Here is a 57,671-nt window from a genome sequence, read left to right as displayed (position 1 = left end):
GGGGTAACCTCGATCTCGACGCCCAGAGTCTCAGCAGCAGACTTCATGGACAGGGAGATACGACGACGGTCGAGGTCGATCTCCATGACCTTGACCTGAACCTTGTCGCCAACGTGGGTGACCTGAGAAGGCTGGTCCACGTGCTTGTTGGCCATCTCGGAGATGTGCACCAGGCCCTCGATGCCCTCGCCCAGGTCGACGAAAGCGCCGAACGGGACAAGCTTGGTCACAGTGCCCTCGACGATAGCGCCGACGGGGTACTTCTTGACCAGTGCGCGCCACGGATCCTCGGTGGTCTGCTTGAGACCCAGGGAGATGCGCTCGCGGTTGAGGTCGACGTCGAGAACCTCAACCTCGACCTCCTGGCCGACCTTGACAACCTCGGAAGGATGGTTGACGTGGTTCCAGGAGAGCTCGGAGATGTGGATGAGGCCGTCGATACCGCCGAGGTCGACGAAGGCGCCGAAGTCGACGATGGAGGAAACGGTGCCCTGGAGACGCATGCCAGACTTGAGCTTGGACAGGATCTCGGAGCGCTCGGCCTTACGGGACTCCTCGAGCACGACGCGACGGGAGAGGACAACGTTGTTGCGGTTGCGGTCCATCTCGATGACGCGGGCCTCGATGCGGGTGCCCATGTAGGAGGTGAGGTCCTTGACGCGACGGAGGTCGACGAGGGAAGCGGGCAGGAAGCCACGCAGGCCGATGTCGAGGATCAGGCCGCCCTTGACAACCTCGATAACCTCGCCCTCGACGTTCTCGCCGGAGTTGAACTTCTCCTCGATGCGGTTCCAAGCACGCTCGTACTCGGCACGCTTCTTGGACAGGACCAGACGACCGTCCTTGTCCTCCTTCTGGAGAACCAGAGCCTCGATGGGATCACCGAGTGCAACGATGTCTGCAGGGTTAGCGTCCTTGCGGATGGACAGCTCGCGGACCGGGATAACGCCCTCGGACTTGAATCCGATGTCAACGAGCACCTCGTCATGCTCGATCTTAACGACAGTGCCGTTAACGAGATCGCCCTCATCAAAGTCGGTAATCGTACCGTCGATGAGGTTGTTCATCTCCTCCTCGTTGACATCGTCAAGAGAGAAAATGGACGAGTTCTGAATCTCACTCAAAGGTGGACCCCTTTCGAACTACGGGGCCCCGATTGCTAGGACCTACAGAAGGGTGCGACAAGCACACAACGTTTAGGAACACTCGGGAGCCGACAGATACTAATGTGACGCTTATGCAATCACGTTCGTATAGGTTACGGGGAAATGAGTTCGATTTCAAGCGTGAACTGCGATTTTTTACTCGTGTGAAGACTTTTTCGTAATCTTATGAACACACGTCTCCGCAACTTGACGATAACCAGCTAGGCATTCGGCTTTGGGGTAAAGTATCCGGAGCCAACGATTCTAGATCGATTTTTCGAGAAAGGTGCCCGCGTGCTCAAAGCAGTCGTTTTCGATATGGACGAAACGCTTCTTAGCATCAACCTCAACGCGTTCATCCTTCGCTATTTTAAGGATGTCTCTTCGATGCTCGCGGATATCGGGCGCCGCAGCCGCGGTGGCACGATGGCACGCCTCGGCACCATCCTGGTCGACCTCAACGCCAATCGCCGCAGCAGCACGGACAATCGCACCAATCTTGAGTTTTACCAAGAAGAGGTCGAGCGCCGATGCGGCATTTGCCTCTCGGACCCACTTATCTACGAGGCGTTTACCTACTACGACCGCGAAGTTCTTCCGTACAAGAATGACGAACTCATCAACGCCCATGCCATGCCGGGCGCACACGCCGCGCTTCAGGCCGTACAGGACGCAGGGCTGCGCTGCGCGCTCTTTACCAACCCCAGCTTTCCGCAGGGGGCCATCGAGTGCCGCATGGGTTGGGGCGACCTGGCCGACGCCCCCTTTGAGCTCGTCACGCACATGGGAAACGCCACCCGCTGCAAGCCTGATGCCACCTACTATCTAGAGCAGCTTCAGGTGATGGGGCTCGAACCGCACGAGGTCCTTATGGTGGGCAACGATCCCAAACGCGACTTCCCTAACCCCGCCTGCGGCATTCAGACTGCCTATGTAGGCCAGGGCAAGCCCAACCGAGTCACCTGGCGCGGAACCATGGAAGGCTTCGCCCGCGACTTTAACGCCGTAGTAGAAGCCTTCTACGAACACCAAGTAGCCGACGAACTGTCCTAGCACACTTGGGTTTTGCCGATCATGATGTTGAGGATCTCGACGTCGGTGTCCTTCATACCCACACGGCCCACGTAGCCCATGCTGGCGATGGTCTCCTCGACGGTATCCTGAATCAGGCCCTCACCGGCGCGGAAACCGCGACCCTGCATGGCCATATCGTGACCCAGAATCGCCGCATCAACGGCAGCGGAAATCTTGGCGGCGCAGCTCGCCTTGGCGCCATCGCACACGATGCCGCCCACATTGCCGAGCGTATTGGAGACCGTCGCACCGATTTGCTCGCGCGTGCCACCGCACAGCCAGGTAATCGCAGCGCCGGCGCCGCACGAGGCGCAAATAGCACCGCAAAACGCCGAGAGCGCACCGATATAGCTCTTGATATGCACGGCAATGAGATCGGACAGCATCACGGCGCGCACCAGGCGGTCGTGGTCGCAGCGCAGGTACTCGGCATACTCCATAACGGGCAGTGCGCAGGTAATGCCCTGGTTGCCCGAGCCACACACAATGGCGACCGGCAGCGCGCAGCCGTTCATGCGGGCGTCGGACCCGGCGGCGGCACGGGCACGGGCACGGCAGGCAACGTCATCGGCGCGAGCACCCAGCAGCGTACGGCCAACCTCGGCACCCCAAGCGTGCGCCAGACCCTCGGCGCTGATCGCGCCGTTCAGCTCGATCTGACGCTCAACGGCAGCGCGAGCGCCCTCAATGTCGCCGTCCTCGATAAAGTCGACAATGGACTCAATCGACATGGGCGTGTCGGCATTATCTGCTGCCCGCTCGGCCACCACGCGCTCGGCGCAGGCGGCACACTCCCCCGCCGACTTGCCGCACACCGGAATACCGTCGAGCGTATGGCACGTGACATTGGTGTGGTGGTCGGTAATCTCGACGACCGCGGTATGGCCCCCGGCCGTGGCAGTCACCTTGATGTAGAGGTTGGGCACACCCTCGACAAGCGATACACCGCAGTAACCGGCATCGGCGAGGAGCTCGGCCACGCGAGCACGATCTTCGTCGTTAACGGTCTCGAGCACCTCGAGCGCGCTCTTGGCGTCGCCGCCCACGGCACCCAGCACGGCCGCGGCTTCAATACCGTGCATGCCGCCCGAGTTGGGCACGGTCACGCTCTTAACGTTCTTGATGATGTTGCCCGAGCAGGCAACGTCCATATGATCGGGTTCGCAACCGAGCGTCTGGCTCGCCAGCGCCGCTGCATAGGCAACGGCAATAGGCTCGGTGCAGCCGAGCGCACAGACAAGCTCGCGGTTCAAAACATCGCAAAACGCGGCATCACGAAGGGAATCGGTAGGCATAGGTATCTCCTGCTTACATAACGAACTGGGCTCTCGATAATAGTTAGCTCTTTTATTTGATAACAATGCATCAAAAACCGCAACCATAGTTCCGGCAGACGGCGCACGAGCGCAAACTGACGGCATTCATTCATGAGAAGCCGGTCTTGTTGCCTGCTAAAGCGTTTGACCAAAAAACGCTCGAGCGTTTACGCAAAAGTCGCGCTATCATGCAGACGAACGCGGTAAACACCTTTAGCAAATCCACCGCACAGACCAGAGAGGAACCATCCATGAAGATCGGTATCGGTAACGACCACGCCGCCGTCGAGCTCAAGAACATCATTTCCGAGCACCTGAAGGAGCGCGGCTGCGAGGTCGTGAACTTTGGCACCGACACCTCCGAGAGCTTCGACTACCCCATCGCCGGTTACAAAGTGGGCAAGGCCGTTGCCAACGGCGACGTTGACCTGGGTATCCTGATCTGCGGCACCGGCGTCGGGATCAGCCTGGCTGCCAACAAGGTCGAGGGCGTACGCGCCGTCGTGTGCTCCGAGCCCTTCAGCGCCAAGCTCTCGCGCATGCACAACAACACCAACGTGCTCGCCTTTGGCGCCCGCGTCGTTGGCTCCGAGCTCGCCAAGATGATCGTCGACGAGTGGCTCGACGCCGAGTTTGAGGGCGGCCGTCACGAGCGTCGCGTTAACCTCCTCAACGAGATCGACCACACGCGCGGCCTTAAGATCGTCGACGAGGCCTAAAGATTCACAAAGCCATACGCTAACGCCAGCCCCCGCCCGGAAGAAACATCCGGACGGGGGCTCTTTAGTAGATTTATGGGGGTTTACCAAAAGTCTACTGGAATAAAAAGGGCGCCGCGGATGAAGTTCCGCGGCGCCCAAGCCACACGCTAACAGCTTTAAGGAGTCAAAGCTGGTTTAGCCAAAAAAGCGCTTGATCTCGATCTCGGCGTTCTCCAGGCAGTCGGAGCCGTGAATCACATTGGCGTTGACATCGACAGCAAAGTCGCCGCGAATGGTGCCGGGGGCAGCATCAAGCGGGTTGGTGGCGCCCATAAGGGTGCGCATCTTGGAGACAGCGGAGAGACCGGAAACGACCATCTTGACGACCGGACCGCTCGTCATAAAGTCGCAGAGACTGCCAAAGAAGGGCTTGTCGGCCAGATGGGCGTAGTGCTCCTCGACGGTAGCGCGCTCGAGCGTGGTCATCTCCATGCGCTCGATAACAAGGCCGCTGCGCTCAATGCGAGCAACGATCTCGCCGATCTTGCGATCGCGCACGGCGTCGGGCTTAATCATGATGAAGGTCTTCTCGATAGCCATAAGGTAGCCTTTCAAGTAGGTTCGCGCGTGCCCAAGTCCCATTCCGGCACCCGCCTGGACTGCATCGTAACAGAGTTCTAGCTGCAGTTAAACAAAAAGCCGTTTATTGAAGCGTTATTATTTATTAAAGCGCTCCATATGTGTCACTTCTGTTTCGAAGCCCGACTAGAGTACCATCCGCCCCACTTTCAACTGCAACGAACAGAACGGACGGTCGATTGTCACCCGTGAACGCGCCCCCTTCACAACCTGCGCAAATGTCCTACAGAAGTTCTCGACAAGCTCCTTCCTTCTCTATAACAAAACGGGTGCCCACCGTAGCGGGCACCCGTAAAGGCAAGATATGATGAACACACCAGACAGACGCATCCAATAAGCTAATTAGCTCCGTGGCCCATCTCGACGACCTTGGATAACGAGCCAAACACACCCTCATCGGCCGCGAGCTGCGCCTCGGCGCTTCCCAACTGCACGGCAACGGCAGCAGGGGCGGTACCGCCCTCGGTCGTACGCGCGGCGACAATCGACGGAATATCGAGCGCCTCGGTAATATCGTGCTCAAAGAGCGGGCTTGCCTCCTGGAACACCTCAAACGGCAGGTCCTCAAGATTGCAGCCGCGCTTCTCGCACATCAGGACCAGATGGCCCACCACGGCATGTGCCTCGCGGAACGGCAGACCGCGCTTGGCCAGGTAATCGGCAACATCGGTGGCGGCAAGGTGCCCCACGCCGCACTCGCGCGCCATGGCATCCTCGTTGACGGTCCAAGTCGAAATCATACCGGCCATAACGGACAGGCACTGCATGAGCGTATGGGCAGTGTCGAGCGCGCCCCCCTTGTCCTCCTGCAAGTCCTTGTTATAAGCAAGCGGCAGGCCCTTCATGGTCACGAGCAGCTGCACCAGGTTGCCGTACACGCGACCGCTCTTACCGCGGATAAGCTCGGCAAAGTCGGGATTCTTCTTCTGCGGCATGATAGACGAGCCGGTGGAGTAGGAGTCTGAAAGCGTGATAAAGCCAAATTCGGAGCTCGACCACAGCACGATCTCCTCGGAAAGACGCGACAGGTGCATCGCCATGACGGATCCGGCGTAATGCAGATCGAGCAGGAAATCACGGTCGGAAACCGCATCGAGCGAGTTGGGAATCACGCCCGCAAAGCCAAGTTCGGCAGCCGTCATCTGGCGATCGAGCGGATAGCTCGTACCGGCAAGCGCGGCAGCACCCAGCGGGCAGTTGTCGGCGGCATCAAAGGCGGCCTTCAGACGTGTAAAGTCGCGCGCGAACATCCAGGAATACGCCAGCAGATGATGTGACAGCAGCACGGGCTGAGCATGCTGCATGTGCGTGTAACCCGGCAGAATCACCTTGTCGTACTTCTTGGCCGCATCCACCAGCACGTGGCGCAACTGCAGGTTGGCCTCCATGAGCTCCTTGGCCAACGCCTTGACGCCCAGGCGCGAATCGGTCGCCACCTGGTCGTTGCGCGAACGTCCGGTATGCAAGCGCTTGCCGGCCTCGCCGATGCGACGCGTCAGCTCGCTCTCGATGGACATATGGATGTCCTCGTCGTTGATATCGAAGGTGAAGTTGCCGGCATCGATATCCTGTTCGATTCCGGTCAGGCCCTCGGCAATCGCCTGCTCATCCTCGGCACTGATGATGCCCTGGGCCGCCAGCATCTTGGCATGCGCCTTAGAACCGGCGATATCCTGCTTATAGAGATGTTTGTCGACCGGCAGCGACGCGCCAAACTCCTGCGTGACCTCGGCCACGCCCGCCTCAAAACGACCGCCCCAAAGAGCCATGGAACCGTCCCCTTTCTCCAAATACCAAAACAAGCGCCCAAAGCAATGCGCCATATCGCTAAAGCGATTTTTCAACCGCTAGTTTTACACATTCCCCGCCGTGCGCGGGACCATGTAGCTAATTTGCAAAGAAGTGACGCGCCATGCACTTGGCGCCCAACGTCTCCCTCCGAATGTTGCCCTGCGAACCATCGATCCAGGCCTTCAGGCTCATAGGAACGTCCTCGACCTTTGCGGCATCGAACTCGGGCGCGAGGGCAAGTAAAGCATGCGCGAAAGCATTGAACATAATGGATACTCCTCATATATATAGGCGCAGAGCTGCCAAATTGATAGAAGGAGCCCCGCCAGACAACCCCGGCGGGGCTCGGACTCAGCCGCAGACGCGGCATCATATATGCGGGCGGAACGTAGGGGCCACCGATGTTAAGAAGTGTCAGCAAGCATAACGAAAGGTAGGGACCCCATGCGCCCGTTATGTATCACGCGGATGGGCCGCGCGGATACCAAGGAAAGGAAGACTTAAGCCTGGGCGGCAGCAGAGCTGGGACCCTGGACCTTAGCCCACGTCTTGAGCGACAGCGTATCGATCTCGATAAAACCGGCGCTGGCCTTCTCGTCAAACGTGGTGTCGCGGTCATAGGTGGCCAGGCCGTAGTCGTAGAGGCTGAAGGGGCTCTTGCGGCCGACGACATGGCAATTGCCCTTAAAGAACTTCAGACGGACGGTGCCGGTCACGAACTTCTGGGTATCGGCCATAAAGGCGTCGAGCGCGTTCTTGAGCGGGCTGTACCACTGGCCGTTGTACACGGCGGTGGCCCAATCCTGCTCGAGCTTAATCTTGGTCTTGAGCAGGTCGCCCTCGACGCAAATGTCCTCGAGTGCCTTGTGGGCGGTGATGAGCGTCAGGGCTCCGGGAACCTCATAGCACTCGCGGCTCTTGAGGCCCACCAGACGATCCTCAACCAGGTCGAGACGGCCAAAGCCGTTGTCGCCCGAAATCTTGTTGAGGGCGATGACGATCTCGGAGAGTTTCATCATCTTGCCGTCGACGGCGACGGGCTTGCCGGCCTCAAACTCAATCTCGATATACGTCGGGGTATCGGGCGTGTCCTCGGGATTCTTGGTCATAACCCAGGCGTCGTCGAGTGGCTCATTCCAGGGATCCTCCAGGTGGCCGCACTCAATGGCACGACCCCACAGGTTGTCGTCGATGGAATAGGGGTTGTCGTTGGCACCCTCGGGAACCGGCACGTTGTGGGCGTGAGCATAGGCGACCTCATCGGGACGGCACTTCAGATCCCACTCGCGAACCGGGGCGATAACCTTAAGCTCGGGGTCGAGGGCCTTGACGGCAGCCTCAAAACGAACCTGGTCGTTACCCTTGCCGGTGCAGCCGTGGGCGACGTAGGTCGCGCCAAACTCGTGAGCGACCTCGACGAGCTTCTTGGCGAGCAGCGGGCGAGACAGGGCGGAGAGCAGCGGGTACTTGTTCTCGTACATGGAGTTTGCGGCGATGGCCTTAGTCAGGAACTCATCGGAGAACTCGTCGCGCAGGTCGAGCACCTGGCAATCGAGAACGCCCAGGTCGAGCGCCTTCTGCTTCTTGGCATCCAGGCCGGTCTCCTCCTGGCCCACGTTGCCGCAGACGCAAACGACATCGAGATTCTTCTCGTCCTGGAGCCACTTGACACATACGGATGTATCAAGACCACCGGAATATGCGAGAACGACTTTTTCCTTGCTCATGGCTGTTTCCTTTCGCCCTTGGTAGCTAATTAGAACATCGGTCAGTTGCAAGTCACTTTGAGGTCAAAAACCGTGCAATATCAGGTTAAATAGCAAAAATCAGCACATACATGCCCTAGAAACATGCAGCAATGTCGTGCTAAAACCCAACGACCTCAAAATGACTCTGTTGAGGCAATTCGCCCCATGCGGACAGAGACGATTGTTATCGTCGTCGGGAAATTGCGCGCTGGCGTCGGATGGCATTGTCTGCAGTGGTGATGATCTTTACGAACTGCATCTGCCTCTCCTTTCACCTACCGCCGGGCGCAATTCTAATATCGTAAACGGTACCTTTTCCTCGGTAAGCGGTTGTTTTTCCGTCTCCGTTTTCGATGGTCGCTATATTACGCTAAAGTGCCTGCTGTACAAGCGACAAATTCAAATTTCTGAAAAGTTTTTTCATTAGTTTGTGAATTGCAGTGCAAGTACGCACCATTCCTGCGAAAATACGCTCGATTACATAGCAGAGGGTCATTACGCCCGAAACAATCTGGAAACGGAAAGGCGCATTTATGCAGACTTATGAATCAGACGCCAACATCGGCAACATTAAACTCATCGCCGTCGACATGGACAAGACGCTGCTCACCGACGAGCGCGTGTTGCCGCAGGGTCTTGATGAGCGTCTGGACAAGCTCGCCGACGCCGGCATCGTATTCTGCCCCGCCAGTGGACGTCCCGCTCCCAAGCTCGAGGAGATGTTCGAGGGCATCAAGAACCGCCTTGCTTTTTGTCCCGACAACGGAGCCTGCGTCATCTATCGCGGCAGCTATATCTATAAGAGCAACATCGATGTGGCGCTGTATCAGCAGGTGCTCGCTCGTGCCTCGGAGGACCCACGCGCCGTTCCCGTCCTGTGCTGCTACGACGAGTTCTATGTGCTCGCCCGCGACCATCAATACCACGACGAGATCAGCGTGTACTACAACACGATCAACTACGTCGACACCTTTGAGGGCATTGATATCGAGTCCAATAAGATCTCGATCTTTTTCCCTGCCTACGATGCCGAGCCCGCGTTCCGCGAGACCTATAACCCCGCGTTCTCGGACAAACTCTACGTCACCAATGCGGGCCGCGAGTGGATCGACTTTATGAATCTGGGCGTCGACAAGGGGTCGGGCGTAGCACATCTCTGCGAGCGCCTGGGCATCGATATCGCCGACGCCGCTGCCGTGGGCGATACGTACAACGACATCCCCATGCTGGAGCGCGTCGGGCATAGCTTTATCGTGGACAATGCCGAGGAGCACATGAACGCGCATGCCAAATGGCGCATTCCGAGCAACAACGACGGGGGCGTACTGACGCTCATCGACGCCATCCTGGCGGCTCGTTAAACTCACCGCCATGCCCGGGGCCGGCCGTTTGATTTTTGTTCGGTCAGGTCCTGGGCTCGCTCGGAAAGCACATTAAGTGCTTTCCGGCTCGTGCGGAATCTACGAAAAACTAATCCGCGCCGCCCGGCCAGGTCCTAGGTTTACTTTCCTGCCGCCAAGATGGCGTCTTGAGTGTCTAGATACTTAGCTGAAATGATTTGAGCAGAGGGGAGCCCCTTGTTGGAAGGGGCTCCCCTCTGTTTTGGTTACTGTGGGACAAATTAATCAGTAGTGTTTGTCCCAAATCTTAAGTATGTGGGGGCTTGCGTCTTGGGCGAGCTTGCCTTACCGAGTGCTTTCCTATTTGGCGTCGGCCCAGGTTACTCCGGTTGAGGCTTCGGCGATTAGGGGTACTCGGAGGTCTACGACGTGTTCCATGACGTCGTAGACCATGGTGGTTAGGCGCTCGACTTCATCGACGGGGCACTCAAAGTCCAGTTCGTCGTGTACCTGCAAGATCATGTGGGCGGCAAAACCCTCTTCTTCCAGGCGGCGGCTTACGCGGGCCATGGCGATCTTGATGATGTCGGCGGCGGTGCCCTGCATGGGGTGGTTCATGGCCGTGCGCTCACCAAAGCCGCGGAGCTGTGGGTTTTTGGCCTTGAGCTCGGGAATATGGCGTCTGCGGCCGTACATGGTCTCGGCGTAACCCGTCTGCTTGGCACGCGCCACCACGTTGTCGAGGAACGTGCGCACGCCCGGGTATGCCTCGTAGTAGCGGTCAATCATGTCGCGCGCCTCGGCCATCGAGATATGCAGCGACTGCGACAGACCGTAAGCCTGCTGACCATACACGATGCCGAAGTTCACGGCCTTGGCGCGGCTGCGCAGGTCGGGCGTCACCTCGGACACCGGCACGCCAAACACGCGCGCGGCCGTCTCGGCATGGAAGTCCTCGCCCTCGTTAAAGGCGCGCACCAGATGCTCATCACCCGAGAGATGCGCCAGCAGACGCAGCTCGATCTGCGAGTAGTCCACCGCCAAAAAGACGCTTCCCTCGCCTGCCGAAAACGCCGTCTTGACGGTACGGCCCAGCTCCGAGCGCGTCGGGATGTTCTGAAGGTTCGGGTCACTCGAGGACAGACGACCCGTCGCCGTGATGGTCTGGTTGTACGTGGTGTGCACGCGACCGTCACCACGACGCAACGGGCCCAGCGTGTCCAGATAGGTGGACTTGATCTTGGACTTCTCACGCCAGTCCAAGATCAGACGCACGATTTCGTGGTCACGGGCAAGGTCGCTCAGCACCTTGGCGTTGGTCGAATAATAGCCACGCTTGGTCTTTTTGAGGCCCTTGGTCGGAAGGCCCATCACGTCAAAGAGCACGTGCGAGAGCTGCATGGGACTGCCGATGTTAAAGGTCTCGTCGCCGGCCAGATCGCGAATGCTCCGCTCGACCTCAGTGATCTGGGTAGCAAGTCCCTCGGACAGACTATGCAGGCGGTCGGGGTCCACGAGCATGCCCGCGCGCTCCATCTTGGCAAGCACCGGCACGAGCGGCATCTCGATGCCATCGAACACGTTGGCGGCGTTCTCGCGGGCCATGCGGTCGCGCAGCGGCACCACGAGCGCCAGCGTCAGGGCCGCAGTGCGGGCAGCAGGGGCAGGAGCGTCCTCGCCAGCACCCTCCGCGCCGCGCGCCGCAGGCAGCGTCATCTGCAGATAGGTATCGGCCAGATACGCCTCATCAAACTCAGAGCGGTCGGAATCCAACAGATAGGCGGCGACCACAGTATCGAAGATGCGCGTGGAATCGACGGCCAGCGGATCCATGAGCTCGGGCTCAGAGGAATCGATGGGCGAAAGCTCGTGCAGCAGCGCCTTCATGTCCGGGCTCGCCACGCGGCCCTCCATAAACAGGCGCGCGAGCACGCCGGCGATCACGCCGTGGGCAACGTTGAAGCCATCGACCACGGCAGACGCACCGCCGTCGCCCTCCTCGAGCGCAAGCAACCCCTTGGACGTCGCCAGCCACAGCGTGCGCGTCAGGCCAAAAAGTGCGCCTTCCTCCTTGTCATCGTCCACCACAGCGGCAATCCACTCGCCCGCATCAATCGCGCGAGCGACCTCGGCGGCGGCAGCAGCAAGCGCCTCGGCATCGCCGGCGGCGGCACGCAAAACAGCAGGCATCTCGAACGTGCTGGCAGCGGCCGCAGCCCCACCCTCACCGCCGATCAGCGCCAAGAAACGGTTCTGCATGGCGGTGATACCAAGCGTACCCAGCGCCGCGGAAACCTCATCGGCAGAAAACGCCGGGAAAGACGTCGCCTCAAAGTCGAGCTCAACAGGCGCATCGGTGCGAATGGTCGCCACCTTGCGGCTCAGCAGTGCGTCGTCGATGTGCGCGCGCAGGTTTTCGCCCATCTTGCCCTTAACCTCATCGGCATGTGCGATAACCTCGTCCAGGCTACCGTACTGCGCAATGAGCGCGCTCGCCTTTTTGGGGCCGATGCCCGGTACGCCGGGAATGTTGTCCGACGTATCGCCCTTCAGACCATAAAAATCGGGCACGAGCGCCGGCGTGATGCCGTGATACAGATCGTCCACGCTCTCGGGCGTCATGATCGCCACGTCGGACAGGCCCTTACGAGTCGAGACCACGTTGACGTGCTCAGTCACGAGCTGATACATATCGCGATCACCGGTCACCAGCAGCATGTCGCAGCCGGCCTCCTCACCCAAGCGCGCCATGGTTCCCAGGATATCGTCGCCTTCCCAGCCCTCGGACTGCAGAATCGGCACATTGAGCGCGGAAAGCAGCTCCTTGATCATCGGAAACTGCGCGTGCAGATCGGGGTCCATGGGTGGGCGCTGCGCCTTGTACTGCGGCAGCATCTCCATACGCACGCGCGGCTTGCCCTTGTCAAACGCCACAACGACTCCATCGGGGTTAAAGGCGTCGATCATCTTGAGAAACATATTCAAAAAGCCAAAGATCGCGTTGGTGGGGCGACCGTCCGGCGCGTTCATGGTGGGCGGCACGGCGTGGAAGGCGCGGTGCATGAGCGAGTTGCCGTCGATAACGGCAAAGGTACGGCGCTTGTCAGACATATTGAATACCTCGCTTTGGGCTGGGCACGGTTTGCTCACACCAGTTTACACGCTCCCCGCCCCACGGCCACCGCACATCAGGCTTCCCTGCCGCCGCGGGCCCGCGCGTGATACGATGGCTCACGGTACATCAACCAGCACGATCGATCCGAAAGGAGCCTGCGTCATGGAGCGTCCCTGCGCATGGAAAAAGTACACGCCACAGCAGATCGAGGAGCTCGAGGAGCTTTGCCGCGGCTACAAGCAGTTTTTGAGTGAGAACAAGACCGAGCGCCTGTGCGTCAAGACCGGTATCAAGATGGCCGAGGAGGCGGGCTACGTCAATCTGGAGACCGTGATCTCCGAGGGCCGCGCGCTCAAGGCCGGCGACAAGGTGTACGCCGCCAATCACGGCAAGGACCTTATGCTCGTCAACCTGGGCACCGCCCCGCTCGAGCAGGGCTTTAACATCCTGGGCGCTCACGTGGACTCGCCGCGCCTGGACCTCAAGCAGAACCCCGCCTTCGAGGCCGGCGACATGGCCTACCTCGACACGCACTACTATGGCGGCGTCAAGAGCTACCACTGGGTCGCTTCCCCGCTCGCACTCGTAGGCGTCATCTGCAAAAAGGACGGCACCACCGTCGACATCAACATCGGTGACAAGGCTGACGACCCGGTCTTTACCATCTCCGACTTGCTGATCCACCTCTCGAGCGAGCAGATGGCCAAGCCCGCCAAGGACGCCGTCGACGCCGAGATCCTCGACGTGATTGTGGGCGGCCGCCCCGTCAAGTTTGACGAGGACGACAAGGACGCTCCCAAGGAGCCCGTCAAGCAGATGTTCCTGGATATCCTCAAGGAGCAGTACGACGTCGAGGAGGAGGACTTCCTCTCCGCCGAGATCGAGGTCGTGCCCGCCGGCCCGGCCCGCGACATGGGCCTCGACCGCTCCATGATTCTGGGCTATGGCCACGACGACCGTGTCTGCGCCTATCCGTCCATGCTCGCCCAGATCGACGTCGCCAACGTGGAGCGCACGAGCATCACACTCATCGTCGACAAGGAGGAGATCGGTTCCGTGGGTGCCACCGGCATGACGAGCCGCTTCTTCGAGAACACCGTCGCCGAGATCATGGCGCTCGCCGGCGAGAATAGCCCGCTGGTCCTGCGCCGCGCACTCGCCCACAGCCGCATGCTCTCCTCTGACGTGTCCGCCGGCTTCGACCCGGGCTACGCCGGCAAGTTCGAAACCAAGAACGCAGCCTTTATGGGTCGCGGCCTGTGCTTTAACAAGTACACGGGCAGCCGCGGCAAGGGCGGCTCAAACGACGCCGACGCCGAGTATGTGGCCCTCATCCGCGACATCATGGACGAGGCGGGCGTTGACTTCCAGACCTGCGAGCTCGGCCGCGTCAACGCAGGTGGCGGCGGCACCATCGCCTACATCATGGCCAAGTACGGCATGAACGTCATCGACTCCGGTGTTGCCGTCCTGTCCATGCACGCCCTGTGGGAGGTCGCTAACAAGGCCGATATCTACGAGGCCTATCGCGGCTACAAGGCCTTCATCGAGCGCGCCTAACCGACCCTTCATCAGTTGCGGTGAAATACGGACTAAACTGGCCCATAAACGGCAAAACAGACCGTATTCCTCCGCAACTTTCTTTTTGGCAGAGGAGAGTCCATGCTGCAGGTCATCATTTCGCCCGCCAAGCAGATGCGCGCGGCCCAAGATGCTTTTGAAGTCCTGGGCATTCCACCTTTTGCGCACGAGACGGCTCGCCTCCACCGCGCACTGCTAGATATCGAGCGAAATGAAGGCAGCGGCGGTCTGCAGGCGCTATGGAACGTGAGTGACAAACTGCTGGGGCCTTGCCTCAACACCCTGCATGAGTTCGGGCCCATCCTGACAAACTGCGATCTCGACAATCCCGCACTCGCCCGACACCTCTCCCCTGCCGTCATGTCCTATCACGGCATTCAATACCAGAGCATGGCGCCCGAGGTGATGGATTCCGCGCAGCTCGCATGGTTGCAAGACCATTTGTGGATCCTCTCGGGACTCTACGGATGCATGCGCCCCTTCCACGGCGTGTCACCCTATCGGCTCGAAATGGGGGCGAAGCTTGCCGTCGACGATGCCCGAGACCTCTACGCGTTTTGGGGCGACAAACTCGCACGGGCCATCGCTCCGGCGGACTCCAACGCTGCAATCGTCAACCTTGCCAGCGTGGAATACGCCAAAGCCGTCCTGCCCCGCCTCACCACCGATGTCACGGTCGTCACATGCCTCTTTGGCGAAGGCATCCGCAGCGGTAAGCCCATCCAGCGCTCGACCGCCAGCAAAAAGGCGCGAGGCTCCATGGTGCGCTGGATGGCAGAAAACAAGCTCGAGGATGTAAGCGGGCTCACCGCGTTCGACGTTGGTTATCGTCACTTTCCCGAGCTTTCAAATAAAAACACTTTGGTCTTCCTGAACGAACAGGCCTTGTAGGACCACCGCTACTTTTGAATGTGCCGCCTAGGCACGGCGGCTATTGCGCCAAGCCGTCGGCTCTGGCAATTTCATTTGTCGAGCCGTCCTGATAGGTAATCTTGACATGTTCTACCTCGGACACCTTGACGCCCGACGGAGGCTCCAGGCGCCATTCCGTCAGGGCGATATCCATGGTCGTGGGAACGTCTCCTTGATTTTTGAGCTTCACCGTCAGCGTTTTGAGCGCCGCATCAAACGTCACGCGTTCGATTTCTTCACCTGGAATGGACCCACCACTCAGCTGCAACTGCACAAACTCATCGCGCGGGTACCAATAATCGCCCGGAACGGCGAGCGTATTGGCATTACCGCCAGTACTCCTCACCGTCATGATCGGTAGGGCATCATCAGCCTCGAACTCCCAGCCAGCGCCGCCGCGACCGCCAAACGTCCAAATACAAAAGGCAATCACCAACACGGCAAGCACCGCAAAACCAATCGCAACAAGGCCATGATGGGCACGGCCCTCCTCGGCCGACACATCCCATTGTGTCTCTCGATATAGATGCTTGTCTTCCATGTTCGCCTCCCCGCAGGCACGCTCGTTAGGCCAATCGTACCCATTCGAGCTATACTTGAGCCCATTACATAAACGGGGAGCTTGCGGGACAAGACGGCAGGCTGAGATTGGGTGCGCCCGCCCTGACCCGCAAACCTGATATGGGTAATGCCAACGAAGGGAGCCGTGCCAATGAGCACACAGACCGAGCCCAAGCTCGTCACGCAAATCGACTTCGCCCGCGCCGGGCAGATCACACCGCAGATGAAGGAGGTTGCCGAACGCGAGCATCGCGACCCCGACTACATCCGCGAGCGCGTGGCCGACGGCCGCATCGCCATTCCCGCCAACATCGTGCATATCAAAAAGGGCATGCGCGCCTTTGGCGTCGGTGAGGGCCTGTCCACCAAGGTCAATGTGAACTTGGGCATCTCGGGCGACAAAGCCGATGCCGCCGAGGAATGGAAGAAGGTCAAGATTGCCGAGGACTTTGGCGCCGACGCCATCATGGACCTCTCCAACTCGGGCAAGACACGCCAGTTCCGCCAGCAGCTCATCGACGAGACGCCGCTCATGGTAGGCACCGTCCCCATGTACGACGCCATCGGTTACATGGAAAAGCCGCTGGTCAAACTCACCAAGGAAGACCTGTTCGAAGTCGTGCGCGCGCACGCCGAGGACGGCGTGGACTTTATGACCATCCACTGCGGCATCAACAAGTCGGTCACCAAGACCTTTAAGGAGACCGGCCGCCTGATGAACATCGTGAGCCGCGGCGGCTCGCTGCTGTTTGGCTGGATGGAGGTCACCGGCAACGAAAACCCCTTCTACGAGTACTTTGACGAGCTGCTCGAGATTTGCCACGAGTACGACGTGACGATTTCGCTCGGCGACTCCTGCCGTCCGGGCTGCCTCTACGACTCCAACGATGCCACCGAGACTGCCGAGATGATCGAGCTGGGCAAGCTGTGCAAGCGTGCTTGGGCCGCCGGCGTCCAGGTCATGGTCGAGGGCCCGGGTCACATGGCGCTCGACGAGATCGCCGCCAACATGAAGCTACAGAAGCGCCTGTGCCACAACGCCCCGTTCTATGTGCTCGGGCCGCTGGTGACCGATATCGGCGTGGGCTACGACCACATCACCGCCGCCATCGGTGGCGCCATCTCCGCCAGCTCCGGCGCCGACTTCCTGTGCTACGTGACGCCGGCCGAGCACCTGTGCCTGCCCAACGCCCAGGACGTGCTCGATGGCCTCATGGCCACCAAGATCGCCGCACATGCCGCCGATATCGCCAAGAAGGTGCCGCACGCCCGCGACATGGACGACAAGATGGGCCAGGCACGCCGCAAGCTCGACTGGGATGCCATGTGGGAGTGTGCTCTCGACCCGGTCACCGGTAAGAAGCGCTACGAGGAGTCCCCCGCCGCCACCGAGGGCACCTGCACCATGTGTGGCAAGATGTGCGCCGTCCGCACCGTTAACAAGGTGTTCGAAGGCACGACGATCGACCTCGGCATGGAGGACTAACTCGTCACCGGAGCCACAATCGGTAACATGGTGTTCGTCAATTGTTGACGTGTGAACATTTGCTTACATTTGCGTAAAGATTGCATCGCCCGCCCGGGTTCGACATAGAGTCGGCCCGGGCATCTTTATAATGCTGGCTTAAAGACCCATTTGATTCCGACCGAACAAGGGAGCAAACATGGATCGCAGTAAGGTACCTGCCGTTCTATCCATCGCAGGATCCGATTCCAGCGGTGGCGCCGGCATTCAGGCCGACATCAAGACCATCACGGCGCACCGCCTGTATGCCGAGACGGCCATCACCGCCATCACCGCACAAAACACGCTCGGTGTCACCGCCGTGCAGAATATCTCCCCTGATATCGTCGCTGCGCAGATCGACGCCGTATTTGACGATATCCGCCCAAGCGCCGTCAAGATCGGCATGGTTTCCTCTGCCGAGATTATCGAGGTTATCGCCGACCGCCTGAGCGCCTGGAACGCGACAAACGTGGTAGTCGACCCCGTCATGGTAGCCACCTCGGGCGCACGGCTGATTGCCGAAGATGCCGCCGAGGCGCTCACCCGCCGCCTGTTCCCGCTGGCGACGGTTATCACGCCCAATATTCCCGAGGCCATGGCCCTGCTCGACTACGAGGTCGACTCCGAGCGCACGCAGCAAAATGCTGCCATGCTCCTCGCCCGCCGCTTTGGCTGCGCATCCCTCGTTAAGGGTGGGCATCTTGTCAACGAGGCCAACGATGTATTGGCCGAACCCGCGCCACTCGATGACGAGGGCAACCATCTGGGCGATCCGCTCACCACGTGGTTCCGCCACAAGCGCATCGAGACCGACAACACACACGGCACCGGCTGCACGCTTTCGTCCGCCATCGCCTGCGCGCTGGCTCAGGGCATGGATCTTGCCGACGCCGTCAACGCCGGCAAGGCCTACCTAACGGGCGCTCTCGCCGCCGGCTTTGACATGGGCAAAGGCTCTGGCCCCGTCAACCACATGTGGCAGTACTAAATAGCCAGTAACCTGCCAAAAAGAGACAGGCTACCTTGCACCAAAAACCGTCGCAACATTCGATGAAAATCGTGCAAACGCGAAAAATCATCGGATGTTGCGACGGTTTGATTTTAGATAGCGGTCGAGCAAAGGGCCGGGGCGTCTAGTCGTCGGCGAGTTGAATTCCCAACAAACCCGAGAGTGCCAGCGCCTGCTCGGCATTGACCGTCAGGCCACGCAGCTCATGGTAATCGCCCGAAACAACGGGCGCTGCAAATGTACAGCGCGACACATCAACGCCGGAAAGCGACGTCTTGAACACATCAACACGCGTCAGGTCACAGCCATCCAGGCGTATCTGACCCAGCTTGGCACCCTGAAACGCAGCCTCTCTCAGACGTGTATCGCATGCTGTCATAGGGCCAATGCGTCCCTCCGAAAGGTTCGCATAGCTCAAATCGCACGATCCAAACGACACGCTCGACAGGCGCGCCTTGAGCAAGTTGAGTCCCGGTGCCGAGCAGTCAACGAAGTCGCAGCGGCTGAGCCAGCAGCCTTCCATGTTGCAGCGGATAAAGCGGCAACCGCGAAACACCACGTCGCGAAACGTCGAGCCGCTCCAGTCAACGCTATCGAACTCGCAAGATCGGAACACAACGCCATCGAAGGTCGCGCCGTTCGCCACGTCGTAGGCAAGATCCAAATCCTCAAAAGCGGTATTGGAGACGAGCTCATCGCCCTCGGCAAAGAGGTCGATGAGCTCGTCCATGCCCATATGGCAGCCAATCCGTTCGTTTACCCGGGCAAAACCACCACAAAGGTGCCTGTCCCCTTTGCGGTGGCTTGGGACCGTGCTACTCACCGAGCATCTCTTTGAGCTTGGCTGCCACGGCGTGACCCAGGCTCTCGTGGCTTTCGGGCATCATATGCAGATAGTCGATATCGCCCGGCTCGGCAAACTCGGCGGCATTCAAAAAGTCGCAGCCAAACTGCTCGGCCACGTGCGCATAGTACTCGCCAAAATGCTCAGATGCCTCAACGGAATGCTCGTCAAAGTCGGTCATATACACATCGGCGATCTGCGGCTTGATCTTGATAGGAGCCATCAGCAGGATGCGCGGGCAAGGCGCAGCGTCGGTCCACGGAAACGCGCGGACGGCGCGAATCAGCGCCATGGCGCCACGGGCGATATCGGAAGCTGTCACGTTAAAGACCGTCTTACAGTCGTTGGTGCCCAGCATGATCACAATGGCGTCCAGCGGCTTATGGGCCTCGAGCAGCATCGGAAGCGCGCGAATACCGTTGAGGTTAGTGTCCAGATGGCACATGTCGTCGCGTACCGTCGTGCGGCCGTTGAGGCCTTCTTCAATTACATGCCAGCCCTCGCCTAAGTCACGTTGGACCACGCCACACCAGCGCACATCCTGCGCATAGCGCACCGCGGTACCGTCGCGCATGCCCGCCGGATCGTAACCATAGGTGTTGCTGTCACCAAAGCATAGAACGTTTTTCATCGTAAGCTCCCCACTCAATAAAAAGCCGACGGGAGCAGCCCCCGTCGGCTCGGTATATCGCATCACGCGCACCGTTTACAGGTACTTGCGCCAGTCGTCGTCATCCTCGTCATCCTCGGCAGCGGCCTGAGCCTGCTCGGCGGCACGGGCGGCTGCGGTGCGGGCGGCAACCTGAGCATAGGACTCCTCGTTGCGCTCGGGGAAGTTTGCCAGCACGTGCTCGAACTTGGCGAAGTCCTCGTCCCAGCGCGTAGAGGGCACGGCAAAGAAGACCTGCTTGACCTTGAAGTCGCCCGACGCGAGCTCCTTGCGGAAGAGCTCGGCCACGGCCTCGGCATCAAAGCCGTTGTTGTCGCAGCCCCAAGCACCCAGCACGAGCTTCTCGCGACCAAGCTCATCGCAGATGGCGAGCACAAAGCGAATGCGGTCGCGCAGGGCATCCAGCAGAGCATCGTCGCTCACGCGATACTCCTGGCGGGCGCGCCTAACGTTGGGCGCGGCGGCCACGATCACGTCGGCGTATGCATGCACGTGGTTGCGGTCGAAGCGCACCGCAGGCACCACCAGGGCGCGGTTACGATAGAGCTCGCAGTTGATGTTGCGGCGACGGTTCTCGCCGTACCACTTACGCTGCCTATCGAGAACGTTGTACAGATACGAATCGGCGCACAGCGTGGCCTCCTGGCCCAGATAACCCTGAATATATCCACCGCCCGGATTGGTAAACGAGGCAAAGGCGAGCACGGCCATGTCGCAGAACTGCGCATAGCCGCGACCGTTATCGAGGATTGCCTGCGTGGCGGAGGCATCAAGCACAGTGACCTCGGGCAGGACCGGAGCGGGCTCCTCAGCAGGCGCGGACTCAGCTTCGGCGATTTCCTCGGCAGGCTCCTCGACGGGCTCGGGCGCCGCCTCGGTCTCGGGCGCCGCCTCGACCTCGGTAGTCTCCGCGTTCTCGACGTCCTCGGCGACCTGCTCTTCGGCGGCCACAGCACTCTGAACCTTGGCCTTCATCGCCGCGACAAAGCCGGCAGGCATACCGTCAAACTCGCGAACACCGGCGAGCGAACGCTCGATATCCTTGGCGCACGCTTCGGACACAGTTGCCACGTGACGCTCGGCGGCCTTGGCACGGGCCTCGCGCTTGGGATTGGGCTGACCCGCTCGGTTGGACCTGCGGTTACGGTTCCTGTTGTCGACGTCTGCCATACGTGGCCACCTTTCCTGTCGCTGCCGCTATCGGCTTTTCCCATCCATGATACCCCGCCGCGTACAAAAAAGACGGCCCCGAAGGACCGCCTTTCACATCGTTTTACCGCGTCCGGCAGGAAGCATCGCAATGCCGCGCTTTAATCGCGACGGCCGAGGATGTTCAGAATGCGCAGGAACACGTTGATGATGTCCACGAACAGGTTGGATGCCATGAGCACGGCGTTGGGCAGCGTGGGCGGCACCGTCGTTGCCACATAGGTGTCGTAGCCGATGAAGCCGGCGAACACCACGATCACGATCAGGTCGGTGATGGACTGCGAAACGCCCATGAACATCAGCACGATCTCGACCAGAATCGTGGCAAGCAGGATGCCAAAACCAATGCCATACACACGCTGGAAGAACTTGGGGAAGGTCACGCCCAGCGCACCAAAGACAAAGGTGATGGCGGCCGTGGCGATAAAGGCGGTGTTAATGGTAGGCAGGTCGTAGTTGGCAAGACCAAACGACGCCGTCAGGCCAAAGGTGCTCGCAAAGACCACGTAGCCCACGAGTGACAGGCCCACGGACTGTTTGCTGGCAGCAGCCGACATCATGACCATGCCGACGATGGTCAAAATAAATGAGCCAAAGACCAGCGGCAAAGCGGCGCCGCTCATCATCATGCGCGCAAACGACATGGTGCTCGTAAAGTAAGCACCGGCGCCCATGGCGCAAAAGCCCAAAAAGATCAGAGCAGACATGACAAGGTTGTACGCGCGCGGCGACATCTCCTTGGCACGGCTTGCGCCGGTCTCGATGGGGCCATTCTGATAGCCCTGGATATCGTTCATAATTTCGTCCTTTCAAAAAGCACCGCGACGGCGCCGTAGCTGACAAGTTTCTTGCCATTGTACCCGAACGCCACGCGTTCTTACCTGCGGCGCTCGCTCTCGAGTGTTCGGTCGAACGCCCACACCCACCAACGCATCAGATGAGTCTGCGAGCCATCCGGTCGCTCGCGTGTCTGCTCTTCCAGATACAGTTCGGTCGCATGTCCGCCAAAACGAACCTTATAAGTCGCCGTACGAATGCCGTGAACCGTCAGGCCAAACCCAGTGGACGAGACAATCTCGTCAATCGTAAAGCAGCGACCGTCAACCCAGCAGACGGTAACCGGCACAACCTGTCCGCCCGCGAGAATGCGAGCCACGACGTCCACATACTGCTTGTGCACGCGCCGAGTTTTGCCGTCTGTCTGTCGATATTCCATGCCTCCTATTATCGAACGCATGTTTGCATATTGTAAAGCGAACAGACTGTGGTTTTGGGGTGTTGGGGCGCGCGCACGTGTCCTCATGGTGTGTTAGCAAAAAGAACACCCACGGTCAACAGGGCTAATAATCATTTTTAGTGCCAAAAAATTCACTGCTCCCATCAGAACTCGGTAAAGAAACCCGCAGGAGGTGATACGATTTATCATGTTTCTGTAACGTGCCTGCAAACTTCGAGAAAGCCCATATATGGACGTAACGTTCTCAACCTTCCTCGGCCAACTTGTGTCGAACCCAGTCCTTGCCGTCACCGTGATCCTCGCGCTCGGCGCCATCTTCGTCAATGGATGGACCGACGCACCCAACGCCATCGCGACCTGCGTCACTACGCGTTGCATGCCCGCCCGCGCCGCTATTCTCATGAGTGCCGCATTCAACTTCCTTGGCGTGCTCATCATGACGCACTTTAACGCGAGCGTCGCCAACACCATCTCCCATATTGTCGACTTTGGCGGAAACAGCACCATGGCGCTCGCCTGTCTGTGCGCGGCGCTGTTCTCCATCGTCGTCTACGGCGCCACAGCGTCGCGTTTTGGCATCCCCACCTCGCAAAGCCACAGCCTTATCGCCGGCCTGACCGGTGCCGCCATCGCCCTCGGCGGTGCGAGCAGCGTCAACGTCCACGAGTGGATGAAGGTCATCTACGGCCTGGCGCTCTCCATCGGTCTGGGCTTTGTCATGGGCTGGGTCCTGTGCAAGCTCGTCTCGATTCTTTTCGCCGCCGCCAACAGGCGACGTGCCAATGTCTTCTTTAAATACGCTCAGATCGCGAGCGCTGCGGCCATGAGCTTTATGCACGGCGCGCAGGATGGACAGAAGTTCATCGGCGTGCTCTTTTTAGGCGTGGCCTTTGCCAGCGGCCAGACGAGCGTCGGCGATGCCGGCATCCCCATCTGGATTATGCTGCTATGCTCGGCCACCATGGGCATCGGCACCAGCGTGGGCGGCGAGCGCATCATCAAGTCCGTTGGCCAGAGCATGGTCAAGCTCGAAAAGTACCAGGGCTTCTCCGCCGACCTGGCGGGCGCCGCGAACCTGCTGCTTGCCACCCTTACCGGCATCCCCGTGTCCTCCACGCACATCAAGACCTGCGCCATCATGGGCGTCGGTGCCGTCAAACGCCTCTCGGCCATCAACTTCGGCGTCGTCAAGGACATGATGTTCACCTGGTTCTTCACCTTCCCCGCCTGCGGACTCATCAGCTTTGTCATGGCCAAGCTGTTCATGATGTTCATCTAGTCAAACCGAACGTCCATCCGGACCGTAACACCTCGCCCACCCGTCTTCGCCTCGAAAGGACCCACTCATGGCAAAGAAACCCGATTCGTTCTACTTTGACAACTACGTCGCCTGCGCCGACCTTGCCGTCCAGGCCGCCGAGCTGCTTACCAAGATTTTCGAGAACTTCGATCCCGCGAAGATTCACGATATGCTCGACAAGATGCACGCGATCGAGCATGCGGCCGACAAGAAGCACCATGAGCTTGAGGACGCCCTGCTCACGGCCTTTATCACCCCGCTTGAGCGCGAGGACCTGGATCTGATGAGCTGCTCGCTCGACACCGTGCTCGACCGTATCGAGGGCGTCGTGCAGCGCGTCTACTTCACCAACATCCAGAGCATCCATCCCGATGCCATCGTGATCGCCCACAAGGTGACCGACGCCTGCCGCGCCATGAAAGACCTGATGGTCGAGCTGCCTAACTACCGCAAGTCCAAAACGCTGCGCGAGCTCGTCATCCAGATCAACACCATCGAGTCCGAGGCCGACGAGCTCTATATCAACGCCATGCGTAACCTGCACGTTAACGGCAAGGACCCGCTCGAGGTCATCGCTTGGCGTGACGTGTACGCCTTCCTGGAGTACTGCGCCGACTGCTGCGAGAATGTGGCCGATGTCGTGGATTCGATTGTCATGAAGAACAGTTAATTGGGGGTACGTGTCCCGGCGGCGAAGGGCCGGCCACGGTTTGCTTTCTCACTCCGGCTGCTTTGCAGAGTCGTTCGAAAGTAAACCGTGGCCGGCCCTTCGCCTTACGTACCACCATTGGGAACTTTGGCTGATAGATTTAGCGCGATGGGGGTTTGGCTGAAGGGACCTTTGGTATCCGTTCGGACACTTTGGCCCTTGATGAGCGTTTGGCTGATTGCTGCTTTGGGTACTCTTTGGGTTACTTTTGGTTTGTTTGATTTTTAATTTTAGGAGGGCTTGTATGTCTTATTTGGATCTGGCTCGTGGTCGGTATTCTTGTCGTTCTTTTGAGGACCGTTCTGTTGAGCAGGCTGTGGTGGATGCCATTGTTGAGGCTGGGCGTATTGCTCCTTCTGCTTGTAATAATCATCCAGCCCGTGTGATGGTGCTGGATACGCCTGAGCTGTTGGAGAAGGCTGCTGCTTGTCAGCCTCGGTTTGCTCGTGATGGGTCTATCTTTGGGGCTCCGCTTGTCTTCCTCATTTGTAGCGTTACCGAAGACGCTTGGGTGCGCCCCTATGACCAGATAAACTCCAGCGCTATCGACACCTCGATTGTTTGCGATCAGATGCTGATGGAAGCCGAGGAGCAGGGTCTAGGAACGTGCTGGGTGTGCCATTTTAAGCCCGAGCTAGCCCGCGAGCAGTTCAACCTGCCCGAGGGTGTCTATCCCTATCACATGCTCGTCTGTGGCTATCCTGCCGACCACATCGCAGACCCCGAGCATCGCGAGGCCCGCACCATTCCCCTCTCCGACTTCCTCCTCAAGTAGATTTTTGGGACATGCCTTAAAACCTACCCTTGACCGCTCACCCGTTCGCCGAGTTCTGCGCCACTATGTGCAGGGCTCGGTTTTTTATGTTACGCACCCCGGCACAGTCATAAAAAGGACCCGCAAGCTGCGGGTCCTTTCTAGGCACTAAATTGTAGGCCGAATGTTAGTCCAGGTCGTCGGCGGCAAAGTTGTCGATCGGGGCGAAGGGATCGGCCACGGGGACAACCGGGTCAGCGACGGGCAGCGGCTCGGCGGGAACAGTCACCGCAGGAGAAGCGGCAGAACCGACCGGCGTGGAGGCCATGAGGTCGGCCGGGAAGGAGTTCTGGGCATCGTCCATGAAGTGCTGGATGAGCTTGAGGTACTCGGCCTTGAACTCCTCGCGGGAAGCCTTGAGACGATCGATTTCCTCGAGCTCGGCCTGCTTCTCGGTCAGAGCCTGGCGGATAACCTCGCGTGCCTTAGCGTCAGCCTCGTTGCGGATACGCTCAGCGTTCTCGTTGGCATCGTTGACGATGGTCTCAGCGGTCTGCTGGGCAGCAATCAGGGCAGCGGAAATCTGGCGCTCCTGAGCGGAGAAGTCAGGGGCGGGAGCAGCCACGGGGGCGGCAGGAACGGCTTGGGCGGTGGCATCCTGAGCCTGGGCAAGCTGAGCCTGCGCATCGGCAAGCTGCTGCTCGGTAGCAGTCAGGCGACCCTTAAGGTCGACGATCTTAGCGAGCATAGCGTCAACCTCGGAGGACAGCGTCTCCAAGAAGACGTCGACCTCGGCAGGATCGTAGCCACGCTTGGCCTCAGAGAAAGTCTGAGCCTGGATGTCTGCAGGGGTAATAGCCATAACAAGTCTCCTTTTTCATCGCCTCGGCGCTACACGCCCGACGTAAGTTACAAAGTCAGTTCTATACGAGTATACCTATAAGAAGCTGCAGAACCAGCCTCTGCACCAACTGCAACGCAATAATCGCAACGACCGGCGAAAAATCGATACCGCCCATCGGCGGAATGAAACGACGGAACAGGTTGAGCCACGGACCGCACACGCTATCGAGCACCGCAGCAATATCCTGAAGTAAACCACCCTGCTTCATGGGAATCCACGTCATAAAGCAGTAGACGACAATGAGCGTGGAATAGAAGTTGAACAGCGTGTTGACCAGCTGGACGATAGTGTAGATGTTGATGGGAATCTCCTCGTCTTGTCTTTACTTAAGGTAGCCGTCGGCACGAAGCTTCTTGAGATCGGAATCTTTGACCTCGCAACCGGCGGGCAGCACCATGAACACGCGGTCGCCTACCTCCTTGACCGTGGCGCCCAGACCGCAGGCAAAGCCGTAAGAGAAGTCCAAGACGCGCTTGGCAACTTCGGTGCGTACGCCCACAAAAATCAGTGCGACAGGCTGCTTGGTGCGAACGCGGCGCACCACGGTCTCCACGTCGTCATAGCTCTCGGGGCGCAGGACATAGGCCGGCAGTTGCGGCGTGGCGTTGATGATATTGCTCGCATAGGCCGAGGCATCGCTCGGTGCAGGCGCGGGTGCAGCGGCGGCACGGGCGCGGGTGTTCTCGGCGTAGCTCGACGGCGTGTCATAGGCACCAGGACGATAACCGCTCGCAACACTGTCCTGCGAGCGCGAAGGCGGGTTATACGTCGTGGCATGGCGGGAGTCATCGCCGACCAGCTGACCGGAGCGCGTATACACGGCAACCGACTCAGCTTCACCGCGGCGCGTCTGACCAAGCAGGCCGTTGCTCGGCTCGTCTTGGGTGTAGAAGCCCTCGCCCGAAGCACCGCCGTAGCCGTTGCCCTGATAGCTATCGTCATAGCCGTCATCGTAGCCGTAGTCGTCGTCCTGGCCATAACCCTGGTCGTAACCCTGCTGGCCGCCCAGGTGCATCTTATTTTTAATCTCGTCAAGGAAGCCCATGGTTGTGTCCTCTCGCGGTTTAGTGCAGGCGCCCCGATAATCAGTGCGCACTTCAGAGCCTTATTTTACTGCAAACTCCGGGCTAAATACTACCCTGCCCAGGCGAACGAGCGTAGAGCCCTCCTCAAGGGCAGGCTCAAAGTCCTCGCTCATGCCGCAGGAAAGCTCAGGCAGGTTCAAATCGGGATGCGCCGCCTCCAGCTCATCCCTCAGCTCACGAAGCCCCGCAAAGGTGCGGCGTGCCACATCCTTATTCCCCCGGGGCGCCATAGTCATAAGCCCCTGCACGCAAATTCCCTCAAGCTCCGCAAGCTCACCCGCGGCGGCGCGAATCTCATCGGGCGAAAAGCCTCCCTTCGACTCCTCACCACTCACATTGACCTCAATGAGCACACGCTGGGGGCCGGCGAGCTCGCCTGCCTCAATCTTGCGGATAGCACGGCTCGAGATCGCCTGCGCCAGATGCAGCGAACCCACCGAGTGAATCAGCTCGGCTGAGCCCAGCACCGCATTGATCTTATTGGTCTGCAGGTTGCCGATCATATCGAAGCGCACCTCGGGCAGCTCCGGATGCTCCGCCAGACCCGTGAGCTTGCGAACCAGCTCCTGCGGGCGGTTCTCGGCAAAATGGCGATACCCCGCCTGGATGGCAGCAACAGTCTCATCGACACCAACGGTCTTGGACACGGCAATGAGGCGCGCGGCGTCGTGGGGGCGGCCCGCGCGATCGAGCGCCGCATAAAAACGTTCCAGAATCTGCTCGCGGCGAGCGCGCATCAAATCCAAATAGTTATCCATTGCTAATCGCCTCCGCTGACAGCCAAACAAGTAGTCCCATGCTAACGCAAGAGCGCGGCCCCGCATGTGCAGGGCCGCGCTCACTTAGGTATTTACAATCTTTCGACGAACGGGGCTACTTACTCCTCGTCGTCCTCGCCATCGTCCTCGTCCTCAAGATGATCGAGCAGGTAGCGAAGACCCTCGCTGACCTCGTTGGCGGGCACCTTGGCAACGTAGCGCGCGTCGACGGCGGGCCTCATGATAACACCCTCGCCCGAAGGCACGCGCATGCTCTCGAGCTCGTCCTCATCAGTGCGGGCGATATCGCCGGCGTTCATACGCTGACCAGTCAACAGGAAGGTCAGACGGCAAGCGGCATCGATGGAAATCGAAGCGATGCGATCGAGGTAGCGCGAAACCATGATGGCGCGGCGCAGGTCGTCATAGTTGCTGTCGTCGTCCATAAAGTCGCCCGTATCCATACGGTTAAAGGTGCGGAAGAACTTCTCGTAGGCAGCGTGCACTGGCTCGTCCTCGACGGCCAAGTTGCAGATGATGGACATGTCATTGGTGACGAGCGCAGAAAGCGAAGAGCCCAGCACCTGGTAAACAGCTTCGGCCTCGGCCTCAACCGTACCGACGAGCTCCTGGGGCAGCGAGATGTCGGCCTTGACCATGTGACGCGTGGCGCGGCAGATCTGGCGAACCTTATCGGTCATGCGCTGCAGGTTAAAGTCGACGTAGATAATCGTCTGCAGCAAGCGGAAGTCGGAGGCGACCGGCGACTGCGTGGCGATCAGGTTGTAGCACACGGCCTCCAAGTTGGCGCAGCGCGCGTCAATCGAAAGCGTGCGCTTCTTGGTCTTGGTGGCGAGCTTGCGGTCGTCGGTCGCATAGGCCTTAACGGCATCGTGGAGGGCCAGATCGACGGCCTCGTAGATGCTCAGCATCTCGTGGCGGGCCTCGATGAGCTGACGGGAAAACAGTTTACGCATGGTTCACTCCAATCAGTTGGGTGCGGTCATGCCGCCCGCACAGTGAATACGCACCGGACCAGGTCCGATCGGCTTGGGACTAGTCGCACCGATCAGCCAAAGCGGCCGGTGATATAGTCTTCCGTCCGCGAGTCCACCGGGCTGGTGAAGATCGCGTCGGTTTGACCATACTCGATGAGCGTGGCAGGCTCACCGGCAACTTCCTGCAAGAAGAATGCGGTGTAGTCGCTGATACGAGCTGCCTGCTGCATTGAATGCGTGACGATGATGATCGTCATCTCGGGCGCCAGCTCGGCCATCAAATCCTCGACCTTAGAGACGGACGTGGGGTCGATGGCGGAGCAGGGCTCGTCCATCAGGAGGACATCGGGTTGCACCGCAAGCACGCGCGCGATGCACAGACGCTGCTGCTGACCGCCCGAGAGCGCCAAACCATCCTTGTTGAGCTGATTGGATACCTCTTTCCAGAGGTTGGCGCGCTTGAGCGATTCTTCCACGATGTCATCGAGGTCGCTTTTGCTAGTCACGCCCTGCAGACGAGGGCCAAAGGCGACATTCTCGTAGATGGATTTGGGAAACGGGTTGGGCTGCTGAAAAATCATGCCCACGCGGCGACGGAGGTCGACCGGGTCGACGCCCTCGGCATAGATATCGTTGCCGTCGAGCGTCATGGTGCCCTCGACGCGCGTACCCTCGATCAGGTCATTCATGCGGTTGATGCAGCGCAAAAACGTCGACTTGCCGCAGCCCGAAGGGCCAATGAAGGAGGTGATGGCGTTTTTGGCGATGTTGAGGTCGAGCCCCGTCAGCGCATGAAAGTCACCGTACCAAAAGTTGAAATCCTTGGCCGTAATGGCCGCTTGCTCCAGCGTGGGAGCGGACTGATAAACGGACATGGGACTCCTTAACTAGCGACGCTTGCGCGACAGGAAGCGCGCAAACAGGTTGAAGGCCAGAATGATCACCATCAGCAAGAGCGCGGTGCCGTAGGCTGCGTTCATGTTGATGCCGTCGTTGGCAAGCAGGTACAGGTGAACGGTCATGGGGCGGCCGGAATCGAGCGGCGAGATAGGTAGATTGATGGCCTGGCCCATGGTGTAGAGCACCACGGCGGTCTCGCCAATGGCACGGCCGATGGCAAGGACAATGCCCGTGGCAATACGGCCAAAGGCAGAAGGAAGCACGATCTTGGAGACAACCTGCCACTTGGTGGCGCCCAGGCCATACGCGCCCCAACGGATATAGCGCGGAACGGCGCGAATGGCCTCTTCGGTGGTGCGCATGACGATGGGAAGCATCAAGAGCGCAAGCGCCAGAGCGGCCGAGACCATCGAAAGGCCCAGACCCATAGCCTCGACAAACAAGGCGTAGCCAAACAGGCCCATAACGATGGAGGGCACCGAGGCCAAAGCGTCAGCAGCGTAGCGAATGAGCTCGACGATCTTGCCCTGCTTGGCGTACTCGGCCAGATAGACGGCTGCCAGCACAGCGATCGGCGTGCAGATAAGCATGGCGAGCGCCGTCACATAGACGGTCGAGACGATCGTGGGCCAAATACCGCCCTCGGCGTTGACGCCCTGGGGCCAACCGAAGATAAAGTCGAGCGAGATGTGTGGCAGGCCGTTGATGACCACGTAGGCGATGATAGCGACCAGCACCAGCGTGGTGATGTATGCCGCGGCACGGAACACGCCAAGCATGATCTTGTTGGACAGGTCCTTGTTGATGCGGCCCTTCTTGCCGTGGGAAAGGGCACGCTTGATGCGCTCGCGCGACGAGGTCGTATCGACCGTCGTGTCAACGGAATCGGACATAGCCTACCCCCTCTTCTTCTTGGAAATCAGACGGACGATGCCCACCAGCGTGGCGGAAATGATAAACAGGACCACGCCCATGCCGAACAGCGCCGAGCGATGCAGACCCGAGGAATAGCTCATGTCGAGCGCAATCTGGCTCGTGAGCGTCGAGATGGGGCTCGCAATGCTGTCGGGAATAACCGGGGCGTTACCCACGACCATGAGCACGGCCATGGTCTCGCCGATGGCACGGCCCATACCCAGCACGATGGCATCCACGATACCCAGCTTGGCGGCAGGTAACACGACCTTATAGATGGTCTGCCACTTGGTGGCGCCCATGGCATACGATGCCTCGCGAATGCCCATGGGAATGGAATTGAGGGCATCGATGGTGAGCGTGGTGATGGTAGGGACGATCATGATGGCAAGCACGAACCACGCCGTCAGCGCACCAAAACCAAGACCACCGGTCAGCTGCGCGATAAATGGACGGATGATGATCATGCCAAAGAAGCCATAGATGATAGAAGGGATGCCGGCCAACAGGTCAACGGCAGGGCTGATGAGCTTGCGCACGCGCTTGCTGGCGATCTCGACCAGATACACGGCTGTGCCCACGCCTAGGGGCACACCCATGGCGAGCGCACCGACGGTCACCAGACCCGAGCCGGCAAGCAGCGACACGATGCCGTAGTGACCCTCAGAGGGCGCCCACGTAAAGCTAAAGAAGTCCGCCAGACCGATGTCGGTAAAGACGGGCAGCGCCGAGTACGTGGTAAAGACAAAAATCAGGATGACGGTAACGACCGCCAAGAACGCGCAGGCAAAGAAGATCCACTGCAGCGCCTTCTCCTTGATATAGGTACTGCGCGATACGAGCGCCAGCTCGCGCTTCTTGGGCGTCTGAACATTCCGCTCAGTCTGGGAGTTTTCCTGTGCTTCCATGCTACTCACTCCCCTTCTCGTCGTTGGTGACGGGGATAAAGCCCGCCTCGCGAATCTGCTTGTCCATCTTTTCGGACGTCACGTAGTCGATGTAATCCTGCGCCTGCTGCGAAGGCGCACCCTTCACAAAGAAGTAAAGGTCGCGTGAGATGGGATAGCCGCCGCTCGCGACCGTCTTCTCGGACGCCTCAACATGATTGACCGAGACGGCCTTGACCGAGGTCTTGGCGTTGAGGCTATCGACGAAGCCCAGCGAAATGTAGCCAATGGCACCGCGCGAACGAGATACCACGTCGCGCACCTGGCCCGTGCCCGAAAGAACGGCCGAGCGGCGATCGAACGGGGTGCCGTCCATCACGATGGTGCGAAAGGCCTCACGCGTGCCGGACGCCTCATCTCGGTTGATGACCTGAATCCTCAGGTCCTCGCCACCGACTTCTTTCCAGTTGGTGATCTTGCCGGCGTAAATATCGCGGAGCTGCTCGGTCGAGAGGTTATCGACCGGGTTATCGTCGTTCACGATGACCGCGATACCGTCGTGGGCAATGACGATGGGAGTCAGGCCCAAATCCTGTTCGTCGGCATTGAGTCCACGGGAGGAGCTGGCGATATCGGCCGTGCCAGCGCTGACGGCTTCGATGCCAGCGGAAGAACCCAAACCGGAAACGAGCACGTCGATGCCGGTCTCCTCCTTAAAGCCCTCTGCCGCAATCTCGGCGATAGGAAGGCAGGTCGTGGAGCCGGCCACAGTAATGGAAGAGGTAGAAGATCCCGAAGAACAGGCGCACAGCGTAAGCGTAAGCACAGCGGCGCTCAGGACCGATACGATCTTTCTCATAGCATCACGCCGATCGCGGCATGGCGCCCACAGGTGCCGTCCTCGTTACGGTAGGAATAAAAGCGGTCGTTCTGACGCACGGTCGAAAGCTGGGTATCCACGATATTATCCGCGTCGACACCGACATCTACCAGCGCCTCGCAAATGGCAGCGGAAAGATCGAGCATGCGAGAGGTACTCGCATCGATCCAAGAGAACTCGGCGGCAAAGCGATCCATGAGCTCCTGGGAAACCTCGTACTCGTCACCCAGGATATGGGGCCCGATATAGGCGGAAACGTCGCTCGCATCGCAGCCGGCAGCATCGCAAAGCGCCTGGCACGCCTTGGCAGAAATACGTGCAATCGTGCCCTTCCAACCGGAGTGCACCACGGCAAATCCGCTGGGGGCCACCAGCACCACGGGAACGCAGTCGGCAAAGCAGAGCAGCACGGGCACGTCATGGGCCGTACAGACGATGGCGTCGCAGCCCTCGGCAATCTGCTCGCGAACAGCCTCAAGATCGTCGGCGCCGTTCGAAGTCACCGTAACGATATGGTCACCATGTACCTGATTGGGCACGAGCAGATTATGCTCGCACTCAGTGGCGCCCATAGCTTCGAGCGCTCGACGACGATTTTCTTGAACAGCAAAGGGGTCATCGCCTACATGCGAGCCCAGGTTGAGCGAGGAGTACGCATCTTCAGAAACGCCACCGGTGCGCTCGGTAAAGGCAAAGCGGACATCGGATGTCGCGCCCTCCACCAACGTAACTCCATCATGGTCGACACGCGAAACGTTGTCCGCACGTGCTGCCATACTAAAGCCTCCTAATAACACAAGTACCGCGGCGTCGCCGCGCAGTCCGCGTTTATACGGCTGTCATACTTCCTTAAAAGGATACCCGCAGCGGTAGGGACCAAACGTAAAGGGAACGTAAGGAGATTGGAGGCTTTCGTTTACAAACGAGAAACAAAACGGGGTGCATCCGAATGGACACACCCCGTGCAGGTCGTTGAGAAAAACGAACTAGAAGCTACCGCGCTTTAGGAAGTCGGGAAGCTCGAACTGGTCGTTGCCAAAGTTGGGCAGCTCGGTACCACCGACGTTGCGGGTCGGAGCGGCCTGAGCCGGGCTGGCAGCCGGAGCGGTGCGCTGCGGCTCAGCGGAGGCAGCGGCCTTGCTCTGAGACTGCTGAGCAGCAAAAAGCTCATCCTGACGGTTGACGTTGGAGTCGGAGAAGCCCGTAGCGATGACGGTGATACGCACCTGATCGCCCAGGGACTCGTCGACAACGGTACCGAAGATGATGTTGGCCTCGGGGTCGACGGCGTTGGCGACAACGTCGGCGGCGTCGCTGATCTCCTGGATGCCCAGGTCCTTGGAACCGGCGATGGAGAGCAGCACGCGCGTGGCACCATCGATGGAGCTCTCGAGCAGCGGGCTGGAGATGGCCTGCTGGGCAGCGTCGACGGCACGAGTATCCCCAGAAGAGGTACCGATACCCATCATGGCGGTACCGGCCTGCTTCATGATGGTCTTAACATCGGCGAAGTCCAGGTTGATGATACCGGGGACGGTGATGAGGTCGGTGATGCCCTGGGTGCCCTGGGAAAGGACGCCATCGGCAATCGCGAAGGCCTCGAGCATGGTGGTCTTCTTCTCGGCGATGTCGAGCAGCTTATCGTTAGGAATGACGATCATGGTGTCGACGCAATCGGAGAGGGTCTTGATGCCCTCCTCGGCGCTCTTCTTACGCTTGCGGCCCTCGAAGGTGAAGGGCTTGGTCACGACGGCGACGGTCAGTGCGCCGACCTCGTTCATCGCGATATCGGCAACGATGGGAGCAGCGCCGGTACCGGTGCCGCCGCCCTCGCCGCAGGTGATAAACACCATGTCGGCGCCAGCGAGCGCCTCGGCGATGTCGTCGCGGGACTCATCGGCAGCCTTGCGGCCAACCTCGGGATTGGCGCCGGCGCCCAGGCCGCGGGTAAGGTCGGTGCCGATGTGCACCTTGATATCGGCATCAGAGATCGCGAGTGCCTGAGCATCGGTGTTGATGGCAACAAACTCGACGCCGCGGATGCCCTCTTCGATCATTCGATTGACCGCGTTGGTACCGCCGCCGCCGACGCCGACCACCTTAATGACGGCAAGGTAGTTGTTGATCTCTGTCTCGTGCATGTCGGTCCTCCGAACAAAGGTTATAGCCATAGCATGGGTCGACCCCTGCGCACATTAACCTTCAGGTTGAAAGTAAATGCAAAGGTAAACCGTATTATGTTTGCACATTATGAACGTATCAGTCAAATAATTGACCGTGAAAACCAAACAAACCAGATAAACGGCGTGGTATGGCCCCTCAACAAAGCATCAACCAGCGCTACGAGGTCGGAGCATTCCTAAATGTGTAGTTGCCCGGAGAGCGCACATTGATATACGTTACGCCCTCTACCTGCGAAAGCAACTTGGTGACTACGCGTTCCTTCTTGGCGATATCGTCCGAATCGCCCAGCGACACCTCAATGCCGTTATTGAGGTTTGCCGAGATGGCTTCGACCGAAGGCGTGGAAATATCCTTGACTTGTCCCAAGAACTCGCCCGAAAAACCACGCACATAATCCAGGCCGGCCTTAACGGCTTTGGAGTTAACCGCCTGGCCGGAAACCGGAGCGACATCCGCCGAGACATCAGTCAACAACACCGCGCCATAATGCTTGGCGAGCGCCAGCGCGGCATCGATTCCGGTCAAGGTATTTGAGCCCTGCCCTGTCGTGATGACGTTGCCCTGGTCGTCCACTTCGACCGACGTCGACAGCGGGGCGATCCAGGTGTCATCGTCTCCGATAGCCCAGGCAAGGTCGTCGGAGCTGATATACGCAATGGCGATAACTTTACGCTCCGTCGGCGTGATGATAAGCGTATGGGGAAACTGGCGCTGGACATCCACGCCCGAAACCCACGGGTTCTGCTTGAGATCCTCGGTAATCTGGTCGGGATCGACGTTAAAAAGCGACGTTCCCTCGGGCAAGTCGATCAGCTGGATAGCATCGTGCTTCGTCACATGCTCGCTGCCTTGAATCTGAATATCAGTGGCAGTAAACAGTCCAGAGTTGATCACCACGATGGCAACGACGACGAGCACGACCAAGACGGCCAGAACGCCGCCCACGATTTTGCCTTTGCCTGTAACGACAGAAGCGGCGTCTGATGTTTTATTTGCCATCGCTCCAAGTGAAGATAACGGGTTGAAACCTTTTTTACTCGAAGGCTTCTTGGCGGTAGCCGGCACCGATGTCAGCGAGCGCGGTTTCGATGCGCCCAGCGTGCGACCTGGACGCGCCGCTTTAGTTCCCGTCGAGGGCTTGGGAGCTGCCATGGGACGGGCAGGCTTGGCGCCCATAACAGGCTTTGACGTCACCGAGGGACGCGAGGACTTTTTTGCGGCCGGACGATTACCGAGCTGCGAGCCGACGACCGGACGACTGGTCTGTCGAGCATGCCCGACAGACTTAGAGTGCGCGACGGTATTGCGTTGAGGTTTGGCAGGCGCGCCGGAACGCCCTCCGGCGCGGCGGAAGGTGGGTTTCGATGCTCTAGAAGCCGAGGAATTTAACTTCCGGTCTGAGCTCGATGCCATACGCCTCCCTCACCTTTCCGTGCACATGTCTAATAACCGCGGCAACGTCATCGGCCGAGGCAGTTCCGTTATTAACGATAAAATTAGCGTGAACGGGCGAAACTTCCGCGCCGCCAATCGAAAAACCCTTTAATCCACAATCCTCGATAAGCTTGCCCACACTCGCATCGGGCGGGTTGCGAAAGACAGACCCGCAGGATGCGCGACCCATGGGCTGCGTACGCTTGCGCCTTGTAAGGTACCGCTCCATGCGCTCGCGAATGTCGGCCTTGGGCGCCGGTTTAAGCTTGAGCACGCACTCGAGGATGATCTCATTGCGGGGAAGGCTACATTCGCGGTAGCCCCAAGTGATCTCGGACCCCGCATAATGCTTGATACCGGATGCCGGGTCAAACGTTACGACATCCTCAACCAGCGAGCCAATCCACTCGGTCCGTGTGCCGGCATTCATAGATATCGCACCGCCGACCGAACCAGGAATGCCAACGGCAAACTCAAGGCCCGAGAGGCTACGCGACAGGGCATCGTTGACCAGGCGCGCAAACATCACGCCCGCACCGACCGTCAGCATACAACCGTCATCGGCAACAACCGTGCGCTGAAACTCACGTCCGAGCGAAATGACGGCACCGCGATAACCGCCATCGGCAACCAGCAGATTGGAGCCCTTGCCGATGATGACCCACGGCACCTGCTCGCGATCGAGCACCGCCACGGCGCGGCGGAGGGCATGATAGCTATGGCACGTCACAAAGAGGTCGGCCTTGCCGCCGATACGATAGCTCGTATGACGCGCAAGGCGCTCGTCCTCGATCACATCCGTGTCGATCATGCCCGAGAGCGCCATGACGGCGTTAAACAGACCCATTAGACTTAAGCGTCTTTCTTGGCAGTCAGATACTCGATAAACTCGGGACCGACGGTCGTAACGTCGCCGGCACCCATGGTGAGCAGCAGGTCGCCCTCGCCCACCATCTGCTCGAGCTCCTGATTGAGCTCAAGACGGCTGGAGCAGTACACGACCTCCTTGCCAGGATGCTTGGCGCGCACGGTATCGGCGAGCATCTTAGAGGTGACACCCGGAATGGGCATCTCGCCAGCCGAGAACACATCAATCAGCAGCAGTTTATCGGCATTGGCAAATGCATCGGCAAAGTCGTCGCACAGGGCCTGCAGGCGCGAATAGCGGTGCGGCTGGAACACGACATCGACGTGCTTGTAGCCCAGCGAGGAAGCGGCAGCAAGCGTCGCCTTGATCTCGGTGGGGTGATGGCCGTAATCATCGACCACGGTGATGCCATCGATATCGCCCACGTGGGTAAAGCGACGGCGGACGCCCTCAAAGCTCGAGAGCGCCTTGGCGGCGGCGTCGATGTCAAGGCCCAGGACATGGGCGACGGTGAGCACCGCCGTGGCGTTGAGCATGTTGTGGCGACCGGGGTTGCTCTTGATCTCCACAGTGTGCTCAGTGCCGTCCTCAAAGCGAACGATAAAGTCACTCTGGATGCCCTTGACATCCGGGTGCACGCAGACGATGTCGTTGCTCTCGGCAAAGCCGTAGGAAAGCACGTGACGGCCCGTCGACTTGGCGAGCTCGACCAGATGCGGGTCCTCACCACAGACGATGACGGTGCCGTCCTCGCCCACCAGGCTCATGAATTTGGCGAAAGTTGCCTCGATCTCCTCGATACCCGAGTAGTGATCGAGGTGGTCGGCCTCGACGTTGGTCACAATGACTACGTTGGGGTTCAGGAACAGGAAGGAGCTGTCGGACTCGTCGGCCTCGGCGACAAAGTAGTCGCCCGAGCCGTTCTTGCCGTTCGTGTCATAGCCCTCGACGATGCCGCCGATCAAGAAGCTCGGATCCAGACCCATGCGGTCGAGCATGGTGGCGCACATCGAAGACGTGGTGGTCTTGCCATGCGTGCCGGCAACAGCGACGGTAGTGTAGCCGTGGCCCAAAGCAGAGAGCATCTTGGCACGGGGCCACACGGGAATGCCCAGCTCGCGAGCGCGCACGAGCTCAGGGTTGGACTCCGGAATAGCGGTGGAGACAACAACCACGTCGGGCTTGACCTCGTCGATCGTGGCTGCCTCATGGCCCACATGCACCTTCACACCAGCGCGTGTAAGCTGGCGGATATAACGTGATGTCTTAAGGTCGGAGCCGGTAACGGCATAACCGCGCTCGTGCAGAACGAGGGCGATGCCGCTCATGCCGGCGCCGCCGATACCGATAAAGTGGGCGCTCTTAAACTCGGGCGCGGAGGTTGCAGTCTGGGAATCAGCCATGTGCTCGTGTACTCCTTGCGTAAACACTGCCTGTAACCCGTTAACTGTACCGCACCTACTGCATCAGCGCGAGGGCGACCGACGATATCCCGTCTAACTAACGCAAACCCTCTACCGCATCGGCCAGAAGAGCGGCGGCCCTATCCTGAGCCAGACCACGCGCCGCCTGACGCATGACGTCGCGCTCTGCCGCGTCATCGACCAGGTGCAGCAGCTCATCGGCAAAGGCAGAACCGTCGATATCGGCATCGGCACAGAGCACGCCGGCCCCGGCGTCGACCAGATAACGGGCATTGGTGGTTTGGTGGTCGGCCGTCGCATGCGGATACGGCACGAGTATCGAGGGCACGGCGAGCGCAGCGATCTCGGCCACGCTCGATGCACCCGAACGCGAGAGCACCAAATCGGCAGCAGCCAGCATATCGCCCATGTTGTCGATGTAAGGCTGGACGCGGTAACGCTTCGCCTCCTCGGGCGTCAGCGCCAAAGCGCGCTCGGTCTCCTCAAAGCCGTCGGCACCCGTCGAATGCAACACATAGAGGTTCTTGCGCGAAAGCAGCTCGTTTTTGAGCGAAACCGCGCGCTCGTTGAGGTGCTGGGCGCCAAGTGAACCGCCAAAGACGAGCAGCAGCGTAGCGTCCTCGGGAACGCCAAGTGCCTTGCGGCCGCGAGCGCGATCGCCCTCGATCACCGAGCGACGTACGGGGTTGCCGGTCATGAGCACGTGGTCAGGGTCACCTTCGCGCTCAAAGACCGAGCGCGCTGCCGGCACCGAGATGCACACGCGAGCGGCGTGGGAGTTCATCATCTTGTTGGCCAGGCCCGGAACAGAGTTCTGCTCATGCAGCAGATACGGAACGCCTGCGCCCTTGCACCACCCCAGCAGCGGAACCTCGACATAGGCACCAAAACCGATGGCGGCATCAGGCTTGCCGACCTTTGAGAAATGACTGGCGAGCGCACGCTTGGCCTTGTTGACACGCCACAGCGAGGTCAGCGCCGTCCAAGGACGGGAGCGGTCGAAGCCCGTAACCGTAATGGGCACAAAATCAAACCCAGCCTCGGGGACCAGACGACCCTCGAGCTTGCGCGACTGGCCCACGAACACAACGTGGTGGCCACGGTCACGCAGCTCTTCGGCCAAGGCGAGCGCGGGGTTGATATGCCCTGCCGTGCCGCCGGCTGCAATAGCAACGGTCATCTTATCGGTCATGGTAGTCCCTTCGTACACGCGGTCCCTGGTCGTCGGTGCGCAAACGCGCCGACGGGTCCGAGTTCAAATCGATTCGATTATATCCGCCGCCCGCATTGCGAGGAGTTGGGCGCTGCGGACGACCTTGCGGCGCCGTTCGCTGACGCGGACGGGCTGCCGGCTCGGTCGCAGAGCCATCCAGAACGGTAAAGCCGTTACGCGAAGACCGCTCGCCGCGCACGTGGGGCACGCCGGCGGTACTCTCATCCATAACGGCAAAGCTCTCGCGGCGACGGTCGTACTCATCGCGACGGGCGCTCTCGTACGAAACGCGTAGGATCAGACCGGCAAGCATAAGCGACACAATAATCGACGAACCGCCATAGCTAATAAACGGCAACGGTTTGCCCGTCATGGGAAACACGTTGAGGATGCCCAGCGCATTGATCAAAAACTGCACCGCGAGAATGACCGCAGAGCCAGACGCCATGAGCGCGCCCCGACGATCGGTCGCCTGCTCGGCAATGCGAAACGCCGAGTAGATCAGCATCGCAAACACCAAGAAGAACAGGACGGTTCCGACAAAACCGACTTCCTCGCCAATGATGGCCAGGATGTAGTCATTGTGCGCCTCGGGCAGATACGAGTACTTCATGGTTGAGTTGCCGATGCCACGGCCGAACAGACCGCCCGAGGCAAAGGCCATGATGGCAAGCGTGGCCTGATAGCCGTCACCATACTCGTCGGCCCAAGGGTTCAAGGCAACCTGAATACGCACCATACGGTATGGCTCTGCGACAAGCGCAATCACGATCACGAGAATGCCGAAGATTAGCACGCCGATGATAAATCTGGGGTCGAGACCCGCAAACAACGCCATGCACATGAGGGTCAACAGGATGATCAGGACGGTACCGAAATCGGGCTGGATAAAGATCAGAAAGAGCGAAATGCCCAGGTAGATGCCCATCTTGCGAAGGAATTCGTTGATGTTGCCACCGGGCGAAAAGAAGCGATCGAGCATGATGGCCGAATACGCAATGGCAAATGGCTTTAAAAACTCGGAAGGCTGGAACTGAATGCCGGCGATGTTGAGCCAGCGCGTGGCGCCACGGCTGCCGCTGCCCACCAAGAACACCAGAAACAGTAGCCCTATCATGCCTATGAGGAAGATCCTGAGCACATCCTCCCCAAACCAGCTGTCCGGCAAAACGCGCACGATGGCAATCAGCGCCAGAACACCGACCACGGCAAACGCAGCCTGTCGACCCAGAAAAAACGTCGCTGAGCCATTCTCGTGCAGCGCCTCGACCGAAGACGCCGAGTACACCATCAGCAGGCCAAAACACACCAAGATAAACAGACAGGCCATGAATATCAGACGGGGGCGCATGATGCGGGCGGGAACGCCGGCAATATAGCGTTCGCTAAACGACCGCCCGCCGCGACCGGAACGCGGTGTGCTACGCCGCGAGGAAGCACGGTCCGAGTCGGGCCTCCTCATACCTTGTCGGGGGCTCTCCTCTCTCACCGGCAACCCCTATTCCATTTGCGATTTCGCTGCAGCGGCAAGCTGGGCCACATAGTCCTTAAACACGCGGCCGCGCTCCTCATAGCCCGAGAACTCATCGAACGAAGAGCAGGCAGGAGAAAGTAAGATCACGTCGCCACGGCTCGACAGCGAACGGGCAACGTCCACGGCATCGCGTAGGTCATCCGCCTGGGCGATATCCACATCGCCATCGACATCGGCCTCGTCCATAGCGGCGGTGAAGCGCTCGCGCGCATCGCCAAAGCAGACGACCGAGCGCACGTTATCCATAACAACGCGCGCGAAGTCCGTGAGCGGCGTGCCCTTATCGTGGCCGCCGAGCAGCAAGATCACGTCGTCATCGGGAAATGCCGTCAGTGCCTTCTCGACCGCGTCGGTGTTGGTCGCCTTGGAATCGTTGACGTAGCGCACACCGTCAATCTCGCCGCACGGCTCCACGCGATGCTCGAGCGGCTGGAACGAGGCCAGACCGCGGCAAATGCCCTCGGGATTGGCACCGACGGCCAGGACAGCCGTGGCAGCGCACAGGGCATTGATAACATTGTGATGGCCCGAGATCTTGAGCTCGGATGTAGCGATGAGCGGGGTCTCGACGCCCTTCAGGCGCACGATCATTTTGCCATCGCGCACAAAGGCGACATCCTCACCCTCTGGCTCGTCAAAGGCAACCTTGCAGATGCGACGACCCGGCGTGTAGATGTACTCATCGAACTCGTGAATGCCGGCGTCTTCGACGTCGACGACCACCAGATCGTCATCGACCATATTGTCAAACAGTTTGATCTTGGCAAGCGCATAGTTCTTATGGCTCTTATGCCAGCCCAAGTGGTCGGGAGTGATGTTGAGCAGCACCGCCACGCGAGGGTGGAGCTCGGTGGTCGTAGCAATCTGATAGCTCGAGAGCTCAGCCACAAACCACTCGTTGTGGGCTCGGCCGTCAATCTCGTTGATAGGCGGCTCGCCGATGTTGCCGACAGCTACGCTGGCCTCGCCGGCAGCCTTGAGCAGATAATCAGTCAGCGACGTGGTGGTCGTCTTACCGTTGGTGCCCGTGATGGCAATCCAGTTATCGGGCGACAGGCGATAGGCAAACTCTGGCTCACCCATAATCTGAGCGGCATGTTCGCGCCCGGCCTTAAAGAAGCCCGAGAACTCCGAGATGCCCGGGCACGTCACGCATACGTCATAGGCGCCCTCGACCTGTTCGGTCCCATAGACAAACGACGCACCAGCAGCCTCGAGCGCACGCGTGGCGTCATTGGGCTCAGAGGTGCCGCCGCCATACACGGTAACGGCGCTTACGCGCTCGGGATGTGCCAGCGCCCAGCGGGCGACATCGAGACCGGATTTGCCCTGACCCAAAACGAGCAGGCTAAAGACATCAGCAAGAGGCATGAAAGACCACTATCCCAACTGGAAGAACAGAGCAAGGCCAACGGCACCAAAGGCCGCAGCGATAATCCAAAAACGGATGACGACCTTGGTCTCGGCCCAGCCCTTCTTTTCGAAATGATGATGGATGGGTGCCATAAGGAAGACGCGCTTGTGCGTAAAATGGAAGTAGACAACCTGAATCATGACCGACAGGGTCTCAACGATAAACAGGCCGCCGATGATGAGGGAGACGACCTCGGTGTTGGTCATGATGGACGTGCAGGCAAACGCGGCGCCCAGAGCAAGCGAGCCGGTATCGCCCATAAAGATGCTCGCCGGATAGCAGTTGAACCACAGAAAGCCCAAGCAGGCACCGGCACACGCGGTACAGAAGATGGACAGGTTCACGTCTCCGTGCAAAAACGCCATGGCAGCCATGGCGAGCATGGCGATCATGGAGGTGCCGCCAGCAAGACCGTCAAGGCCATCGGTCAGGTTCACGGCATTAGAAAGACCGGCAATCATCAGCCAGCAAAAGACAATATAGAGCCACGGGAACGAATAGCCGCAGATGGTGGTCGAAAGCACGCCAAGGTCGATCGTCAACCCACCGGGAAAACGAATCTCGGGGGCGACGCCGCACCAGTTGACGGCAAGTACCGTAAAGGTGACACAGATAATGGTTAGGCCGATCATCTTGGCATGAGGCGTCAGACCGAGCGAGCGCCCATGCGTAACGGAGGTCAGGTCGTCGATCAGGCCCAGCACGCCGGTCGCCAGCGTGGCGAGCAGTACGAGTACGAGCTCGGTGGTGAGCTTGCCCATCAGCAGGCAGGTCAGCGAGATCGCGACGAGGATGACAACGCCACCCATGGTGGGCGTTCCCTGCTTAACCAAATGACGCTTGGGGCCGTCGGCACGAACCTGCTGGCCGATACCCTCGACCTTGAGCAGCTTGATCCACCACGGCATGAGCAGCAGCGCAATGGCTGCGGCGATGCCAAGCCCCAAAAAAGCCTGATACGTTGGATACGAGGGATTGCCGAACATGGGCTAGCACACACCTTCCACAAAGCGGTCGAGCTCAACAAAGCGGGAACCCTTGACCAGTACAACATCATGTTTTTCAAGCGCGCCGCCCATGCGGTCGAGCACCTGCTGATAATCGGAGAACACCTGGATGCGGTCCTCGTCCATGCCCATCATGCGTGCGGCATCGGCCATAAGCTGGGCCAGCTCACCACCCACGCACGCCAGCATGTCGAGCTTCTTGGCGGCGGCATAGGCGCCCACGAGCTCATGCATGCGAGGAGCCTCATCGCCCATCTCGCCCATCTCGCCCAGGATCGCCATGCGAGACCCCGTGCACGAAAGCGAGCACAGCAGATCGAGGCCAGCAGCCATGGATTCGGCACTGGCGTTATAGGAGTCATCGATGACGCGTGCACCGCTCTTGGCGCGCTTGATCTCCTGGCGGTGTCCGGTGATCGTGAGACCCCTAAAGGCAGCATCGATCTGCTCGGGCGTCACGCCCAGGCGATAGGCAACCGCGGCGGCCTTAACGGCATTAGGAACGGACTGCACGCCGGGGATGGCAAGCATGGTATCGATCGTCTCGCCCTGGCCAAAATCGAGCGTAAAGACCGGACGGCCTTCGTCATCAACGCGAACGTCGCGGGCACGGACCTCATCATCGTCCGAGACGCCGGCCAGCATCACGTCGATACCAGCAGGTTGGGCGAACGTGTCGCGAATGAACGGCGTAAAGTCGTCCTCACCGCCCAAAACCAGCAGCGGCAAATAGTCGCCAGCGGCGCACATGCCCTGAACGATCTCGGCCTTAGCGCGGGCGATGTTCTCGCGGCTGCCCAAAATGCCGATATGAGAGGTGCCGATCTTGCTCACGATGGCAAGGTTGGGATTGGCAGACTGAGACAGGCGCTCGATCTCGTGGAAATGGTTCATGCCCATCTCGAGCACCAGGACCTCGGTATCGGCCGGAGCGGAAAGCACCGTGAGCGGCATGCCGATCAGGTTATTGAAATTGCCCTTGGTGGCCCAGACACGATAGCGCTTGGCGAGCACAGCGGCGAGCACGTCCTTGGTCGTCGTCTTGCCGATGGAACCGGTAATGCCAACGACCAGGCAGCCAAGCTCCAGGCGATACGCATGCGCCAAACGCAGCAGAAACTCCTCGGGATCATCGGTCAGCAAGATGGCACAGCCCTTGTCCTGCGCCAGCGAGACCAGCTCGGCCTCGGGCTCACGCGTCATCACGACGGCGCCGGCACCCGACTGGACGGCACGGGAAGCAAAATCATTGCCGTCGACGTTTTCACCGGGAAAGGCGACGAAAATCGTCCCTTCCTCGACCTGGCGCGAGTCGATAACGCACCCGCGGCATACCCGATCGGCTTCTCCCGTCACGGTTCGGGCCCCTGTTGCGGCCGCGAGGTTGTTGACGGCGATCTCTATCATTGCAGCTCCCCTGTAAACCTAATAATGCTATCGGCGTATTGTATCCCAGCGCCGCGTATGCGTGGTGCAGGGCATGTGAACACCCCTCATATGGGACAACAAACCACGCCCCAAAGATTGTAACCCCCTACTTCGTGTGCGGGATACCCAGCACGTCGAGCGCGTTGGCCATAATGAACTGGAACGGAACCGCAGCGGCATCTGAGCCGCTCGGCGTTCCGTCGAGCGTGATATAGCACAGCACCTTGGGCGATTGTGCCGGTGCAAAGCCCATAAAGGACGACATGTAGTTCTCCTTGAGGTAGCCGCCGTTCTCGTCGGCACGTTCGGCCGTACCGGTCTTACCCGCCACGTCATAGCCGTCAACCGCGCCGCCAACGCCCGTTCCCTCCGACACGACCGTCTGCATGCACGATGTCACCTGGGATGCGGCATCCTCCGAAATCGCGCGCTCGCCTTCGCCCCAGTCCTTCTCGTCACCTTTGCTGGACTTATAGAAGTGCGGGGTCATCATCACGCCGCCGTTGGCGATGCCGCCCACGGCACGTGCGATCTCAATCGGCGAGACAGACAGCGCCTGTCCAAAGCTCATCGAGCCCAGCGTGGCGCCGTCATACTGGTCACGCTCCTTGACGATGCCCAGGCTCTCGCCCGGAAAATCGACACCAGAGCTGTGACCGATGCCCCACTTGTCCACATAGGCGGCAAAGTCGTCGGCACCGATCTTGCGCCCCACCAGGACAAAGCCTACGTTGGACGAACGGCGCATCATCTCGCGCACATCCATGGTCATGGCATAGTCGCGCTTGTCGGCATCGGTGACGGTATCGTCGCCCACCTTGATGCTCGCCGGCACCTCAAACGACGTACTCGACCGCACGACACCCAAGTCGAAGCCGGCGCCCGCCACGAGCGTCTTAAAGGCCGAGCCGGGCTCGTAGGCGTCGGTGACCAGGCGCAGGTTCATATCCTCGGTCTTGGCGTTTTCCAGATCGGTCTGGTCGTAAGTCGGGTACGAGCAAGCAGCGAGAATTTCACCGGTCGTGGGGTCGGTGACCAAAGCCGAGCCGTTCTTGGCCTTAGTCTTCTCGACAGCCTCTGCCAGGGCATCCTCGGCCGCACGCTGGATATTGACGTCGAGCGTCGTCACGATATCAACGCCGTCGACCGCAGCCACCTTTTTATAGGCACCGCCCGCGATATAGCTGCCGTCCCTCGCGCGTTCGCGTACGAGAGAACCGTTCGTACCGGTCAGAAGCTTGTTGTATTGCTTTTCGAGACCCGTCAAGCCGTCGTTGTCTACATTCACTACACCCAGCACCTGCGATGCCAGATTGCCGTATGGATATACGCGCTTCATAGCCTGCTCAAAAAGCACGCCGGGCAGGTTCTTCTTCTCCAGCGCCGCAGCATCGTCTTCGTCCACCTGGCGCTTGATATACACCCAGGTTCCATCGGACTCAACGAGCTTGCGGCAGGTCTTTTTATCGATTCCAGTTGCCTTGACCAGCGCCGACACCGTCTTGTCAACATCCTCGACAAGCTGCGGGTTCACGGCGATGTTGCGACATTCGACCGACGACGCCAGCACGTTACCGTTGCGGTCGTAGATGGTACCGCGTTTGGCATAGAGGGTCTGCGCAAGCAGGCGGCGCGCATCGGCACGCTCGCGCAGTTTATCGGCTTCGACAATTTGATAGTCGGCAAGGCGAAAGACGCCCAAGCCCAAGCCAAGCCCAATGAAGCCCATGACGGCTTTGCGGCGAGGCAGAGGCGTGCCTGTGAGCCATTCGGTCGACGAACTCTTGCGCGACCTGGTGTTATGCACTTGGGGGCCGCCCGAGCCGCAAAGTCGCGACGCCGGGTCGTTGCCACGGGACTGCCCGGCGTTGTAAGATTGCCGACCCGTTCCTTGATAACCAGAACGCCCCCGCGACGAGGGACGTCCAGAACCGCGGCCCCCATCGGAACCGCGGCGATAGTCATTTGTCATACTCAGCTACCGTCTTGCTACTGAGCGGTCGCGGTCGCGTTGGCGCCCGCGGCTGCATCCTGCGAAAAGTCAAGTGTAACGCTCTCGCTGGGCTCCACCATGCCGTAAGCGCCCGCAAGGTCGCGAATGCGCGTGTCGGCGCCATAGACCGAATGCATGACCTCCAGGTCGGAGCTCTCATCGGTCGCCTTTTCGAGCGTGTTGGTAAGCTCGGCGTTGCTGTTGAGCACCTGGGCCGTAACGCCGGCGAGCGCCACGCGGGCGACGCCGATCGTCATGAAGATGGCCGCAATGATGCAAAACGTTTTAAGAACGCTCATGAAAACCGGGCTTACCGCCTGGTTTGCCTGACGGCCCGCGCCCGTGTAGACATCAAAGCGCGGCGTGCGCTGCTCGCGGGGAGCAACGGGGGCCTGCGGTGTCTCACGATAGGCGGGCATGGCGCTCATATCATAGGCGAGTGCTGCGTTTGAAGTGTTGTAGCCCATGATATGCCGCCTCCCATCCCGAGTACGTTGGTAGTGTGTTTAAGCTTCGTTTATGGTGCGAGCGGGAGGTCCAATATCGCGCGGTCGCGTCTACAGACGCTGCGCCACGCGGATCTTGGCTGATCTCGCCCGAGGGTTGCGCGCAACCTCATCGGGTTGGGCAACCAGGGGTTTGCGGGTGATGACCTTGAGTATCGGCACGTTGCCGCACACGCACACCGGAATCTCCGGCGGACACGTGCACCCCTGGCTCATCTCCTTAAAGTGGTTCTTTACGATACGGTCCTCGAGCGAGTGATACGAGATGACGCAGATGCGTCCGCCCGGGTTGAGCCACCTTGTGGCGGCGTCTAGCCCTCGCTCGAGCACATCGAGTTCGTGATTGACCTCGATGCGAATGGCCTGGAAACTTTTCTTGGCTGGGTGTCCGCCATGCCGACGAGCGGCAGCGGGGATACCAGCCTTGATGATCTCGACAAACTGACCGGTGGTTTCGATCGGTTCTTGCTCGCGGCGGCGCACGATCTCGCGCGCGATCTGCGAGGCGAACTTCTCTTCGCCGTAGACGCGTAGAATCCGGGCGAGGTCGTGTTCGTTATAGGTGTTGATGACCTCAGCTGCGTTTAAGGTGTTATTACCCGGATCCATCCGCATGTCCAATGGGGCGTCCTCGTTATACGAAAAGCCCCTGCCAGGGATATCGAGTTGCGGTGACGAAACGCCCAAATCGAACAGGAAGCCATCGACCCCGGGCACCTCGGCCGAGCAAAGCAGCTCGTCCAAGTCGCCGAAGTTGCCCTTCAGCAGCTGGTGCGGAACGCCGGGAACCTCGCGGTCCAGACGGGCGCCAGCGGCCTCGAGGGCCATGTCGTCCTGATCGACGCCGAGCAAAAGGCCCGTCTCCCCCACCTGCGCGGCCATCTTTACCGAATGGCCGGCACCGCCAAGGGTGCAATCGCAGACAACGGAGCCGCTCTTTAGCCGCAGCGATTCAAGTACTTCGCCGAGCATGACAGGTTCATGCCGATATTCTTGTGTCAAGATCCCACGCTCCATCCGTTACCCGTGCCTTGCCCTTACGAGAAGAAGAGGTCCAGCAGGGCCTCATCGTCATCGTCCTCATCGGCCGTAGCGCGGTCCCAAACCTCAAGGTGGTCGTAGTTGCCCACAACCGTGACCTCGCGGTCGAGGTTCGCCTGCTTGCGGAGAGACTCAGAAAGACCGATACGACCCGCGCTGTCCACATCCATCGACGTGGTGCGCTTGTTGATCGCCCTCATGAGCTTCTGGTCGTTGATGTCACGCGGGTTAAAACCCTCGTGGCCCTCACGACCCGCGAAGAGTCCTTCGACCCACTTATCGAAGGCCTCGGCAGAGAACACGTACAGAGCATCGACATCCAGGGCTTTAAACACGCGAACGTGCTCTCCAAGCTCCTCACGAAGGGGTGCAGGCAGGGACAGACGACCTTTTGCATCGAGATTGCGCTCGTATGCACCCGTCATTCCCATGTGCGCCCTCCCCTCGGTTACTCAGATGGCACGTACGCGGGGAACCACCCCGCCTGTCGACGTCATCAATAATATGGGGAACCGCCCCATTTTTCAACACCTTTCCCCACCCCTTCCCCCACCCCGCCCCATCATTCCACACCCAATATGCTGTAAAACACCCCCGAGCATATGTTCGAAAACACAATATGTTGTGTTTGCAGCAAAGGCGGGATGCCACCTGTAGAACCACGCCCGCGAACCTCAACCTTCAAGTTGACCTTGAGGCGATTTTTACGTCCCTTTACACGCCGTTCACATCGCCCCCAAACTCCCCCACCCACGGCGCACATGGCCCACCACCGCGTCGGTGTCTGGCGAAAAATGAGACGGGCCCCAGATTGCTCATGCGCGCAAAAGTGCGTCGCGACAATCTGGGGCCCGTCCCCCTTAATATGTATAAATATGCAGGTCAGCGAGGTGCTAGCAATGTGCCAGCGGATGCGCCGCCAGATAGACCTCGGTCAGTTGCGTGCGGTCGACATGCGTGTAGACCTGCGTGGTCGAAATATCGGCATGGCCCAAAATCTCCTGCAGCACACGCAGGTCGGCACCGCCCGCGAGCATGTGGGTGGCAAAGGAGTGGCGCAAGGTATGGGGATGGAGCCCCACCAGCCCCACCTGGCGCCCATACCGCTCGCATATCGCATGCACGGCCTGGCGCGACAGGCGACGTCCGTTCTTATTTAAAAAGACCGCCGAGGTCTCGGTTCCGCGGGCATGGGCCGCCAAGCGAGAACGTCCCTCAGTTACATAGAGCGTCAGAGCTCGCGCCGCGCTTCCCACCAGTGGGGACAGGCGTTCCTTTGAGCCCTTACCGCGAACGAGTACAAAGCCATCGTCAATATGGATATCGCCCACATCGAGCCCAACCAGCTCACTCACACGCAAACCGCATCCGTAGAGCACTTCCAAGATGGCATGGTCGCGCAGTCCCATCTCGCCCTCGGGAAAGTCTTGATCGAGCAGCGCCGAGACATCCTCCACCGATAGATACTCCGGCAAACGCTCAGCCTTTTTAAGCAGGCGCAACGCCGCCGTCGGGTTTTGGGCCACGGCCCCATCGCGCACCAAAAAGGCATGCAGGCCCTTCACGGCAGCAAGCGCGCGCTCCACCGAGGCGTCGGAATAGCCTCCGCCGCGGCGATCGGCGACAAAGCCCTCCACGACCTGACGGGTCACCTCTTCAAAAGACACAATACCCGCCCGCTCCAGATAGGCGCAGTACGTCGTCAGGTCACGACGATAGGCCACAATCGTGTTGCGCGCCAAGCCCCGCTCGACCGCGAGGTAATCGAGATACTCCCCCGCCGCCACGGCGAGCGACGAGGGAGTAGCTTCGGTATGTTCCTTATTCGCCGGCACCCTTAGTCCGTAGCGAGGTTCATGGGCGTCACCTGCAGACGGTCGACACCCTCGTGCTGGCCAATCGAAGCACGCACGAACTCGCGGAACAGCGGCTGCGGGTTGGTCGGGCGGCTCTTGAACTCGGGATGAGCCTGGGTTGCCACATACCACGGATGCACGTCGCGCGGCAGCTCGACCATCTCGACCAGGCGCTCGTCAGGCGACAGACCCGAGATAACCAAACCGGCGTCCTCGAGCTGGTCGCGGAAGGCGTTGTTGAACTCAAAGCGGTGACGGTGACGCTCGTAGACGAGTTCCTCGCCATATGCCTCGCGAGCAAGGGTATCGGCAGCAAGCTTGCACGGATAGGCACCCAGACGCATGGTGCCGCCCTTCTCAGTCACGTCCTCCTGCGAGCTCATCAGGTCGATGACGCTATACGGACCATCCGGATCGAACTCAGAGGAGCTGGCGCCGGCAAGGCCGACGACATTGCGGGCGAACTCACACACGGCCACTTGCATACCCAGGCAAATGCCCAGATACGGAATCTTGTGCTCACGGGCAAACTCGGCCGCGAGGATCTTGCCCTCCAGGGCGCGCTTGCCAAAGCCGCCGGGGACCAGGATGCCCGAGGCGTCGCCTAGAACCTCGGAGACATTCTGCTCATCGAGGCTCTCGCCGTCGACTAGCTGGACGTCCACATGGCGATCGTAGAAGACGCCCGCATGGTGCAGGGCCTCGATAACCGACAGGTACGCATCGGGCAGCTGCGTGTACTTACCAACGACGGCAATCTTCACCTTGTCGGCGTGATGGTTGGCGTGATTCTGTTTGCGCAGGAACTCGTTCCACTCGCTCATGTCGCGCTCACGCGGATCCAGACCCAGGCGCTCGCAAATGCGCAGGTCAAAGTCCTGCTCGGCAAGCAGCTGCGGAACATCGTAAATGCTCGCGCAGTCCTCGTTGGTAAAGACGCAATCGGTGTCGACGTCGCAGAAGCTTGCGATCTTTCCGCGGATAGCGTCATCGATATGGTGGTCGGAGCGCAGCACGATAATATCGGGCTGGATGCCAAAGCTGCGGAGCTCCTTGACGGAATGCTGCGTGGGCTTGGTCTTGACCTCGTGGGCGGCGGCGATATAGGGAACGAGCGACACGTGGATGTAGCAGACGTTCTCGGGGCCGGCCTCCTTGCGGTACTGACGGATGGCCTCGACAAACGGTTGGGACTCGATGTCGCCGATCGTGCCGCCCAGCTCGGTGATGACTACATCGGAGCCGGTCTGCTCCTCGATGCGGCGAAACTTGTCCTTAATGGCATTGGTGACGTGGGGAATCACCTGCACGGTACCGCCCAAAAAGTCGCCGCGACGCTCACGGGCGATTAGGCTTTTGTAGATGGCACCGGTCGTAAAGTTGGAATCGCGGGTCAGGTTCTCATCAATAAAGCGCTCGTAATGACCCAAGTCCAGGTCGGACTCGTAACCATCCTCGGTAACGAAGACCTCACCATGCTGGAACGGGCTCATGGTACCGGGGTCGACGTTCAGATACGGGTCGGCCTTCTGCATCGTTACTTTGTAGCCACGCGACTTGAGCAGACGGCCCAGCGAGGCCGCGGTGATACCCTTGCCCAGGGACGAAACCACGCCGCCGGTTACGAACACATGCTTGGTCATATTGAGTTACCTGCGCTTCCCGTAGAAGTTGTTTATCCACATCTTACGGGTCTTCATTGTAATACTCGCGCCGCGGACCGTTCGCAATTTTTCTCGCGTGCGATTGCATTTCTCAATCTTGAAACAAAACGCCGCCCGGTTTCCCAGGCGGCGTCGCTATGGCAAGGGTTACATGCTGCTATCGATCAGCAACCTCGTCCTCAAGCATTTCCTGAACGAGCATGCCGGTACGGACGCCCTCAAGATACCACTCGCCACGTTCGGTGAGGCAAATGCCATTTGCAAGCTGACCGCCGTCGTCGCTATAACGCGAGACGACATCAATCATGCCTTCGGAATCCAAGCGATCGATTGCGGCGCGGGCACGATACGGCGAAACCCCCACGCGCTCGGCAAGCGTTTTGCGCGAGAAACCATACGGCCCGCCATTGTCTTCGGTTTGCTGGGCGATCTCCATCAACACCAGTACCTCGACACGCTTCATATCGTTAACACTCGCACGACCCTTGCCCGCCATAGCAGCCTCCTCAAACCGAGCACGAGCATCTAACGCACCGTGCGCGACCGACACACCTCACGATGGCAGGTAATATCCATCATGCGGCATCCCGCTAAGGATGAAACAGTTACGGTTATTTTATACCGCTCAAATTGTTTCTAGGCAGGTAAACGGCTATTTTTCGCCGAAATAGGCGCTTTATTGATCAAAAAGCCGTACCGGGCGCTAACCCGATACGGCCAAAATGCAATGCAATTACCGCGGTGCTTCAAACTTAGCGATGGAAGAAACCGCGGCGCTCAAACTTGGGCTCGCAGCACACGTTGATACCCAGTTTGCGCAGTACCGTCTCGTCCGTCGGCGAGATAATCACGCTAAAGAAGGCATCGCAACCGCGCAACTGCTCCAGGCCCGAAAGGACGCGAGCGGCCGTCTCACTCGTGGCCGAGGTGATCGACAGCGCCATAAGCGTCTCGTCGGTGTGGAGGCGCGGGTTTTTGCTGCCCAGGAAATGCGTCTTGAGCTTGCTGATGGGCTCGATCGCCTCATCGCTAATGACCTCGAGCTCAAGGTCGACGCCCGAGACATGCTTGAGGGCGTTCATAATGAGCGAACTTGCGGCGCCCAGGCGCGTGGAGGTCTTACCGGTCACCACGGAGCCATCGGGCATGACCATGGCACCCACGGGACCACCCGTCAGCTGCTCCCTGGTGAGGGCCGCCGAGCGTGCCGGTGAGTAGTTCTTATCGATGCCGGCTTTCTTCATAATAATCTTGAGACGGTCGACTTGCTCATCGCCCACGCCGGTACGGCGCACATTTTCGACCGCGGTAAAGTAGCGGCGGACGATCTCCATCTTGGAAGCGTCGCGGCAGGCATCGTCATCGGTGATGGCAAAGCCGACCATATTGACGCCCATATCCGTAGGGCTCTGGTAGGGGCTCTTGCCCAGGATCTTTTCCATCAGGGCACGGACTACCGGGAAGGCCTCGACGTCGCGGTTGTAGTTGACCGTGGTCTTGTTGTAGGCCTCAAGGTGGAACGAATCGATGATATTGGCGTCGTCGAGGTCAGCCGTGGCGGCCTCGTAGGCAATATTGACCGGATGCGTCAGAGGAAGATTCCAGACCGGGAAGGTCTCAAACTTGGCATAGCCGGCGGCGGTACCGTGCTTATGCTCGTGATACAGCTGCGAGAGGCAAGTGGCGAGCTTGCCCGAGCCGGGGCCGGGCGCCGTCACGACGACGAGCGGACGAGTGGTCTCGACAAACTCGTTCTTGCCGTAGCCATCGTCGGACACGATCAGATCGACATCGTGCGGATACCCCTCGATGGGATAGTGCAGCTTGGCGGGAATACCGAGCGCGTTCAGGCGGTTGCGGAACACATCGGCAGCAGGCTGGCCGGCGTACTGGGTGATGACCACAGCCGCGACGGCAAAGCCGTTGCCGCGGAACAGGTCAACCAGGCGCAGCACATCCTCGTCATAGGTAATGCCAAGGTCACCACGAGCCTTGTTTTTCTCGATGTGGTTCGCGTTAATCGCGATGATAACCTCAACATCGTCGGCGATGCTCTTGAGCATGCGGAACTTGCTGTCCGGTTCAAAACCCGGCAGCACGCGGCTCGCATGATAGTCATCGAACAGCTTACCGCCAAACTCCAAATAGAGCTTGCCACCAAACTGCGAGATGCGCTCCTTAATGTGAGCAGCCTGCAGCTCGATATACTTCGCGTTGTCGAAACCCTGGCGCATATATGGCTCCCGTCCCGTTTCCATTTAATGTCTTAGGCGATTATAACGGAGCCTGCCCTCCCCGATGCCCAGGCCATCAACAGGCACCAACCAAACACGCCATCGATAAGTTGCGGTGAAATAGCTCCTGTTTAACCCCTCAAGACGGCCAAACGGGAACTATTCCACCGCAACTTCCCCTTTTGGCGCAAAGTAACCTGACCCCTTTGCACCAACAGCAGAAACGTCGCGGGCAGAGAACGGACAGCGAACAGGCACCAGAGCGAGCAAGCCGCCCCCTGCGCCAACAATGGCAGCGCCGCAGGGTGAGCATAAGTCAGCGAAAGCCCACCAGAGCGAGCAAGGTGACGTGAAAGAGGAGGGCATAGGCCTTTTGGCCATGCCCGACGATTGAACGTCAGATTGCCGCTCTGGCGGGCTTGCAGCGTCGAGTGGTTCCGGCGTTTGGTAAAACGCCGGAACACAAGAGCGCCCCCTCCCGCGCACGGAACGGGAGGGGGCTAAAGGTAGGAGTCTACCGGTGGGTTGACCCCACCGGAAAGACGATGACCAGGTGATCCTTTGCAGGATCGTCAAGGTTTCCGTGGGGTACCCGTTGGGTACTTAGAGCATCACGCAGGCGACGGTCAGAATGATGGCGCAGGCGACGGAGAGAGCGACGATGAGCTTGAGAGCAAACTTGAGCCAGGTCGTCCACTCGATCTTAGCCAGAGCGAGACCGCCCATGATGGCACCAGAGGTCGGGGTGAACAGGTTCACGACGCCGATGGCGGCGGAGAAGATCATGACCATGACCTCGGGCGAGAAGCCGAGCTTAACAGCCAGCGGTCCCATGATGGGCATGGAGACAGTAGCCATACCGGAGGTCGAGGGGATCAGGAAGGACAGGCCGAAGTAGACCAGGAAGCTCATGGGAGCGAAGATCACGCCGGACAGGCCAGCCAGAGCATTGGCGGCAGCGTCGAGGACGTAGACGTCGAGGCCGGTGCTAGCCATGAGGACGGAGATACCACGGGCGAGAGCGATGACGAGGACAACGGACATCATGTCGGCAGCGCCGGTGATGAAGGTGTTGACGATCTGCTTCTCGGACAGGCCACCGATGATACCGATCAGGACAGCCATGAGGAAGAACCAGGTGGAAGCCTCGTCGAAGTACCACTGGCCAATGGGCAGGCCGGTGATCAGGGCAGACCAGCCCTGAACGATGGCGTTACCGTCGGCGTCATAGACAGCGCCAGCATCGAAGAAGTTGGCGACGCCCTCGTTGAGGTCGGCCAGCGGGATGAAGCCGACGATCATGACGACGAAGGTGAAGGCAAAGGCGATCAGAACACCCTTCTGACGACCGGTGAGCTTGACCTCCTTGTGAACCTCGGAAGCAGCCTTGCCGTGAGCCTCTTCGGCGTCCTTGAGCTCCTGCATCGAAAGGATGGTGGAACCCTTGTCAGCCTTGACCTTCTTGGCATAGCTCATGACGAAGAGGATGGACATAACAGTGGTAACAATCCACAGGACGGCACCGAGGCCGATGATGATGGACTGGTTGACCTCAATGCCAACGCCGGTCAGAGCGTCGACGGCAGCGCCGACGGCGAACGGGTTAACCGTGGAGCCCAGGCAGCCGCAGCCAGCGCCGAGCAGGACGGTGGCAGCACCGACCATAGGGTCGAAGCCAGCAGCCATCATGGTGGCGGCGAGCAGGGCGTAGAAGGGAACGGTCTCCTCGCACATACCATAGGTGGTACCACCGAGGGAGAAGATGAACATCAGCACGGGAATGAGCATGATCTCATTGCCCTTAAGCTTCTGCACCAGAACAGCAATGCCGTTGTCCAGGGCGCCGGTCTCGGTCATCATGCCGAGGAAGCCGCCGAGGATCATAACGAAGAGGCAGACGGGCAGAGCGTCAGCGAAGCCCTTGACCGGGGCGGTGCAGAAATCGCTCAGGCGGGCAGCGGTAACCGCGCCACCGGACGTACCGGAGACGATAACGGTAACAACCGCGACGATTGCCAGCAGAGCAAGAAGAATGGTGAACGATGAAGGCATACCGCGCTTTTTCTTAGCGGTCTCAGTCATAGTTCTCATCCCCCCTTCATAAATCATTTACTGATCTCGCCCGAAGCGGCTCTTCCGTGCCGTGCATGTCGCTCGGTGCGAGATTTTTACCAGACAAAAGCGCTCGGGGTGCGCAGGAATGCACCCCGAGCGAGATGCTAGATGCTCTTACTTGAGCGTGGCGTACATGACAGCCTTGATGGTGTGCATGCGGTTCTCGGCCTCGTCGAAGACCTTGGAAGCGGGGCTCTCGAAGACCTCGTCGGTGACCTCCTGCTCGGTGATGCCGAACTGCTCGCACTTCTCGGCGCCAATGGTGGTGTTGGTGTCGTGGAAGCTGGGCAGGCAGTGCAGGAAGATGGCACCCGGGTTGGCCATAGCCATGACCTCGGAGGTGACACGATACGGGGTGAGCTGAGCGATGCGCTCGGCCCAGACCTCGTCAGGCTCGCCCATGGAGACCCACACGTCGGTGTAGATAACGTCGGCACCGGTGACGCCGTCCTTGACGTCGGTGGTCAGCTTGATGGTGCAGCCGTTGGCCTCGGCGATGGGCTTGCAGGCCTCGATGACGTCGTCAGCGGGCATGCACTCCTCGGGGCCGCAGGCCACGAAGTTCATGCCGAGCTTGGAGCAAACGACCATGAGAGAGCGAGCAACGTTGTTCTTGCAGTCACCCATGAAGACGAGGGTCTTGCCCTTGATGTCGTAGTTGAAGTTCTCCTGGACGGTCAGGATGTCGGCGAGCATCTGGGTGGGATGCCACTCAGTGGTCAGGCCGTTCCACACGGGCACGCCGGACTTAGCAGCGAGCTCCTCGACGTCGTCCTGGGCAAAGCCACGGAACTCGATGCCATCATACATGCGGCCGAGAACACGGGCGGTATCCTCGATGGACTCCTTCTTGCCCATCTGCGACGAACCCGGATCGAGGTAGGTGACGCCCATGCCCAGATCCATGCCGCCGACCTCGAAGGCGCAGCGGGTACGAGTGGAGGTCTTCTGGAAGAGCAGAACGATGTTCTTGCCCTCGAGATAGCGGTGCGGAACGCCAGCGCGCTTCATATCCTTGAAGTTCTTGGAGAGCTTGAGCAGGTACTCGATCTCCTCGGTGGTGAGGTCGAGGAGCTTGAGGAAGCTACGGCCGGAGAGGTTAACACCCATGGTTCGTTTCCTTTCGAAGAAATGAATTACGTAAGTATTAGTGTCGCCCGTTTGACGGGCGAAACCGGTGCGGTTGTAGGGAGACCGCACCGGAAACGGAAAGACTTAGAGGTCCTCGCGCCAGAAGGGCATGCTCATGCAGCGCGGGCCGCCGCGG

At 59.7% G+C, this 57,671-nt stretch carries 52 protein-coding genes and 1 riboswitch (1 of these 53 running past the window's edge); of the genes, 10 read left to right on the top strand and 42 right to left on the bottom strand.

The window, feature by feature from the left end; genetic code table 11:
- On the bottom strand, nucleotides 1–1,124 hold the 5' portion of the coding sequence (rpsA, locus tag DWV32_RS01815; RefSeq protein ID WP_117757024.1) for a 30S ribosomal protein S1. The gene continues 43 nt to the left of window position 1, outside the view; only the first 1,124 of its 1,167 coding nucleotides appear in the window; it begins with the start codon at nucleotides 1,122–1,124; its stop codon lies off the left edge, out of view.
- A gap of 315 nt (nucleotides 1,125–1,439) precedes the next feature.
- Between rpsA and DWV32_RS01810 the strand changes: the two genes are divergently transcribed.
- Nucleotides 1,440–2,198: an HAD family hydrolase gene (locus tag DWV32_RS01810; RefSeq protein ID WP_117757023.1), complete on the top strand. Its 759-nt coding sequence runs from the start codon at nucleotides 1,440–1,442 to the stop codon at nucleotides 2,196–2,198.
- On the opposite strand, the gene DWV32_RS01805 is transcribed toward DWV32_RS01810, so the two are convergent.
- Complete coding sequence (locus tag DWV32_RS01805; protein WP_117757022.1) at nucleotides 2,195–3,514, bottom strand: serine dehydratase subunit alpha family protein; 1,320 nt, start codon at nucleotides 3,512–3,514, stop codon at nucleotides 2,195–2,197. The two genes, DWV32_RS01810 and DWV32_RS01805, sit on opposite strands and share 4 nt — an antisense overlap.
- A 272-nt stretch (nucleotides 3,515–3,786) precedes the next feature.
- On the opposite strand from DWV32_RS01805, the gene rpiB reads away from it, so the two are divergent.
- Nucleotides 3,787–4,254: a ribose 5-phosphate isomerase B gene (gene rpiB / locus DWV32_RS01800; RefSeq protein WP_035138007.1), complete on the top strand. Its 468-nt coding sequence runs from the start codon at nucleotides 3,787–3,789 to the stop codon at nucleotides 4,252–4,254.
- Between the two features lie 177 nt (nucleotides 4,255–4,431).
- On the opposite strand, the gene ndk is transcribed toward rpiB, so the two are convergent.
- The 4 genes from ndk to DWV32_RS01785 all read right to left on the bottom strand — a co-directional run bounded on the left by ndk (nucleotide 4,432) and on the right by DWV32_RS01785 (nucleotide 8,393).
- Nucleotides 4,432–4,836, bottom strand: a complete 405-nt coding sequence (gene ndk / locus DWV32_RS01795) for a nucleoside-diphosphate kinase (protein ID WP_117757021.1) — start codon at nucleotides 4,834–4,836, stop codon at nucleotides 4,432–4,434.
- A 377-nt stretch (nucleotides 4,837–5,213) separates the two neighbouring features.
- A complete protein-coding gene (argH, locus tag DWV32_RS01790; RefSeq protein ID WP_117757020.1) occupies nucleotides 5,214–6,644 on the bottom strand; it encodes an argininosuccinate lyase in 1,431 nt (476 codons plus the stop codon).
- A gap of 118 nt (nucleotides 6,645–6,762) precedes the next feature.
- Nucleotides 6,763–6,933, bottom strand: a complete 171-nt coding sequence (locus DWV32_RS10195) for a hypothetical protein (RefSeq protein WP_156961417.1) — start codon at nucleotides 6,931–6,933, stop codon at nucleotides 6,763–6,765.
- A 233-nt stretch (nucleotides 6,934–7,166) separates the two neighbouring features.
- Nucleotides 7,167–8,393: an argininosuccinate synthase gene (locus DWV32_RS01785; RefSeq protein ID WP_117647260.1), complete on the bottom strand. Its 1,227-nt coding sequence runs from the start codon at nucleotides 8,391–8,393 to the stop codon at nucleotides 7,167–7,169.
- 554 nt (nucleotides 8,394–8,947) lie between these two features.
- On the opposite strand from DWV32_RS01785, the gene DWV32_RS01780 reads away from it, so the two are divergent.
- A complete protein-coding gene (locus tag DWV32_RS01780; RefSeq protein ID WP_117757019.1) occupies nucleotides 8,948–9,775 on the top strand; it encodes a Cof-type HAD-IIB family hydrolase in 828 nt (275 codons plus the stop codon).
- A 339-nt stretch (nucleotides 9,776–10,114) separates the two neighbouring features.
- Here the strand turns inward: DWV32_RS01780 and polA are convergent, their stop codons facing one another.
- Complete coding sequence (polA, locus tag DWV32_RS01775; RefSeq protein WP_117757018.1) at nucleotides 10,115–12,865, bottom strand: DNA polymerase I; 2,751 nt, start codon at nucleotides 12,863–12,865, stop codon at nucleotides 10,115–10,117.
- Nucleotides 12,866–13,031: 166 nt separating this feature from the next.
- On the opposite strand from polA, the gene DWV32_RS01770 reads away from it, so the two are divergent.
- Together DWV32_RS01770 and DWV32_RS01765 are read left to right on the top strand one after the other, a co-directional pair.
- Nucleotides 13,032–14,429 (top strand): aminopeptidase, encoded by a 1,398-nt coding sequence (locus tag DWV32_RS01770; protein ID WP_117757017.1) that lies wholly within the window; start codon nucleotides 13,032–13,034, stop codon nucleotides 14,427–14,429.
- Nucleotides 14,430–14,531: 102 nt separating this feature from the next.
- Nucleotides 14,532–15,341, top strand: a complete 810-nt coding sequence (locus DWV32_RS01765) for a YaaA family protein (RefSeq protein WP_117757016.1) — start codon at nucleotides 14,532–14,534, stop codon at nucleotides 15,339–15,341.
- A 40-nt stretch (nucleotides 15,342–15,381) separates the two neighbouring features.
- Here the strand turns inward: DWV32_RS01765 and DWV32_RS01760 are convergent, their stop codons facing one another.
- Nucleotides 15,382–15,903, bottom strand: a complete 522-nt coding sequence (locus DWV32_RS01760) for a hypothetical protein (protein WP_147346200.1) — start codon at nucleotides 15,901–15,903, stop codon at nucleotides 15,382–15,384.
- A 63-nt stretch (nucleotides 15,904–15,966) separates the two neighbouring features.
- Nucleotides 15,967–16,082: riboswitch (TPP riboswitch) on the top strand.
- Between DWV32_RS01760 and thiC the strand changes: the two genes are divergently transcribed.
- Nucleotides 16,075–17,409, top strand: a complete 1,335-nt coding sequence (gene thiC / locus DWV32_RS01755) for a phosphomethylpyrimidine synthase ThiC (RefSeq protein ID WP_117757014.1) — start codon at nucleotides 16,075–16,077, stop codon at nucleotides 17,407–17,409. (Overlaps the previous riboswitch by 8 nt.)
- Nucleotides 17,410–17,587: 178 nt before the next feature.
- Complete coding sequence (gene thiD, locus DWV32_RS01750) at nucleotides 17,588–18,418, top strand: bifunctional hydroxymethylpyrimidine kinase/phosphomethylpyrimidine kinase (RefSeq protein WP_117757013.1); 831 nt, start codon at nucleotides 17,588–17,590, stop codon at nucleotides 18,416–18,418.
- Nucleotides 18,419–18,563: 145 nt separating this feature from the next.
- On the opposite strand, the gene DWV32_RS01745 is transcribed toward thiD, so the two are convergent.
- The 5 genes from DWV32_RS01745 to DWV32_RS01725 all read right to left on the bottom strand — a co-directional run bounded on the left by DWV32_RS01745 (nucleotide 18,564) and on the right by DWV32_RS01725 (nucleotide 22,378).
- The gene (locus DWV32_RS01745; protein ID WP_117757012.1) at nucleotides 18,564–19,175 is read right to left on the bottom strand and encodes a pentapeptide repeat-containing protein; all 612 of its coding nucleotides are present in this window, start codon (nucleotides 19,173–19,175) and stop codon (nucleotides 18,564–18,566) included.
- Nucleotides 19,176–19,254: 79 nt separating this feature from the next.
- Nucleotides 19,255–19,914: an SGNH/GDSL hydrolase family protein gene (locus DWV32_RS01740; RefSeq protein ID WP_158548957.1), complete on the bottom strand. Its 660-nt coding sequence runs from the start codon at nucleotides 19,912–19,914 to the stop codon at nucleotides 19,255–19,257.
- 75 nt (nucleotides 19,915–19,989) lie between these two features.
- A complete protein-coding gene (locus DWV32_RS01735) occupies nucleotides 19,990–21,123 on the bottom strand; it encodes a TIGR02452 family protein (RefSeq protein ID WP_117564637.1) in 1,134 nt (377 codons plus the stop codon).
- A 140-nt stretch (nucleotides 21,124–21,263) separates the two neighbouring features.
- On the bottom strand, nucleotides 21,264–21,959 hold the full coding sequence (locus DWV32_RS01730; protein ID WP_117757011.1) for a Bax inhibitor-1 family protein: 696 nt from the start codon (nucleotides 21,957–21,959) through the stop codon (nucleotides 21,264–21,266).
- 80 nt (nucleotides 21,960–22,039) lie between these two features.
- Nucleotides 22,040–22,378: a hypothetical protein gene (locus tag DWV32_RS01725; protein ID WP_117757010.1), complete on the bottom strand. Its 339-nt coding sequence runs from the start codon at nucleotides 22,376–22,378 to the stop codon at nucleotides 22,040–22,042.
- A gap of 250 nt (nucleotides 22,379–22,628) precedes the next feature.
- On the opposite strand from DWV32_RS01725, the gene DWV32_RS01720 reads away from it, so the two are divergent.
- From DWV32_RS01720 to DWV32_RS01710, 3 genes are all read left to right on the top strand, one after another.
- Nucleotides 22,629–23,678, top strand: coding sequence for an inorganic phosphate transporter (locus DWV32_RS01720; protein WP_055251696.1), 1,050 nt, complete (start codon nucleotides 22,629–22,631; stop codon nucleotides 23,676–23,678).
- Nucleotides 23,679–23,745: 67 nt separating this feature from the next.
- Complete coding sequence (locus DWV32_RS01715) at nucleotides 23,746–24,369, top strand: DUF47 domain-containing protein (protein ID WP_055251695.1); 624 nt, start codon at nucleotides 23,746–23,748, stop codon at nucleotides 24,367–24,369.
- Nucleotides 24,370–24,652: 283 nt separating this feature from the next.
- Nucleotides 24,653–25,183, top strand: a complete 531-nt coding sequence (locus tag DWV32_RS01710) for a nitroreductase family protein (protein ID WP_117757009.1) — start codon at nucleotides 24,653–24,655, stop codon at nucleotides 25,181–25,183.
- A 166-nt stretch (nucleotides 25,184–25,349) separates the two neighbouring features.
- Here the strand turns inward: DWV32_RS01710 and DWV32_RS01705 are convergent, their stop codons facing one another.
- From DWV32_RS01705 to argF, 29 genes are all read right to left on the bottom strand, one after another.
- The gene (locus DWV32_RS01705) at nucleotides 25,350–26,024 is read right to left on the bottom strand and encodes a DivIVA domain-containing protein (protein ID WP_006234242.1); all 675 of its coding nucleotides are present in this window, start codon (nucleotides 26,022–26,024) and stop codon (nucleotides 25,350–25,352) included.
- A 61-nt stretch (nucleotides 26,025–26,085) separates the two neighbouring features.
- Complete coding sequence (locus DWV32_RS01700; protein ID WP_227790178.1) at nucleotides 26,086–26,331, bottom strand: YggT family protein; 246 nt, start codon at nucleotides 26,329–26,331, stop codon at nucleotides 26,086–26,088.
- A gap of 57 nt (nucleotides 26,332–26,388) precedes the next feature.
- The gene (locus DWV32_RS01695) at nucleotides 26,389–27,111 is read right to left on the bottom strand and encodes a cell division protein SepF (protein WP_089571591.1); all 723 of its coding nucleotides are present in this window, start codon (nucleotides 27,109–27,111) and stop codon (nucleotides 26,389–26,391) included.
- Between the two features lie 60 nt (nucleotides 27,112–27,171).
- Nucleotides 27,172–27,909: a YggS family pyridoxal phosphate-dependent enzyme gene (locus tag DWV32_RS01690; protein WP_117757008.1), complete on the bottom strand. Its 738-nt coding sequence runs from the start codon at nucleotides 27,907–27,909 to the stop codon at nucleotides 27,172–27,174.
- 119 nt (nucleotides 27,910–28,028) lie between these two features.
- Nucleotides 28,029–28,886 (bottom strand): PhoU domain-containing protein, encoded by an 858-nt coding sequence (locus DWV32_RS01685; protein ID WP_117757007.1) that lies wholly within the window; start codon nucleotides 28,884–28,886, stop codon nucleotides 28,029–28,031.
- A 92-nt stretch (nucleotides 28,887–28,978) separates the two neighbouring features.
- On the bottom strand, nucleotides 28,979–29,782 hold the full coding sequence (gene pstB, locus DWV32_RS01680) for a phosphate ABC transporter ATP-binding protein PstB (protein WP_089571588.1): 804 nt from the start codon (nucleotides 29,780–29,782) through the stop codon (nucleotides 28,979–28,981).
- A 12-nt stretch (nucleotides 29,783–29,794) separates the two neighbouring features.
- Nucleotides 29,795–30,700: a phosphate ABC transporter permease PstA gene (pstA, locus tag DWV32_RS01675; RefSeq protein WP_055251684.1), complete on the bottom strand. Its 906-nt coding sequence runs from the start codon at nucleotides 30,698–30,700 to the stop codon at nucleotides 29,795–29,797.
- A gap of 3 nt (nucleotides 30,701–30,703) precedes the next feature.
- Nucleotides 30,704–31,630 (bottom strand): phosphate ABC transporter permease subunit PstC, encoded by a 927-nt coding sequence (pstC, locus tag DWV32_RS01670; RefSeq protein ID WP_117757006.1) that lies wholly within the window; start codon nucleotides 31,628–31,630, stop codon nucleotides 30,704–30,706.
- A 1-nt stretch (nucleotide 31,631) separates the two neighbouring features.
- Complete coding sequence (locus tag DWV32_RS01665; RefSeq protein WP_055251678.1) at nucleotides 31,632–32,468, bottom strand: phosphate ABC transporter substrate-binding protein; 837 nt, start codon at nucleotides 32,466–32,468, stop codon at nucleotides 31,632–31,634.
- A complete protein-coding gene (locus DWV32_RS01660) occupies nucleotides 32,465–33,265 on the bottom strand; it encodes a polyphenol oxidase family protein (protein ID WP_117655144.1) in 801 nt (266 codons plus the stop codon). The genes DWV32_RS01665 and DWV32_RS01660 overlap by 4 nt, the downstream gene beginning before the upstream one ends.
- 210 nt (nucleotides 33,266–33,475) lie before the next feature.
- Entirely contained in the window at nucleotides 33,476–34,630 is a 1,155-nt protein-coding gene (gene ftsZ, locus DWV32_RS01655) for a cell division protein FtsZ (RefSeq protein ID WP_055251674.1), read from the bottom strand.
- 199 nt (nucleotides 34,631–34,829) lie between these two features.
- Nucleotides 34,830–35,618, bottom strand: coding sequence for a cell division protein FtsQ/DivIB (locus DWV32_RS01650; RefSeq protein ID WP_233540375.1), 789 nt, complete (start codon nucleotides 35,616–35,618; stop codon nucleotides 34,830–34,832).
- 424 nt (nucleotides 35,619–36,042) lie between these two features.
- Nucleotides 36,043–36,954, bottom strand: coding sequence for a UDP-N-acetylmuramate dehydrogenase (murB, locus tag DWV32_RS01645; RefSeq protein ID WP_117757004.1), 912 nt, complete (start codon nucleotides 36,952–36,954; stop codon nucleotides 36,043–36,045).
- Nucleotides 36,955–36,959: 5 nt separating this feature from the next.
- Nucleotides 36,960–38,378: a UDP-N-acetylmuramate--L-alanine ligase gene (gene murC / locus DWV32_RS01640; RefSeq protein WP_117757003.1), complete on the bottom strand. Its 1,419-nt coding sequence runs from the start codon at nucleotides 38,376–38,378 to the stop codon at nucleotides 36,960–36,962.
- A 97-nt stretch (nucleotides 38,379–38,475) separates the two neighbouring features.
- Nucleotides 38,476–39,591, bottom strand: a complete 1,116-nt coding sequence (gene murG / locus DWV32_RS01635; protein WP_117757002.1) for an undecaprenyldiphospho-muramoylpentapeptide beta-N-acetylglucosaminyltransferase — start codon at nucleotides 39,589–39,591, stop codon at nucleotides 38,476–38,478.
- Nucleotides 39,581–41,074, bottom strand: a complete 1,494-nt coding sequence (gene ftsW, locus DWV32_RS01630; protein WP_117640325.1) for a putative lipid II flippase FtsW — start codon at nucleotides 41,072–41,074, stop codon at nucleotides 39,581–39,583. The genes murG and ftsW overlap by 11 nt, the downstream gene beginning before the upstream one ends.
- A gap of 36 nt (nucleotides 41,075–41,110) precedes the next feature.
- Complete coding sequence (murD, locus tag DWV32_RS01625; RefSeq protein WP_117757001.1) at nucleotides 41,111–42,517, bottom strand: UDP-N-acetylmuramoyl-L-alanine--D-glutamate ligase; 1,407 nt, start codon at nucleotides 42,515–42,517, stop codon at nucleotides 41,111–41,113.
- A 9-nt stretch (nucleotides 42,518–42,526) separates the two neighbouring features.
- The gene (gene mraY, locus DWV32_RS01620; RefSeq protein WP_089571579.1) at nucleotides 42,527–43,546 is read right to left on the bottom strand and encodes a phospho-N-acetylmuramoyl-pentapeptide-transferase; all 1,020 of its coding nucleotides are present in this window, start codon (nucleotides 43,544–43,546) and stop codon (nucleotides 42,527–42,529) included.
- A 3-nt stretch (nucleotides 43,547–43,549) separates the two neighbouring features.
- Entirely contained in the window at nucleotides 43,550–44,974 is a 1,425-nt protein-coding gene (murF, locus tag DWV32_RS01615; RefSeq protein ID WP_117757000.1) for a UDP-N-acetylmuramoyl-tripeptide--D-alanyl-D-alanine ligase, read from the bottom strand.
- Nucleotides 44,975–45,101: 127 nt separating this feature from the next.
- Entirely contained in the window at nucleotides 45,102–46,802 is a 1,701-nt protein-coding gene (locus DWV32_RS01610; RefSeq protein ID WP_316242580.1) for a penicillin-binding protein 2, read from the bottom strand.
- A gap of 182 nt (nucleotides 46,803–46,984) precedes the next feature.
- Nucleotides 46,985–47,455, bottom strand: coding sequence for a hypothetical protein (locus tag DWV32_RS01605; RefSeq protein WP_117756998.1), 471 nt, complete (start codon nucleotides 47,453–47,455; stop codon nucleotides 46,985–46,987).
- A gap of 90 nt (nucleotides 47,456–47,545) precedes the next feature.
- The gene (rsmH, locus tag DWV32_RS01600) at nucleotides 47,546–48,511 is read right to left on the bottom strand and encodes a 16S rRNA (cytosine(1402)-N(4))-methyltransferase RsmH (protein ID WP_117756997.1); all 966 of its coding nucleotides are present in this window, start codon (nucleotides 48,509–48,511) and stop codon (nucleotides 47,546–47,548) included.
- 20 nt (nucleotides 48,512–48,531) lie between these two features.
- The gene (locus DWV32_RS01595) at nucleotides 48,532–48,966 is read right to left on the bottom strand and encodes a division/cell wall cluster transcriptional repressor MraZ (RefSeq protein ID WP_035137949.1); all 435 of its coding nucleotides are present in this window, start codon (nucleotides 48,964–48,966) and stop codon (nucleotides 48,532–48,534) included.
- 462 nt (nucleotides 48,967–49,428) lie between these two features.
- Nucleotides 49,429–50,370, bottom strand: a complete 942-nt coding sequence (locus DWV32_RS01590; RefSeq protein WP_187361802.1) for a site-specific tyrosine recombinase — start codon at nucleotides 50,368–50,370, stop codon at nucleotides 49,429–49,431.
- 2 nt (nucleotides 50,371–50,372) lie between these two features.
- On the bottom strand, nucleotides 50,373–52,034 hold the full coding sequence (locus DWV32_RS01585) for a CTP synthase (protein WP_006234274.1): 1,662 nt from the start codon (nucleotides 52,032–52,034) through the stop codon (nucleotides 50,373–50,375).
- Nucleotides 52,035–52,212: 178 nt separating this feature from the next.
- Nucleotides 52,213–52,551 (bottom strand): hypothetical protein, encoded by a 339-nt coding sequence (locus DWV32_RS01580; protein ID WP_117655154.1) that lies wholly within the window; start codon nucleotides 52,549–52,551, stop codon nucleotides 52,213–52,215.
- A gap of 256 nt (nucleotides 52,552–52,807) precedes the next feature.
- On the bottom strand, nucleotides 52,808–54,289 hold the full coding sequence (locus tag DWV32_RS01575) for a DUF1846 domain-containing protein (protein WP_006234276.1): 1,482 nt from the start codon (nucleotides 54,287–54,289) through the stop codon (nucleotides 52,808–52,810).
- Between the two features lie 603 nt (nucleotides 54,290–54,892).
- Complete coding sequence (locus DWV32_RS01570; protein WP_370448191.1) at nucleotides 54,893–56,380, bottom strand: YfcC family protein; 1,488 nt, start codon at nucleotides 56,378–56,380, stop codon at nucleotides 54,893–54,895.
- Between the two features lie 138 nt (nucleotides 56,381–56,518).
- Nucleotides 56,519–57,514: an ornithine carbamoyltransferase gene (gene argF, locus DWV32_RS01565; RefSeq protein ID WP_006234279.1), complete on the bottom strand. Its 996-nt coding sequence runs from the start codon at nucleotides 57,512–57,514 to the stop codon at nucleotides 56,519–56,521.
- Between the last annotated feature and the right edge of the window lie 157 nt (nucleotides 57,515–57,671).

The sequence above is a fragment of the Collinsella sp. AF04-24 genome, assembly GCF_003465685.1.
Taxonomy (GTDB): Bacteria; Actinomycetota; Coriobacteriia; order Coriobacteriales; family Coriobacteriaceae; genus Collinsella; species Collinsella aerofaciens_AP.
This window is presented reverse-complemented; position numbering and strand designations above follow the sequence as displayed.

Excerpts from the sequence above, each read along its gene's own strand:
- DWV32_RS01730 (WP_117757011.1), bottom strand. The coding sequence starts at position 21,959 with ATGAACGATATCCAGGGCTATCAGAATGGCCCCATCGAGACCGGCGCA.
- DWV32_RS01705 (WP_006234242.1), bottom strand. The coding sequence starts at position 26,024 with ATGGCTATTACCCCTGCAGACATCCAGGCTCAGACTTTCTCTGAGGCC.
- DWV32_RS01660 (WP_117655144.1), bottom strand. The coding sequence starts at position 33,265 with ATGGCAGCACGTGCGGACAACGTTTCGCGTGTCGACCATGATGGAGTT.
- DWV32_RS01765 (WP_117757016.1), top strand. The coding sequence starts at position 14,532 with ATGCTGCAGGTCATCATTTCGCCCGCCAAGCAGATGCGCGCGGCCCAA.
- murC (WP_117757003.1), bottom strand. The coding sequence starts at position 38,378 with ATGGCTGATTCCCAGACTGCAACCTCCGCGCCCGAGTTTAAGAGCGCC.
- mraY (WP_089571579.1), bottom strand. The coding sequence starts at position 43,546 with ATGTTCGGCAATCCCTCGTATCCAACGTATCAGGCTTTTTTGGGGCTT.
- murB (WP_117757004.1), bottom strand. The coding sequence starts at position 36,954 with ATGGGTCTGTTTAACGCCGTCATGGCGCTCTCGGGCATGATCGACACG.
- DWV32_RS01715 (WP_055251695.1), top strand. The coding sequence starts at position 23,746 with ATGGCAAAGAAACCCGATTCGTTCTACTTTGACAACTACGTCGCCTGC.
- argF (WP_006234279.1), bottom strand. The coding sequence starts at position 57,514 with ATGGGTGTTAACCTCTCCGGCCGTAGCTTCCTCAAGCTCCTCGACCTC.
- pstC (WP_117757006.1), bottom strand. The coding sequence starts at position 31,630 with ATGGAAGCACAGGAAAACTCCCAGACTGAGCGGAATGTTCAGACGCCC.
- thiC (WP_117757014.1), top strand. The coding sequence starts at position 16,075 with ATGAGCACACAGACCGAGCCCAAGCTCGTCACGCAAATCGACTTCGCC.
- murD (WP_117757001.1), bottom strand. The coding sequence starts at position 42,517 with ATGCCTCTTGCTGATGTCTTTAGCCTGCTCGTTTTGGGTCAGGGCAAA.
- DWV32_RS01760 (WP_147346200.1), bottom strand. The coding sequence starts at position 15,903 with ATGGAAGACAAGCATCTATATCGAGAGACACAATGGGATGTGTCGGCC.
- DWV32_RS01735 (WP_117564637.1), bottom strand. The coding sequence starts at position 21,123 with ATGGCAGACGTCGACAACAGGAACCGTAACCGCAGGTCCAACCGAGCG.
- argH (WP_117757020.1), bottom strand. The coding sequence starts at position 6,644 with ATGGCTCTTTGGGGCGGTCGTTTTGAGGCGGGCGTGGCCGAGGTCACG.
- DWV32_RS01570 (WP_370448191.1), bottom strand. The coding sequence starts at position 56,380 with ATGAGAACTATGACTGAGACCGCTAAGAAAAAGCGCGGTATGCCTTCA.
- DWV32_RS01805 (WP_117757022.1), bottom strand. The coding sequence starts at position 3,514 with ATGCCTACCGATTCCCTTCGTGATGCCGCGTTTTGCGATGTTTTGAAC.
- DWV32_RS01745 (WP_117757012.1), bottom strand. The coding sequence starts at position 19,175 with ATGGGCATGGACGAGCTCATCGACCTCTTTGCCGAGGGCGATGAGCTC.
- DWV32_RS01580 (WP_117655154.1), bottom strand. The coding sequence starts at position 52,551 with ATGGCGGGCAAGGGTCGTGCGAGTGTTAACGATATGAAGCGTGTCGAG.
- DWV32_RS01665 (WP_055251678.1), bottom strand. The coding sequence starts at position 32,468 with ATGAGAAAGATCGTATCGGTCCTGAGCGCCGCTGTGCTTACGCTTACG.
- DWV32_RS01780 (WP_117757019.1), top strand. The coding sequence starts at position 8,948 with ATGCAGACTTATGAATCAGACGCCAACATCGGCAACATTAAACTCATC.
- DWV32_RS10195 (WP_156961417.1), bottom strand. The coding sequence starts at position 6,933 with ATGTTCAATGCTTTCGCGCATGCTTTACTTGCCCTCGCGCCCGAGTTC.
- rpiB (WP_035138007.1), top strand. The coding sequence starts at position 3,787 with ATGAAGATCGGTATCGGTAACGACCACGCCGCCGTCGAGCTCAAGAAC.
- DWV32_RS01740 (WP_158548957.1), bottom strand. The coding sequence starts at position 19,914 with ATGAAAAACGTTCTATGCTTTGGTGACAGCAACACCTATGGTTACGAT.
- DWV32_RS01720 (WP_055251696.1), top strand. The coding sequence starts at position 22,629 with ATGGACGTAACGTTCTCAACCTTCCTCGGCCAACTTGTGTCGAACCCA.
- thiD (WP_117757013.1), top strand. The coding sequence starts at position 17,588 with ATGGATCGCAGTAAGGTACCTGCCGTTCTATCCATCGCAGGATCCGAT.
- murF (WP_117757000.1), bottom strand. The coding sequence starts at position 44,974 with ATGATAGAGATCGCCGTCAACAACCTCGCGGCCGCAACAGGGGCCCGA.
- DWV32_RS01695 (WP_089571591.1), bottom strand. The coding sequence starts at position 27,111 with ATGGGCTTCCTTGACGAGATTAAAAATAAGATGCACCTGGGCGGCCAG.
- ftsW (WP_117640325.1), bottom strand. The coding sequence starts at position 41,074 with ATGAGGAGGCCCGACTCGGACCGTGCTTCCTCGCGGCGTAGCACACCG.
- murG (WP_117757002.1), bottom strand. The coding sequence starts at position 39,591 with ATGACCGATAAGATGACCGTTGCTATTGCAGCCGGCGGCACGGCAGGG.
- DWV32_RS01785 (WP_117647260.1), bottom strand. The coding sequence starts at position 8,393 with ATGAGCAAGGAAAAAGTCGTTCTCGCATATTCCGGTGGTCTTGATACA.
- DWV32_RS01710 (WP_117757009.1), top strand. The coding sequence starts at position 24,653 with ATGTCTTATTTGGATCTGGCTCGTGGTCGGTATTCTTGTCGTTCTTTT.
- DWV32_RS01770 (WP_117757017.1), top strand. The coding sequence starts at position 13,032 with ATGGAGCGTCCCTGCGCATGGAAAAAGTACACGCCACAGCAGATCGAG.
- DWV32_RS01605 (WP_117756998.1), bottom strand. The coding sequence starts at position 47,455 with ATGGGCTACAACACTTCAAACGCAGCACTCGCCTATGATATGAGCGCC.
- DWV32_RS01575 (WP_006234276.1), bottom strand. The coding sequence starts at position 54,289 with ATGCGCCAGGGTTTCGACAACGCGAAGTATATCGAGCTGCAGGCTGCT.
- rsmH (WP_117756997.1), bottom strand. The coding sequence starts at position 48,511 with ATGGAGCGTGGGATCTTGACACAAGAATATCGGCATGAACCTGTCATG.
- polA (WP_117757018.1), bottom strand. The coding sequence starts at position 12,865 with ATGTCTGACAAGCGCCGTACCTTTGCCGTTATCGACGGCAACTCGCTC.
- ftsZ (WP_055251674.1), bottom strand. The coding sequence starts at position 34,630 with ATGCACGAGACAGAGATCAACAACTACCTTGCCGTCATTAAGGTGGTC.
- DWV32_RS01585 (WP_006234274.1), bottom strand. The coding sequence starts at position 52,034 with ATGACCAAGCATGTGTTCGTAACCGGCGGCGTGGTTTCGTCCCTGGGC.
- DWV32_RS01595 (WP_035137949.1), bottom strand. The coding sequence starts at position 48,966 with ATGGGAATGACGGGTGCATACGAGCGCAATCTCGATGCAAAAGGTCGT.
- pstA (WP_055251684.1), bottom strand. The coding sequence starts at position 30,700 with ATGTCCGATTCCGTTGACACGACGGTCGATACGACCTCGTCGCGCGAG.
- DWV32_RS01685 (WP_117757007.1), bottom strand. The coding sequence starts at position 28,886 with ATGCGTAAACTGTTTTCCCGTCAGCTCATCGAGGCCCGCCACGAGATG.
- pstB (WP_089571588.1), bottom strand. The coding sequence starts at position 29,782 with ATGTCCGTTTATCAGTCCGCTCCCACGCTGGAGCAAGCGGCCATTACG.
- DWV32_RS01690 (WP_117757008.1), bottom strand. The coding sequence starts at position 27,909 with ATGGATAACTATTTGGATTTGATGCGCGCTCGCCGCGAGCAGATTCTG.
- DWV32_RS01725 (WP_117757010.1), bottom strand. The coding sequence starts at position 22,378 with ATGGAATATCGACAGACAGACGGCAAAACTCGGCGCGTGCACAAGCAG.
- ndk (WP_117757021.1), bottom strand. The coding sequence starts at position 4,836 with ATGGCTATCGAGAAGACCTTCATCATGATTAAGCCCGACGCCGTGCGC.